This is a genomic window from Vibrio sp. 10N.222.52.C12 (genome assembly GCF_041474215.1).
In the GTDB taxonomy this organism is placed as follows: domain Bacteria; phylum Pseudomonadota; class Gammaproteobacteria; order Enterobacterales; family Vibrionaceae; genus Vibrio; species Vibrio crassostreae_C.
The window spans coordinates 1-54,438 of record NZ_JBFRTR010000009.1; the positions used below are offsets into that span (position 1 = coordinate 1).

The following is a 54,438-nucleotide window of genomic DNA, read 5'->3' on the forward strand; positions in this document are numbered from 1 at the left end:
GCACAAATGGACGGCGGTATCCTAGTTGTTGCTGCGACTGACGGCCCTATGCCTCAAACTCGTGAGCACATCCTACTTGGTCGTCAAGTTGGTATCCCTTACATCATCGTATTCATGAACAAATGTGACATGGTAGATGACGAAGAGCTACTTGAGCTAGTTGAGATGGAAGTTCGTGAACTTCTTTCTGAATACGACTTCCCAGGTGATGACCTACCAGTTATCCAAGGTTCTGCACTTGGCGCACTAAACGGCGAGAAGCAGTGGGAAGACAAGATCGTTGAGCTTGCAGAAGCACTAGATTCTTACATTCCTGAGCCAGAGCGTGCAGTTGACCAACCGTTCCTACTACCAATTGAAGATGTATTCTCAATTCAAGGTCGTGGTACTGTTGTAACTGGTCGTATCGAGCGCGGTATCCTACGTGTAGGTGACGAAGTAGAAATCGTTGGTATCAAAGAGACTACTCTTACTACTTGTACTGGTGTTGAAATGTTCCGTAAACTGCTTGACGAAGGTCGTGCAGGTGAGAACGTTGGTGCACTTCTACGTGGTACTAAGCGTGATGACGTTGAACGTGGTCAAGTACTTTCTGCGAAAGGTTCTATCAACCCACACACTAAGTTTGAGTCTGAAGTATACGTACTTTCTAAAGACGAAGGCGGCCGTCACACTCCTTTCTTCAAAGGTTACCGTCCACAGTTCTACTTCCGTACAACTGACGTAACAGGCGATATCACTCTACCAGAAGGCGTAGAAATGGTAATGCCAGGTGACAACGTTCAAATGACTGTTGAGCTAATCGCTCCAATCGCAATGGACGAAGGTCTACGTTTCGCAATCCGCGAAGGTGGCCGTACAGTTGGTGCTGGTGTTGTAGCTAAAATCTTTGCATAAGATTTGACGAACCACTAGTAAAAAGGGCATCATTTGATGCCCTTTTTCTGCGCTAAAAAAAGAGTTGGATGTTTTGACATCGATTTTTGCTCTTAGCAAAGAATTAAACGGTCTTTTTGACTAAAATGACTGTTAGATGTGTTGTTTTGCAACGCAAAGGAATGTGCCCTGCAACAGCGGGGTTATTGTCGTCTATATTTAAGACTTATCACAGGTTGGTTTTATGAAAGCAAACGCTGAAACTCCTGATAGCTCAGGTGCAGCAGATACAATGAAGTGGATTGTCGCTTTTGTTCTGTTGGCTGCTGCTGTTGTGGGTAATTACCTGTATGGTGAATTGTCTGTTGTAATTCGCGCTGCAGGTGTAGTTGTGCTGATTGCTGCCGCACTAGGCGTTGCAGCAACAACAACTAAAGGTAAAGCTGCGATCGATTTTGCAAAAGAATCTCGTATGGAGATTCGTAAAGTTGTTTGGCCTACTCGCCAAGAAACTATGCAAACTACATTGATCGTTTTAGCTGTATGTATTGTTATGTCTCTAGTGCTTTGGGGAATTGACGGCATTATGGTCCGTCTAGTTTCTCTAGCAACTGGGGTGTAGAGGGTTCTGATTCATGAGTGAAGCTCCAAAAAAACGTTGGTATGTAGTTCAAGCCTTTTCTGGCTTTGAAGGTCGTGTTGCACAGTCGCTACGCGAGCATATTAAAATGCACAACATGGAAGAACTATTTGGCGATGTGCTAGTACCTACTGAAGAAGTAGTGGAAATGCGTGCAGGCCAACGCCGTAAAAGTGAACGTAAATTCTTCCCTGGCTACGTATTAGTTCAAATGATCATGAATGATGAATCATGGCACTTAGTACGCAGCATTCCGCGTGTTATGGGCTTCATTGGTGGTACCTCTGATCGTCCTGCACCAATCACTGATAAAGAAGCTGATGCTATCTTGAACCGTCTAGAGAAAGCGAGCGAGTCTCCACGTCCTAAGACAATGTTCGAAGCGGGTGAAGTGGTTCGTGTGAACGATGGTCCATTTGCTGACTTCAACGGTACTGTTGAAGAAGTAGATTACGAGAAAAGCCGCATTAAGGTATCTGTATCGATCTTTGGTCGTGCAACACCGGTTGAGCTTGAATTTGGTCAGGTTGAAAAACTGGACTAAAACTCTAAGTTTTGAACAAGCTGTGGATAAATAGTTCATAAGCTGTTTAAAATTAAAGAGTATAAAAAATCACCTTTTTAGGGTTGTTAAAGGCGCGAATTATGATTATAATTTCGCGCCTTTTTGCTTCTGTGGAAGTGAAAAAGAGTTAATTGAATTTATGGGGAGCTCGCCTGGCGGCTAGCGCATGTACCCAAAATATTAGGAAATATCATGGCTAAGAAAGTTGAAGCTTATATCAAACTGCAAGTTGCAGCTGGTATGGCAAACCCAAGTCCACCGGTTGGTCCTGCTCTAGGTCAACACGGCGTGAACATCATGGAATTCTGTAAAGCGTTCAACGCAAAAACAGAATCTGTTGAGAAAGGTCTACCTACTCCAGTAGTTATTACTGTTTACAACGACCGTTCTTTCACGTTCGTAACTAAGACTCCACCTGCTGCTGTTCTTCTTAAGAAAGCTGCTGGCGTTAAGTCTGGTTCAGGTCGTCCAAACACTGAGAAAGTTGGTACTGTTACTGACGCTCAAGTTCAGGAAATCGCAGAAACTAAAGCTGCTGATATGACTGGTGCTGACATCGAAGCAATGAAACGTTCTATTGCTGGTACTGCTCGTTCAATGGGCCTAGTGGTAGAGGGATAAGATCATGGCTAAACTTACTAAGCGTATGCGCGTAATCCGCGACAAAGTTGACTCAACTAAAGAATACGAAATCAGCGAAGCTGTTGCTCTTCTTAAAGAACTAGCGACTGCTAAATTCGTTGAGTCTGTAGATGTTGCTGTTAACCTAGGCATCGATGCTCGTAAATCTGACCAAAACGTTCGTGGCGCAACAGTGCTACCTCACGGTACTGGCCGTGACATCCGCGTTGCTGTTTTCACTCAAGGTGCAAACGCAGAAGCTGCTAAAGCTGCTGGCGCAGATATCGTTGGTATGGAAGATCTTGCTGAGCAAGTGAAAAAAGGCGAAATGAACTTCGACGTAGTTGTTGCTTCTCCAGATGCAATGCGTGTTGTTGGTCAACTAGGTACAATCCTAGGTCCACGCGGCCTTATGCCAAACCCTAAAGTTGGTACTGTAACTCCTAACGTTGCTGAAGCGGTTAAGAACGCTAAAGCTGGTCAGGTTCGTTACCGTAACGACAAGAACGGCATCATCCACACTACTATCGGTAAAGCATCTTTCGAAGCTAGCCAGCTTCAAGAGAACCTAGAAGCTCTTCTAGTTGCTCTTAAGAAAGCTAAGCCTTCTTCAGCTAAGGGTTCTTACCTGAAGAAAGTAAGCATCTCTACTACGATGGGTGCTGGTGTTGCTGTTGATCAAGCTAGTCTTGACACTCAAGCAAACTAATTTGCTTAGGCGCAGATTTAGTGTATACTTCTGCGCCTAATATTTGTGGTTGGGTGGTTTTAAAGCAATTTGAAATCATCTATCCCAAGACCGTAGGCGCTGTCGATTTTCATTAGATTATTGATAGCTTAATAAAACCTACGTAGGCGATGTTGTGGTTTGAAATGAATTTATTCATTTTTAAATAACATCGTAAACGCTCATTACATTTTGTATTGAGTGCTGTAATCACAACCAGAGGTTAATCCAAATGGCTTTAAATCTTCAAGACAAAAAAGCAATTGTTGCTGAAGTCAACGAAGCTGCCAGTGGTGCACTTTCTGCAGTTGTAGCTGATTCTCGTGGCGTTGAAGTTGGCGCAATGACTTCTCTACGTAAACAAGCTCGCGAAGCGGGTGTTTACATGAAAGTTGTTCGTAACACACTAGCACGCCGTGCGGTTCAGGGTACAGACTACGAGTGTCTAGTAGACACTTTCACTGGTCCAACTCTGATCGCGTTCTCTAACGAGCACCCAGGTGCTGCAGCGCGTCTTTTCAAAGACTTCGCTAAAGAGAACAAAGATTTCGAGATCAAAGCTGCTGCATTTGAAGGCGCAGTTACTGATGCTGAAGTACTAGCGACACTACCAACTTACGACGAAGCTATCGCACGCCTAATGATGTGCATGAAAGAAGCTTCTGCTGGCAAGCTGGTTCGTACTATCGCTGCACTACGTGACCAAAAAGAAGAAGCAGCGGCTTAAGCCTTGCTTTTCACTGGTTGCAAATTAAACTTATTGTTGACTTAAAAGAGAATTGTTATGTCTATTACTAACGAGCAAATCCTAGACGCAGTTGCAGAAATGTCTGTAATGCAAGTTGTTGAGCTTATCGAAGCTATGGAAGAGAAATTCGGCGTTTCAGCTGCAGCTGCAGTTGTAGCTGGTGGCGCAGCTGGCGGCGACGCTGCTGCTGAGCAAACTGAATTCGACGTAATCCTAACTGCTGCTGGCGCTAACAAAGTACAAGTTATCAAAGCTGTACGTGGCGCAACTGGCCTAGGTCTTAAAGAAGCTAAAGGTCTTGTAGACTCAGCTCCTGCAGCGCTTAAAGAAGGCGTTGACAAAGCTGAAGCTGAAGCTCTTAAAGCACAGCTAGAAGAAGCTGGCGCTTCTGTTGAAATCAAGTAATTATTACTTAATTTCATAGCCGCAAGGCTAATGGCTGGTGGTTTATTAACCACCGGCCTTTTTGCGCTGTAGGGCTATGACGAAATTTCCGCTGTTTAACCGTCATAATCCGAGCAAAAAAACAGTCATTTTTTCGAAATGATTGTTCACTACCACTAAACAGCTGTTTGTCACCACCCCCTCTGAAGAGTGTTTTGGGTGGTTTGGGTCACTTATCAGCGAGCTGAGGAACCCCATGGTTTACTCTTATACCGAGAAAAAGCGCATCCGTAAGGATTTTGGTACTCGTCCACAAGTTTTGGACATTCCATACCTGTTATCGATCCAGCTTGATTCTTTCGACAAATTCATCGAACAGGATCCAGAAGGTCAATACGGTCTTGAAGCTGCTTTCCGTTCTGTATTTCCAATTCAGAGCTACAACGGCAATTCTGAGCTGCAATACGTTAGCTACCGTCTTGGTGAGCCAGTTTTTGACGTTAAAGAATGTCAAATCCGCGGTGTTACTTACTCAAAGCCACTACGCGTAAAACTACGTCTAGTTATCTTTGATCGAGATGCACCAGCAGGTACTGTAAAAGACATTAAAGAACAAGAAGTCTACATGGGCGAAATTCCGCTTATGACAGACAATGGTACTTTCGTAATTAATGGTACCGAGAGGGTTATCGTATCCCAGCTGCACCGAAGCCCAGGCGTGTTCTTCGACAGTGATAAGGGTAAGACCCACTCATCAGGTAAAGTTCTTTATAACGCACGTGTAATTCCTTACCGTGGCTCATGGTTAGACTTTGAGTTCGATCCTAAGGATAACTTATTCGTACGTATCGACCGTCGTCGTAAGCTACCAGCATCGATTATTCTTCGTGCACTTGGTAAATCGACTGAAGAGATCCTTGATCTGTTCTTCGACAAAGTGAACTTCGAAGTGAAAGACCAAACTCTTCTTATGGAGTTGGTTCCTGATCGTCTACGTGGTGAAACTGCGTCATTCGACATCGAAGCAAACGGTAAAACTTACGTTGAGACTGGTCGTCGTGTTACTGCTCGCCATATCCGTCAACTTGAAAAAGATGGCGTTGAGCACATCGAAGTACCAGTAGAGTACATCGTTGGTAAAGTTGCATCTAAAGATTACATCAACGAAGCAACTGGCGAGATCATCGTTGGCGCGAACCAAGAGATTAGCCTAGAAGCTCTTGCTAACCTGTCTCAAGCAGGCCACAAGGCTCTACAAACTCTGTTCACGAATGACCTAGATCACGGTCCATTCATGTCAGACACTCTACGTGCAGATAGCACAGTAGATCGCATCTCTGCATTGGTAGAAATCTACCGCATGATGCGTCCTGGCGAGCCACCAACGAAAGAAGCTGCAGAGTCTCTATTCGAAAGCCTATTCTTCTCTGAAGAACGTTACGACCTATCAACTGTAGGCCGTATGAAGTTCAACAGCTCTATCGAGCGTGAAGAAGAAGAAGAGCGCGGTACTCTGGATGAATCAGACATCATCGAAGTGATGAAGAAACTGATTGGTATCCGTAACGGTATTGGTGAAGTGGACGATATCGACCACCTTGGCAACCGTCGTATCCGTTCTGTAGGTGAAATGGCAGAAAACCAATTCCGTGTTGGTCTAGTTCGTGTAGAACGTGCCGTTAAAGAGCGCCTAAGCCTTGGTGACCTTGATGCAATCATGCCTCAAGATCTTATCAACGCTAAGCCGATCTCTGCTGCAGTTAAAGAATTCTTTGGCTCTTCACAGCTTTCACAGTTCATGGACCAAAACAACCCATTGTCAGAAGTTACGCACAAACGTCGTATCTCTGCTTTAGGTCCTGGTGGTCTTACTCGTGAGCGCGCAGGCTTCGAAGTACGTGACGTTCACGTAACTCACTACGGTCGTCTATGTCCGATCGAAACGCCTGAAGGTCCAAACATCGGTCTAATTAACTCACTATCTGCGTTTGCACGTTGTAACGATTACGGTTTCCTAGAAACTCCGTACCGTCGTGTAGTAGATGGTGTAGTAACAGAAGAAGTTGATTACCTGTCAGCAATCCAGGAAGGTCAATTCGTAATCGCGCAAGCAAACACCATTCTTACTGAAGAAGGTACGTTTGCAGATGAGCTAATCACAGCTCGTCAAAAAGGTGAATCTGGTCTTCACCCACGCGATCACGTTGACTACATGGACGTTGCGACAAACCAAGTAGTATCTATCGCTGCTTCGCTTATCCCGTTCCTAGAACACGATGATGCGAACCGTGCATTGATGGGTGCCAACATGCAACGTCAAGCTGTACCAACACTTAAGGCTGATAAGCCTCTAGTAGGTACTGGTATCGAACGTAACATCGCAGTTGACTCTGGTGTTACAGCGGTTGCTAAACGTGGTGGTCAAGTTCAGTCTGTAGACGCTTCTCGTATCGTAGTTAAGGTTAACGAAGATGAATTGGTACCTGGCGAAGCTGGTATCGATATCTACAACCTAACTAAGTACACGCGTTCGAACCAAAACACATGTATTAACCAACGTCCAACTGTACTTCCTGGTGAACCAGTTGCACGTGGCGATGTTCTTGCTGATGGTCCTTCAACAGACCTTGGTGAACTAGCTCTTGGCCAAAACATGCGTATCGCATTCATGCCTTGGAACGGTTACAACTTCGAAGACTCGATCTTAGTATCTGAGCGCGTAGTTCAAGAAGACCGTTTCACGACAATCCACATCCAAGAACTATCTTGTGTGGCTCGTGATACTAAGCTGGGTTCTGAAGAGATCACAGCTGATATTCCAAACGTAGGTGAGTCTGCTCTGTCTAAACTAGACGAGTCAGGTATCGTTTACATTGGTGCTGAAGTTAAGGGTGGCGACATCCTAGTTGGTAAAGTAACCCCTAAAGGTGAAACTCAACTGACTCCTGAAGAGAAGCTGCTACGTGCTATCTTCGGTGAGAAAGCATCTGATGTTAAAGATACTTCTCTACGTGTACCAAACTCTGTTTCGGGTACTATCATCGATGTACAAGTCTTCACTCGCGATGGCGTAGAGAAAGACAAGCGTGCACTTGAAATCGAACAGATGCAGCTTAAAGAAGCTAAGAAAGACCTAACTGAAGAGTTCCAAATTCTTGAGGGTGGCCTTCTTAACCGTGTTAAAGCTGTACTTCTGTCTGGTGGTTACTCTGAAGCTAAGCTTGATACTATCGGTCGTAAGCAATGGCTAGAGCAAGTTCTAGAAGACGATGCGCTACAAACACAGCTTGAGCAACTTGCTGAGCAGTGGGATGAGCTAAAAGCAGACTTCGATAAGAAGTTTGAAACTAAGCGTCGTAAAATCACCCAAGGTGATGATCTAGCGCCTGGCGTTCTTAAGATTGTTAAAGTTTACCTAGCGGTTAAACGTCGTATCCAGCCTGGTGATAAGATGGCCGGTCGTCACGGTAACAAAGGTGTAATCTCTAAGATTAACCCTGTTGAAGACATGCCATACGATGAGAAAGGTCAGCCTGTAGACATCGTACTTAACCCGCTGGGTGTACCATCGCGTATGAACATCGGTCAGATCCTAGAAGTTCACTTAGGTTTGGCTGCGAAAGGTATCGGTGACAAGATCAACCAAATGGTTAAGGAACAACAAGAACTGCATAAGTTCCGTGAGTTCCTACAGAAGGTTTACGATCTTGGTGATACTCGTCAGAAAGTTGATATTGCTGAACTGTCTGATGATCAAGTTCGTACACTGATCAAGAACCTACGTGGCGGTCTACCGATTGCTACTCCTGTGTTCGACGGTGCTTCTGAGTCTCTAATCAAAGAACTACTTAAACTGGGTGATCTGCCAGAATCTGGTCAGCTTAAACTGTTTGATGGTCGTACTGGTGATTCGTTTGAGCGTCCTGTAACTGTTGGTTACATGTACATGCTGAAACTGAACCACTTGGTTGATGACAAGATGCATGCTCGTTCAACTGGTTCTTACAGCCTAGTAACTCAGCAACCACTTGGTGGTAAAGCTCAGTTCGGTGGTCAGCGTTTCGGTGAGATGGAAGTATGGGCACTAGAAGCATACGGTGCTGCATATACTCTACAAGAAATGCTAACAGTTAAGTCAGATGACGTTAACGGCCGTACTAAGATGTATAAGAACATCGTAGACGGTAACCATAGCATGGAACCTGGTATGCCTGAGTCGTTCAACGTACTGTTGAAAGAGATTCGCTCGCTAGGTATCAACATCGAGCTAGAAGACGAAGAGTAATCCCTCCTTCTTTTTAAAAGAAGATAGGATTATTTGGTAAAAGGGAGCTTGCTACAGCAGTGAGCTCCTTTAACTCCTTACAGGAGCTGAATGTGAAAGACTTATTAAACTTTCTAAAAGCACAGCATAAGACCGAAGAATTTGATGCAATCAAAATCGGTCTATCTTCACCAGACATGATCCGTTCATGGTCTTTTGGTGAAGTTAAAAAGCCGGAAACAATTAACTATCGTACGTTCAAACCTGAACGTGATGGTCTGTTCTGTGCACGTATTTTTGGTCCAGTTAAAGACTACGAATGTCTTTGTGGCAAATACAAGCGCCTGAAGCACCGTGGTGTTATCTGTGAGAAGTGTGGCGTTGAAGTTACACAAACTAAAGTTCGTCGTGACCGCATGGGCCACATCGAGCTAGCTTCACCAGTTGCTCACATCTGGTTCCTAAAATCACTGCCGTCTCGTATCGGTCTACTAATGGATATCCCTCTACGTGATATCGAACGTGTTCTTTACTTCGAGATGTACGTAGTAACTGAACCAGGTATGACTGATCTAGAAAAATCTCAGATGCTTACTGAAGAAGAGTATCTGGATCGTCTAGAAGAGTGGGGTGACGAATTTACTGCTAAGATGGGTGCTGAAGCGATCAAAGATCTGCTTGCAACAATGGACCTTCATCAAGAAGTGGAAGAAATGCGCGAAGAGTTAGAAACGACTAACTCAGAAACTAAGCGTAAAAAAGTTACTAAGCGCCTGAAGCTAGTTGAAGCGTTCATTGCATCGGGTAACGATCCGCAATGGATGATTCTGACTGTACTTCCGGTTCTGCCGCCAGATCTACGTCCTCTAGTACCACTAGATGGCGGTCGTTTTGCGACTTCAGATCTGAACGACCTTTACCGTCGTGTGATCAACCGTAACAACCGTTTGAAGCGCCTTCTAGAGCTAGCTGCTCCGGACATCATCGTACGTAACGAAAAGCGTATGCTGCAAGAGTCTGTTGATGCACTTCTAGATAACGGTCGTCGTGGTCGTGCTATCACTGGTTCTAACAAGCGTCCTCTGAAATCTCTTGCTGATATGATCAAGGGTAAACAAGGTCGTTTCCGTCAGAACCTTCTAGGTAAACGTGTAGACTACTCTGGCCGTTCTGTAATCACAGTAGGTCCATACCTTCGTCTACATCAGTGTGGTCTTCCTAAGAAGATGGCACTTGAGCTATTTAAGCCGTTCATCTACAGCAAGCTAGAAACTCGTGGCATGGCTACGACAATCAAAGCTGCTAAGAAGATGGTAGAGCGCGAAGAAGCTATCGTTTGGGATATCCTGGACGAAGTAATCCGCGAACACCCAGTACTGCTTAACCGTGCACCTACACTTCACCGTCTAGGTATCCAAGCGTTTGAACCAGTACTAATCGAAGGTAAAGCGATTCAGCTTCACCCACTAGTGTGTGCGGCATACAACGCCGACTTCGATGGTGACCAAATGGCGGTACACGTGCCTCTAACTCTAGAAGCACAGCTTGAAGCACGTACACTGATGATGTCGACGAATAACATTCTGTCGCCAGCGTCAGGTGATCCGATCATCGTACCTTCTCAGGACGTTGTATTGGGTCTTTACTACATGACACGTGACAAGATCAACGTGAAAGGCGAAGGTATGTACCTTGCTGGCCCTGCTGAGGCTGAAAAGGCATACCGTACTAAGACTGCTGAGCTACACGCTCGCGTTAAAGTACGTATCACCGAAACTGTAGTAGACGAAGATGGTAACAGCACTACTGAAACGAAGATGGTTGATACAACTGTCGGCCGTGCAATGCTATGGCAAATCGTTCCAGCTGGCCTACCGTACAGCATCGTTAACCAAAAGTTAGGTAAGAAGCAGATCTCTACTCTTCTTAACGAGTGTTACCGTAAGCTTGGTCTAAAAGATACAGTAGTATTTGCTGACCAAATCATGTACGCAGGTTTTGCATACGCTGCACTTTCTGGTGTTTCTGTAGGTATCGACGATATGGTTGTACCTCAAGCGAAATACGATGAAATTGAATCTGCTGAAGAAGAAGTTCGCGAAATCCAAGAGCAATTCCAATCTGGTCTTGTTACTGCGGGTGAGCGTTACAACAAAGTTATCGATATCTGGGCATCTACGAATGACCGCGTTGCGAAAGCAATGATGGATAACCTATCTTCTGAAACAGTTATCAACCGTGACGGCGAAGAAGAACAGCAAGAATCGTTCAACAGCATCTACATGATGGCCGACTCGGGCGCACGTGGTTCTGCAGCTCAGATTCGTCAGCTAGCAGGTATGCGTGGTCTGATGGCGCGTCCAGATGGTTCAATCATCGAAACGCCGATCACAGCGAACTTTAAAGAAGGTCTAAACGTCCTTCAGTACTTTATCTCAACGCACGGTGCTCGTAAGGGTCTTGCGGATACAGCACTGAAAACAGCAAACTCGGGTTACCTAACTCGTCGTCTAGTAGACGTTGCTCAAGACGTTGTAGTACACGAACATGACTGTGGCACGCATGAAGGTATCGACATGATGCCTCACATCGAAGGTGGTGACGTTAAAGTTGCACTTTCTGAGCTTGCTCTAGGTCGTGTAGTAGCTGAAGACGTTCTTAAGCCTGGTACTGAAGATGTACTGATTCCACGTAATACTCTAATTGATGAGAAGTGGTGTCAAATCATGGAAGACAACTCAGTAGATAGCATGAAAGTGCGCTCTGTTGTTACCTGTGATGCAGACTTCGGTTGTTGTGCACAGTGTTACGGTCGTGACCTAGCACGTGGTCACCTAGTGAACCAAGGTGAAGCAGTTGGTGTTATCGCTGCACAATCTATCGGTGAACCGGGTACACAGCTAACGATGCGTACGTTCCACATCGGTGGTGCGGCATCTACTGCAGCAGCAGAGAACAGCATCCAAGCTAAGACAACTGGTACTGTGAAACTTCACAATGCTAAGTTCGTAGTTAACAAAGATAAGAAACTGGTTATCACTTCTCGTGCATCTGAGATGACGATTATTGATGAATTCGGCCGTACTAAAGAGAAGCACAAACTTCCTTACGGTTCGATGCTAACCAAAGGCGACAACGCAGCAGTTACTGCTGGTGAAGTTGTAGCTAACTGGGAAGCGCATACCATGCCAATCATCACTGAAGTGGCAGGTCGTATCCAATTCGTAGATATGATCGATGGTATTACAGTTTCTCGTCAAACTGACGATCTAACGGGTCTTTCTTCAAGTGAAGTTACAGACGCAGCAGCTCGCCCAGCAGCAGGTAAAGATATGCGTCCAGCTATCAAACTTGTTGATGAGCAAGGTAACGACGTAATGATCCCTGGTACTGATATGCCAGCTCACTACTTCCTACCTGGCAAAGCGATTGTAAACATCGAAGATGGCGCTGAAGTTGGCATCGGTGACACACTATCTCGTATCCCTCAAAAATCGAGCGGAAACAAAGATATCACCGGTGGTCTACCACGCGTAGCTGACCTATTCGAAGCTCGTAAGCCTAAAGAGCCTGCGATCCTTGCTGAGCACACAGGTACTGTGTCTTTCGGTAAAGAAACGAAAGGTAAGCGTCGTCTAGTAATCACTCGTGAAGGCGGTGACGCTTACGAAGAGATGATTCCTAAGCATCGTCAATTGAACGTGTTCGAAGGTGAGAAGATTGAACGTGGTGATGTAATCGCCGACGGTCCTGAAACTCCACACGATATCCTGCGTCTACGTGGTATCCACGCAGTAACTCAGTACATCGCGAACGAAGTTCAAGAAGTTTACCGCTTACAAGGCGTAAAGATTAACGATAAGCACATCGAGACTATCGTTCGTCAAATGCTACGTAAGTGTACAATCACTCATTCTGGTGACTCTCCGTTCCTACCTGGCGAACAAGTTGAGTACCACAATGTTAAGATTGCTAACCGTAAGCTAGAAGCTGAAGGTAAAGAACTAGTACGTTTCGAACGTGATCTACTAGGTATTACTAAAGCATCTCTTGCAACTGAGTCATTCATCTCAGCTGCATCGTTCCAAGAAACGACTCGCGTACTAACAGAAGCTGCGGTTTCTGGTAAGCGTGATGACCTTCGCGGCCTGAAAGAGAACGTAATTGTTGGTCGTCTGATCCCAGCTGGTACTGGTTTCGCATACCACCAAGAGCGTCAAAAACAACGTGAAGAAGAGCAAGAAGGTCCTTCAGCTGAACAAGCTACTGACAATCTAGCAGCACTTCTAAACGCTGGTTTCTCTTCAGAAGAGTAAGTTCTACGAGTAGTCTCTAAGAGATAAGAAAAAGGCACCTTCGGGTGCCTTTTTTGTATCTGGCGTATTGGTATTTAGCTATGACTTATAAAGTGATAGGTGTGCTTATCTAGCTGGTGAGGTTGGATTTATGTCCTGAAGAGTGCTCTTTGAGGCCAGTAAGATAAAGGGTAGAGATGACTAGGCTGATTAGGGCTGTAACCATATGCTTATGGCTAAAGGTCAGGGCGAGCGAGTAAGCTCTGTCTGAAAGGTTCTGGGTAGTTTGGATAACCTTACAGACAAAACAAAAAGCTTGCACAGAGGCAAGCTTATTAAGGATTCGGCTAACTAAGCGCCTGGTGGAATCGCTAAACTGTCTGCAATAAGCTGGATAAGATTATCTTCTACTTCAAAACGTAGTTCGAGTAGTTCACCTACTTTGGACATATCTCCTTCGAAGTTAGGCAACTCATCGTCTGCATTTACTTTAACGTACTTATCATTGAATTCTAGAAGCGGCTCGGTTGTAAGTACGATCTTCGCGTAAGTTGTATCAATCTCGTCATTGGTTTTAAAGCCTGTTGCTTGCCATTTTTTCATGACCATATCGTAGATCTTAAAATGACCCTCTGAGATATAATCGACAACATGATCACAGAATGAGCTTATTTCTTTAGGGGAAGGGAGTTCAACAACGTTTGATTGCCCGTTGCTAGCTGGCTGCAAGGCACCTAGCTTACAATACTCAACGATTAGAGACTGTCGAGTTTCGAGCCAATGATCGATGACCTCATTAGAGCCACCCCATTGTTCTTGTATTTGTTTGAATTTATTTAGCATGACCATGTCCTCATGATCTGATCACAACCTTGTGATCAAGTAATTGCCTAAGCAGGGTCCGTTTTATTGGTAGCTACTAAAAGTAATAGCTTGAAATATTCTCTGCTACAACTCTAGTATGAAATTAGATTGCCAGTAAAATGAACGAACTGCAAGCAATGAGGCATAGGGATGTTAAAAAAAAGTGATAACAAAATGACAGAGCAAGCTTATTGGTGCGTCGTTTCTGGTAGTGATATTTGGGTTAATAATGATCAGTTTCCGTTTGGCTCTGCTGAAGAGCTTGGGCTGAGTGTGGAGCATGCAATCTGTATTGGTCAGCATCAAGGTCGCAAGGTGTATTGGCTCAACGATTGTGATGTGGAGAATGAGCTGAACATGGTTAGCCTAAGAGAGTTACTGCACTGGCCTGAAGTGAGTTTCTTGACTGCAAGCAAAGCCATCCAATATGGGCATATGACTCAAAGTATGCGTTTTTGCCCTCAGTGTGGTGGTCGAAATCATCTCAACCATAACCAGGTGGCGATGCAGTGTGGAGATTGCCGCACACTTCATTATCCTCGTATCTTCCCGTGCATCATTGTCGCTGTACGAAACGACAACAAGATATTGCTTGCGCAGCACCCAAGACATAAGACAGGTATGTATACCGTGATAGCGGGCTTCCTAGAGGTCGGAGAGACCTTAGAGCAGTGTGTGGCAAGAGAAGTCAAAGAAGAAACGGGTATCGATGTCGATAATATTCGTTATTTTGGCAGCCAGCCATGGGCGTTTCCATCGAGTATGATGATGGGCTTTCTCGCAGATTATGCTGGTGGTACGCTCAAGCCTGACTACAGCGAGCTATCGGATGCTCAATGGTTTGACGTAACAAGCCTGCCTGATGTTGCTCCTGTTGGAACCATTGCGAGACAGTTGATTGAGAAAACCGTTGATGACGTGATGAAAGATGGTGTGACTGAGCAGATACTAGAGCACTAATTTGCCTGTGATAGTATTTGGCCTATGGGTGATCAAAAGCTAAAAAAAACCCTCCACAAGTGGAGGGGGTAAGTAAGATGTCGTTATGAGATGCTGAGTAGTGACTACTCAGATGTTATAATTGTAATTTTCGCTAGCGAACAAATTTTTAACATGCTCCCGTAATTGGGTGCAAATTAAGCATTGATTTAAAAGTTAATAACTTGATCTAGGTTGCAAAGCACACAGCTTTTACCCTTCAATCAGTGTTAGAATACTTGCCATCAAAACTAGACAAGATTGAATTGGAATTTAACGGAATGACCGAATTAAAAAACGATCGCTATTTACGCGCACTTTTAAAACAGCCTGTTGATTACACACCGGTATGGATGATGCGCCAAGCTGGCCGCTATCTTCCTGAATACAAAGCAACGCGCGCTGAAGCGGGCGATTTCATGTCTTTGTGCAAAAACGCGGAACTGGCATCAGAAGTAACACTTCAACCTTTACGTCGTTTCCCGCTTGATGCGGCAATCTTGTTCTCAGACATCCTAACTATCCCTGATGCAATGGGCTTAGGTTTGTACTTTGAAACAGGTGAAGGTCCTAAGTTTGAGCGTCCTATCACGTGTAAAGCTGACGTAGAGAAGATTGGCCTACCTGATCCAGAAGGCGAGCTTCAATACGTAATGAATGCCGTTCGTCAGATCCGTAAAGACCTGAAAGGCGAAGTGCCACTGATTGGTTTCTCTGGTAGCCCATGGACTCTAGCGACATACATGGTTGAAGGTGGAAGCTCTAAAGCATTCACTAAGATCAAGAAGATGATGTACGCAGAACCACAAACGCTGCACCTGCTTCTAGACAAGCTGGCTGACAGTGTTATCGAATACTTGAACGCGCAAATTAAAGCGGGTGCTCAATCGGTAATGGTATTTGATACATGGGGTGGTGTACTGACTCCTCGTGACTACAACCTATTCTCACTGCAATACATGCACAAAATCGTTGATGGCCTAATCCGTGAAAACGAAGGTCGTCGAGTACCGGTTACTCTGTTCACTAAGAACGGTGGCATGTGGCTTGAGTCTATCGCAGCAACAGGTTGTGATGCGGTTGGTCTAGACTGGACAATCAACATCGCAGATGCAAAAGCTCGCATCGGCGACAAAGTTGCTCTGCAAGGTAACATGGATCCTTCAATGCTTTACGCTCAGCCTGAACGTATTCGCGAAGAAGTGGGCAGCATCCTTGAAGGCTTCGGCGACGGTGGTACAGGTCATGTATTTAACCTAGGCCACGGTATCCACTTAGATGTACCGCCAGAGAACGCTGGTGTATTCGTTGACGCTGTTCACGAATTGTCTAAGCCTTACCACAAGTAATTCTGAGTAAGATTATTGAAAGCGCTGTTGGGAAACCAACAGCGCTTTTTTATTGCCTGAAATTGGCATTTGATGGCGGTTTAATCTTGTTGTGTGCAGTTAATTAGGTATTTGGATCATGGTAGGCCAAATGCTCAGAGATGTGTTTCCTGATATAAGGAATGACTTCACTTTCAAACCAAGGGTTCTTCTTGAGCCAGATATTATTGCGTGGCGAAGGGTGGGGTAATGGCAAAAACTCAGGCGCCCACCTTTGCCAATCACGCACGGTTTCGGTCAATGTGCTGGTGGTCTTGTTTGTTAGGTAATGGTTTTGTGCGTACTGGCCAATCAGCAGTGTCATTTGAATATTGGGTAGAGATTGCAGCACTTTGTTATGCCAAAGCTCCGCGCACTCTTTGCGTGGTGGAAGATCACCACTTTTCCCTTTCCCCGGATAACAAAACCCCATAGGCACAATCGCGACTTTTTGCTCGTCGTAAAAAGTATCGCTATCTATCCCTAACCATCCTCTTAATCGTTCGCCACTCGCGTCATTCCAAGGGATCGACGACTCATGCACCTTGATACCCGGCGCTTGACCTATGATCAGCAAGCGCGCGTTTGGATGCGCTTGAATCACCGGGTTAGCACCGTGTGATAGGTGAGGCTCACAAGCTCGGCATTGTCGAATCTCTTTAAGTAACGAAGAGGACATCAGTAACCTTTTTCAAAATCGATGACATGATTAAGTGTAAAGCCATCTCGCCACTGTTTGTAATTCTCTGCGAAGATCTCGACTACTTGTCTTGGCTCACTGAGTGCAGCGATGTGTGGAGTGATGGTGACTTGCGGTAGTTTCCAGAAAGGATGTTCCTGAGAGAGGGGTTCACTTTCAAACACATCTAAAAATGCGTGTTCTACCCATCTGTTTTTTATGGCGAGCAACAAGGCTTTATTGTCGATGCTTTCCCCTCGACCGACATTAAACAGCAACACATTAGAGCAGTAACCTAACGTGGTTTGGTTCAACAGTTGATAGGTTTCAGCGGTTGATGGCAAGGTGTTGACCACAATATCGGCCTGCTTAAGGGCAGCCTCTATCTCATTGATGTGGAAAGTCTCTTTAAAGGTTTCTTGTTTGGATGGGATGCCGGTACGGTTGACACCTATGGTATGAATACCAAAAGCCGCCGCGGTTTTTGCTAAATGACTGCCGATTGAACCTGTTCCTAAAATCACCATAGTTTTGTCAGTTAGGCTAGTATAAAGCTGTGGCTGCCAGTTTCGTTGTTGTTGATGCTGGTGGTAATGAGGGAAGTGTCTACAGTGACTGATTGTGTAACCCAATACGTATTCTGCGATAGCCGGACCAAAGATGCCTTTGACGTTGGTTAGCGTATAGTCCTGACGCAGATCTGGCTGAGTGAGTTTATTGATTCCGGCATAGGTACTCTGTACCCAGTCTAGCTCTTTAAACTCGCCGAGGCGCTCTGCGATTAGAGGTGGTGACGCCAAGACAATCTGTGCTGATTTGGGGTTTTGAGTGATTTCTAGGTCGGGTAAATCCTGGTTTAGAATCAGTTGCGTATAGGTATCGTCATGCTCAGTAAGAATATAGAGCTTATTCGTAAAATTGTTCATCGGCTTACCTTTTCCCCCCAGGGTTTATCAAGTACACTTTCGCTGTCTTTTTCTGCAATTATTGAGTGACTATGCTTCAGAATCCACTGCAGGTTCGTCTTGAAAAGTTAGAACCTTGGCAACAAATTACCTTTATGGCGTGTCTATGTGAGCGTATGTACCCTAACTATGCCATGTTTTGTGAGAATACAGAATTTGCGGAAGCTCGAATCTATCGTGATGTTTTGGATAGCATTTGGGAAATCCTGACGGTTAAAACAGCAAAGGTGAACTTTGAGCGTCAACTTGAGAAGGTTGAAGAGCTATTCCCTAGCGGTGATGATTTTGATTTTTATGGTGTTTACCCAGCAATGGACGCATGCCAAGGCCTAGCAACGCTAATTCATGGTCTGCTTGACCGTGAACATATGTTGGAAGCGGTAATTAAAGTGAGTCAACAATCGGTGAAGACGGTTGCTGAGCTTGAGTTTGCTCAAGGCGCTGAAGAAGTGACGAACGAAAACCAGAAAGAAAACGAAGCGGTGTGTGAAGAGTGGGACGTTCAGTGGGCCATTTTCCGACCTCTACGTGAAACGACTGAGCGTGACTTAGAGCTGATCAAAGACCTACGCCACGAACTGCGTGAAGACCCAGTCAGTAACATTGGTGTTGCGCTATAATTCGCAATTGCACCAAGGTACGAATAAAAACAAAGGCTCCCTAGGGAGCCTTTGTTGTATCTGACGGTATCAAATTTAGATTAAGCGTCTTTTTTGTCTTCGTTCTACACTTTGTCTTTTGATGCCTTATCTTTTGATGCGTCGTCGTCATTCGTTGATTTTGCATCTGAAGAGTCGTTGTCTGCTGGAGTTTCTTCCTCGTCCTCGTCATCGCGGTTTTCGATAACACCGTGTGTCTCTTTCCACTTCTCCCAGCGTTGGAACGCCAGTTCTTGCATGTCAGTCGTCTTATCCGCTTCGTCGACAATCTCTTCGCCCACTAGGTGCTCAAAGATGTCTTCTAGGGTGATGATGCCCTGAATAGTGCCGTATTCGTCCACAACTAAAGACAGTTGCAGGCGGTTTGCCATCATCTGGTCAAAGGCCTTAGCCAAGCCCATGTTGTTCAGCAACACGTGGATAGGGCGCATTACTTCACCCAAAGCTTTCTCACCACAACCGGCTTGCTGCAATCTAAACAGCTCTAAGCGGTGAACAAAACCGATGATGTTGTCACTCTGCTCGCTGTAAACCAGCGGACGTGAGAATGGCGTGTCTTTATGTTGTTCTAGGAACGTATTCACACTCATTTCCGCATCAACACGGAATACCACTGGGCGCGGCGTCATTACCTGAGTCACGGGTACATCTTGAATACCCAGTAGGTTGCTCAGGATTTTTGACTCGCCTTCTGCAAATTCACCGCTCTCTTTTGCCAAAATCGCCATTGCAGATAACTCATCACGCATTTTTGGTGCTTGGTGGCCACGAGCAAGACGTTTGGTGATCTGTTCTGAGAACCATACAAACGGTGTTAGGAAGAACACCATCCAACGAAGCACGCTTGCCGAAGCAGGAGCAAGTTGACGCCAGTAGGTTGCACCAATGGTTTTTGGAACAATCTCAGATAATACCAAGATACCTAGCGTTAGCACGGCAGAGAAGACACCTAACCATTGGCTACCAAAAACGACAGCCGCTTGTGCACCTGCTGTCGCAGCACCGATAGTATGGGCGATGGTGTTGAGCGTTAAAATTGACGCAAGCGGGCGGTCAATATCTGTTTTCAGTTTGTCTAAAGACTCTGCTGCAGGGTGCCCATTTTGTTTTAGTTGAGCAATGTAGCTCGGACTAATACTCAAAAGTACAGCTTCCAAAACAGAACAAATGAAAGAAACTCCAATAGCAATGGAGATGTAAATAGATAGCAGCAGCATGTTTGCCCTTAAATTAAATTGTACGCTTTAGCAGCGATTCAGCGTGGATTATAGTGAAAAAGTAGTGGCTAGGTCATCATTAATTTTGCTCTCAGCCCCTTTTAAACAAGGGCTTGCTTAATAAAATCAGTAACAAATTGTGAGTTATTACTCATATTATGGCTAAAACTACGGCATTAGAGCTAAAGATCGACGACAAACCTTTGCCAGATGGGGCATTTATGTTTTAGAGTGAATTGAATTCAAAAATACAAAGAAGGGAAACCTAAAATGAACAAGACTCAATTAATCGACTTTATTGCTGAAAAAGCGGACCTTTCTAAAGCACAAGCTAAAGCTGCTCTAGAAGCGACTCTTGGCGGTGTTACAGATGCTCTTAAAGATGGCGATCAAGTTCAGCTAATTGGTTTTGGTACTTTTAAAGTAAACCACCGTGCAGCTCGCACTGGTCGTAACCCAAAAACTGGTGATGAGATCCAAATCGCTGCTGCAAATGTTCCAGCATTTGTTGCAGGTAAAGCGCTGAAAGATTCAGTGAAATAATCTAAACTGTACCGAGGTAGTCGTATTCCACCTCGGTACAGGTTTTTATGAAAAAAGCATTTCTTCTCGTTTCACTATTATCTACATTTCTTATTGGCTGTTCTTCAACAAGCCCTCGCAAAAACCTAGAGCAATTTGAAACTCACACTGGCGGCCAAGTCATGGGCGACGCGACGAGTTTCTACTGGGTTACAAACAAGCTAACACAACCTCATACTTCAGCTGACTACGTCACTGTCGGCGATTACGGCTGGTACCAAACTGATTATGCTTGGTCAGAAGGCGTGCTTCGTGAATTCATTCGTGAAGGCGAGCAGCGTAACTCTTCTAATGAGCTGGTTCCCTATCGAGTCCATGTGCGTTTCAATAAGTCAGGCGAAGCTGTGTATCAACAGTATCGTATTGATAGCAAAATCTTACCTATCCAAGCCAAGCAGCTTGAAAACTATCAGAAAGAAGCGACGTCGGTTCTAGAGACCACAACGAAGCAGCATGATGAAGGGCTTAGGCTGATTCAGGGTTACTGGAATGGCAGCTCTTTTAAAACGTGCGCTGGTGGTGAGTTTGATCGCATTGAATTTAACCAGACCTTGCCAGGCTTCGTGATTGACCGATTGGCGTCTGTGGAAAGCTATGCGGCGTTTCTTGGCAGTGATTCACTGGGTAAGATGAGCGTGGAAGAGTTACTGATGCTGGCTGAAGACAGCCATGATTGTGTCGTTAGGCCATCATTGTTGAAAGAATAGCGAGTAATCAAAGGATTGAGAGTATTTGGCCTACTGTAGGCCAAGTGCCTATTTGTCTGTACAAATACAGATTCTTGTGTAAATGAGATAATAAAAGGCGCCTATTGAGGCGCCTTTTTCTGTTATTCACTTGCTGTCATTTGCTTACTGTTATTGGAAAGTAAGCGAGCAACAAGATTGTTTACTGCTCTTGTTCGCGCGCAATCGCACGGTAACCAATATCATTGCGGTGGAACATACCATTCCAGCTAACTTGCTTAGTCAACGCGTAAGCGCGCTCTTGAGCCTCAGAAACCGTATTGCCCAGTGCTGTTGCACAAAGTACACGACCGCCGTTTGTCACAACGTCGCCAGCTTCATTATTTGTCGTACCCGCGTGGAAAACCTTTTGGCCTTCAACTTCGCTTGTTGGTAGTGAAATAACGTCACCTTTTGCGTAGTCAGCAGGGTAACCGCCAGCCGCAAGAACAACACCGATAGAAGCGCGTGGATCCCACTTCGATTCTGCTTCGTCGAGCTTCTCGTCGATAGCCATTAGGCAAAGTTCAACAAGGTCTGACTCCATACGCATCATGATAGGTTGCGTTTCAGGGTCGCCAAAGCGGCAGTTGTATTCGATAACTTTAGGTGTGCCGTCAGCATCGATCATTAGGCCAGCGTAAAGGAAACCTGTGTAAGGTGCGCCTTCTGCGTCCATACCACGTACCGTTGGGTAGATAACTTCCTCAAGGATACGGTTGTGGATTTCTGGAGTTACAACCGGCGCAGGAGAGTAAGCACCCATGCCGCCCGTGTTCGGCCCAGTGTCTTTGTCGCCAACACGTTTGTGATCTTGGCTGGTGGCCATAGGAAGCACGCTAGAGCCGTCAACCATTACGATGAAGCTTGCTTCTTCGCCTTCGAGGAACTCTTCGATAACAACGCGGCTGCCTGCTTCGCCAAAGGCGTTGCCCGCTAGCATGTCTTTGATTGCGTCTTCTGCTTCTTCAAGGGTCATCGCAACGATAACGCCTTTACCTGCCGCAAGACCGTCAGCTTTCACTACGATAGGAGCGCCTTGCTCGCGAACGTAAGCGATAGCTGGCTCAATCTCAGTGAAGTTTGAGTAGTAACCTGTTGGGATATCATGACGAGCTAGGAAGTCTTTAGTGAATGCTTTAGAGCCTTCAAGCTGTGCTGCAGCTTGAGTAGGGCCGAAGATTGGCAAACCTACTTCGCGGAATGCATCAACCACACCGATAACCAATGGTGCTTCAGGGCCCACGATAGTCAGTTCGATTTTTTTATCTTGAGCAAACGCGACTAAACCAGCGATGTCTTCAACGCCGATGTTTACGTTCTCTAGTTTTGGCTCAAGTGCAGTACCTGCGTTACCTGGAGCGATGAATACTGTTTCAACGTTTGGGTTTTGTGCTGCTTTCCAACCTAGTGCATGCTCACGACCGCCAGCACCAATAATCAATACATTCATGTTTTAAACCTTCAATCAAAATTGATAGTAGTAGAACTAGAAAATATCTGAGCAACACTAAATGATAGTGTTGCTCATCTCGGAGCGCAGCGTTCTCGTTTCCCGTAGCGAAGCGCTCTCGTATCTTTTCTTTCTAGTGGCGGAAGTGACGCATGCCCGTAAAGATCATCGCCATGCCGTGTTCGTCTGCTGCTGCGATAACTTCGTCATCACGCATAGAGCCGCCCGGTTGGATAACACACTTGATGCCAGCCTCTGCAGCCGCGTCGATACCGTCACGGAATGGGAAGAACGCGTCAGATGCCATCACACAGCCTTCAACCTGTAGACCTTCGTCTGCAGCTTTGATGCCTGCGATTTTCGCAGAGTAAACGCGGCTCATTTGGCCAGCGCCAACACCAATTGTCATGTCGCCTTTCGAGTAAACGATAGCGTTAGATTTAACGTATTTCGCTACTTTCCAGCAGAATAGAGCATCTTTCAATTCTTCAGCTGTAGGTTGGCGCTTAGAAACCACTTTAAGGTCATCTTCAGACACCATGCCTTGGTCGCGGTCTTGAACTAGCAAACCACCGTTAACGCGTTTAACGTCAAAGCCAGTTGTCTTCGTTGTCCACTCACCACACTCAAGTAGGCGAAGGTTTTTCTTAGCCGCTACGATTGCTACTGCTTCAGCAGAAACTGATGGTGCAATGATAACTTCAACGAATTGACGCTCAGTGATAGCCGTTGCTGTTGCAGCGTCTAGCTCACGGTTGAAAGCGATGATGCCGCCAAATGCAGAAGTTGGGTCTGTTTTGAATGCACGGTCGTAAGCTTCTAGGATGTCTTCACCTAGTGCAACACCACATGGGTTAGCGTGCTTAACGATCACACATGCTGGCTGGTCGAACTCTTTCACACACTCAAGTGCTGCGTCGGTGTCAGCGATGTTGTTGTAAGAAAGGGCTTTACCTTGAATCTGGCGAGCTGTAGAAACTGATGCTTCTTCAGGGTTTGCTTCAACGTAGAATGCGGCTGCCTGGTGGCTGTTCTCACCGTAGCGCATGTCTTGCTTTTTCTCGAACTGTTGGTTGAACGTGCGAGGGAATTTAGACTCTTCGTCAGCCTTCTTTCCTTCTTCATCAAGTAGAGAGGCACCGTAAGATGGAACCATAGTGCCGAAGTAGTTTGCGATCATGCCGTCGTAAGAAGCGGTGTGCTCGAATGCTGCGATAGCGAGGTCGAAGCGAGTCTCTAGTGTTAGAGATTTATCGTTCGTGTCCATTTCAGCGACAACGCGCTCGTAGTCGTGTGCGTTAACAACGATCGTTACGTCTTTGTGGTTTTTCGCTGCAGAGCGAACCATTGTAGGGCCGCCGATGTCGATGTTCTCAACAGCATCAGCAAGGGTACAACCTTCTTTAGCAACGGTTTCTGCGAATGGGTATAGGTTTACAACAACCATATCGATAGGGTTGATACCGTGAGTTTCCATCACGTCATCATCTTGGCCACGACGGCCTAGAACACCACCATGAACTTTTGGGTGCAGAGTCTTAACACGGCCATCCATCATTTCTGGGAAACCAGTGTAGTCAGATACTTCTGTAACAGAGATGCCTTTTTCAGCAAGCAGGCGAGCAGTGCCACCGGTAGATAGGATATCTACACCACGGTTAGCAAGAGCTTGTGCAAATTCAACGATACCAGTTTTGTCTGATACGCTGATTAGAGCGCGGCGAATTGGACGAGCGTTATTCATGCTTCCATCTTCCTCAAATTCATGGGGTTAAAATAAAGATATTTGCCAAAAAAGAACTTGTTTCTATCTTCTTAGCGTGGATTATCTTAGATACCAGTAAGAGATAAAATATTGGCCAGTTTTGGTAAAGACCTTTTGGGTTAGTCTTATGATTAAGCTATAAGATAACCAACTCCAAATTTGATGGCGCAGATTCTAACTAATTTATTACAAAAAAGCTCGCGCAATCGTTTGGCATCTCAAAATTAATTATGAAAAGTGCCATTTCAGCCTGAAAAGTAACGATAAGGTTAATTGTGGAATGGACGAAACAGTAGGAAAAAACATGTTTCAGATCGGTGAATTAGCGAAGCGATGCGGTGTGACAGCCGATACCTTGCGATTTTATGAGAAGAATAACCTGATCGCGCCAGCCAGTCGCAGTGACTCGGGTTATCGCCTATATGATGAAAATAACCAGAAACAGGTGACGTTTATTCTCAAGTCTAAAGCGTTGGGGCTGAGTTTGGACGAGATTAAAGAATTGCTTGAGATTCGCCTCGAGGCCACACAGCACAGTTGCGCTGAAGTGAAGTCGATTACCTCAGCAAAGCTAGAGATGATTGATGAGAAGATTACCGAGTTAACTAAGATTCGCACCGCACTTAAAAAGATTAATGATGCGTGTTGTGGTCACGTAGACGATGATGCAAGCCATTGTTCGATTCTAGCAGCCTTGGACTCAGCAAACGTCGACAAAGGTCGCTGCTGTCGCACTGGAGAGTAATCAGCGACTATCACGGATCGACAAGCCAAAAAAAAGCCAAACTCAACAATGAGCTTGGCTTTCAATTCAATAAATTACGAAAGAACGATTAGTTCATGCCGTATTTTTTAAGTTTCTTGCGAAGAGTACCGCGGTTAATACCCATCATGGTTGCTGCGCGAGTTTGGTTACCGCGAGTGTACTGCATGATAGTGTCTAGTAGTGGCTGTTCAACTTCAGCTAATACTAATTCGTATAACTCGCTGACTTCTTGACCGTTTAATTGAGCAAGGTAATTTTTCAATGATGCTTTAACTGAGTCACGTAGTGGCTTCTGCGTGATTTGGTCTTGTGATGTAACTGTAGTTACTGTCAATGCTTCTGAAGTCAGATTTTGTTCGAACATATTCGGTCTAGCTCTTCTCGTAATTATGGTGCAACGTTATCAAAAAAACCTTCTAGCGCTTCAAGCTGCAGATCACCTGCTTCGAATGCGTTGAAGGTACGGCGAAACTCACTCGCTTGTTCATGTTCTTTTAGATACCAACCCACATGCTTACGAGCGATGCGAGGGCCTAAAAACTCTCCATAAAATTCATGTAGAGCGTGCACATGACCAAGCATGATGTCTTTCACTTCCGAAATCGGGAGTGGGTCCATCGTGGTGCCGTTTTCCAAATAGTGTAGGATTTCGTTAAAAATCCAAGGACGTCCTTGGGCAGGTCGACCTATCATTAAAGCATCAGCGCCGGTGTACTCCAGCACAAACTTCGCTTTTTCCGGACTATCGATATCACCGTTAGCGATAACCGGAATAGATACTGCTTGTTTCGCTGCTTTAATGTGTTTGTATTCTGCCTCACCTTTGTACATACAAGCGCGAGTTCTTCCATGGAGCGCAAGAGCTTGTATGCCGCAGTCTTCGGCTATTTTCGCGATTTGGACACAGTTTCTATTGTCTGTATCCCAGCCTGTGCGCGTTTTCAACGTTACTGGAACGTCGACAGCATTGACCACCGCTTTCAGAATGTCTTCAATGAGTTCTGGATGCTGCAGTAAGGCTGAGCCCGCAAGCTTCTTATTCACTTTTTTGGCTGGACAACCCATGTTGATATCGATGACTTGCGCACCGTTATCGACATTAAATTGAGCAGCCTCGGCCATAAGCTGTGGATCTGCACCAGCGATTTGTACTGAACGAATGCCCGATTCGCCTTCATGTACCATACGCTGCTGAGACTTTGACGTTTTCCAAACTTTCGGATTGGAGGACATCATTTCACTGACTGCCATCCCCGCACCGTAGCGAAGACACAACTCACGGAATGGTCTATCCGTTACGCCAGCCATAGGAGCGACGATTAGATTGTTCTTAAGTTGATAATTTCCGATTTTCAAAAATGTCATCACAGTTCTGTACCAGCAAGGGCGCGCATTTTACGCATTTTTTCGCTGCGTGAAAAGACTAATATTTGAGCATTTACAATTTGTTTTTGTAATTTGTTTAAATTTCAGTCAATTAGCGCCCAAAGTCTTGTCTAGCCTTGCTTGCGACCTGAGATTCGACACCATTCTTGTTGTTCGATGATCGGATCAATGTGAAGCTCATCACGATAATAAGTGGCAACATCTTCTGCTTGTGTATCTAAAACACCCGACATCGCAAGTACACCATTTGGCTTAACTAGGCCCTTGATGATGCCAGAAAGGTCGCGTAATGGACCCGCAAGAATGTTGGCAACAACAACGTCTGCTAGCAAACCTTCCGGTTGATCTTGTGGCAAGAACACCTCTAGTTGCTCAGCAACGCCATTGCGTTGTGCGTTGTCTTTTGATGCAAGCAGAGCTTGAGGATCAATGTCGATCCCGATAACTTTTGCTGCGCCTAGTTTGATCGCAGCGATCGCTAGGATGCCTGAGCCACAACCGAAGTCGATCACGGTTTTGCCTGCAAGGTCTAAGCCTTCAAGCCACTCAAGACACAATGCCGTTGTCGGGTGAGTACCTGTACCAAATGCAAGGCCAGGGTCTAGCATTACGTTAACAGCGTCAGGTTCAGGGATATCGCGCCAGCTAGGGCAGATCCATAAACGCTCACCAAACTTCATTGGGTGGAAGTTGTCCATCCATTCACGCTCCCAATCCTTGTCTTCAATTTGCTCTACTTTATGAGCAAAGTCTGCAGGGAACATGTTGCTTGCTTTAATCTGCGCTAGAACGACACCAGTATCAGTCTCAGCGTCGTAAAGCGCGAGAATGTCAGTATCACCCCAAAGGCGAGTTTCGCCTGGCAGAGGCTCAAATACAGGGGTATCTTGTGCATCCAGGAAAGTTACAGAAAGAGCACCAGTCTCTTCCATTAACATGTCGCCGATTTGTTCGGCATTTTCATTGGTAGCATTAAGCTTGATTTGAATCCAAGGCATGGCTGCATCTTCTATATGAGAAAAATTGGATGGCGAGTCTAGCAGAAAATATGAGCAAATTCACCAAAACCCCACGGAATATAATGGGGATTAAAGATTGATTTTTTCGGCGGTTCAAAAACAAAAATGCTCACCGAAGTGAGCATTTTGACTGTTCTTAAACGAACGGATTATGACAAACCAAGTTTCTTCTCAAGGTAGTGGATGTTTGCACCACCGTGTTGGAAGTTTTCGTCGTTCATAATAGACAGTTGAAGCTCAGTATTAACGTTAATACCTTCAACAATCATTTCACCCAATGCGTTCTTCATACGAGCGATAGCAACATCACGGTTCTCACCGTAAGTGATCAGCTTACCAATCATTGAATCGTAGTGTGGTGGCACTGTGTAACCCGTGTAGATGTGAGATTCCCAACGTACGCCCATGCCGCCTGGTGCGTGGAAACGTTCAATCTTACCTGGTGAAGGTAGGAAACGAACTGGATCTTCAGCATTGATACGACATTCGATTGAGTGGCCACGCAGCTTAATGTCATCCTGAGTGAATGATAGAGGCTGACCAGCTGCAATACGTAGCTGTTCTTTCACTAGGTCGATACCCGTTACCATTTCAGTAATCGTGTGTTCAACCTGGATACGAGTGTTCATTTCGATGAAGTAGAATTCACCGTTCTCGTATAGGAATTCAAATGTACCTGCACCGCGGTAACCGATCTCAATACATGCACGAGTACAACGTTCGCCAATGTACTTACGCATCTCTTCAGTGATACCTGGAGCTGGCGCTTCTTCCACAACTTTCTGGTGACGACGCTGCATTGAACAGTCACGCTCACCTAGGTGGATAGCATTACCTTGGCCATCTGCAAGCACTTGTACTTCAATGTGACGTGGGTTTTCTAGGAATTTCTCCATGTAAACCATGTCGTTGTTGAAACATGCTTTTGCTTCAGCACGAGTCATCGCGATAGCTTCTGTTAATTCTGCTTCAGAACGAACAACACGCATACCACGACCGCCGCCGCCGCCAGATGCCTTGATGATAACTGGGAAGCCAATGCGTTTAGCGTGCGCTTTGTTTTTTGCTTCGTCGTCGTCAAGAGGGCCGTCAGAACCTGGTACACAAGGTACGCCAGCTTTCTTCATTGACGTGATAGCTGACACTTTGTCACCCATCATGCGAATGGTTTCAGCTTTAGGGCCAACGAAGATAAAGCCACTGCGCTCTACCTGTTCTGCAAAGTCTGCATTTTCAGATAGGAAGCCGTAGCCAGGGTGAACAGCTACTGCACCTGTCACTTCAGCTGCGCTGATGATACGAGGGATGTTTAGGTAGCTATCGATACCACGAGCTGGACCGATACAAATGGTTTCGTCTGCAAGCAGTACGTGCTTAAGGTCACGGTCAGCAGTTGAGTGAACCGCTACCGTTTTAATGCCAAGCTCTTTACATGCACGCAGAATACGTAGTGCAATCTCACCACGGTTCGCGATTACTAATTTATCTAACATAATGAGTGCTCTCTATTATTCGATAATTACTAGAGCTTGGTCGAATTCTACTGGTTGACCGTCTTCAACTAGGATAGCTGTTACAACACCAGATTTATCAGCTTCGATTTGGTTCATCATTTTCATTGCTTCAACGATACATAGCGTTTCGCCAGCAGTTACAGATTGACCAACTTTAACGAATGGTTTTGCGTCTGGGCTTGGAGCGCCGTAGAAAGTACCAACCATTGGAGAAAGAACTTGGTGACCAGCTGGAACTGCAGGAGCTGCTGCTTCTGCTGCTACAGGTGCCGCCGCAGGAGCTGCTGCCGCTACAGGTGCTGGAGCAGCTGCATATTGAACAGGTGCTACAGGTGCAGTGCTGTTACGACTGATTCGTACTGACTCTTCACCTTCAGAGATTTCTAGCTCAGAAATACCAGACTCTTCAACCAATTCGATTAGCTTTTTGATTTTGCGAATATCCATTGTTTCTTTCTCTTTATCTGTTAATTGAACTTACTCTATGACTGAGTAGGTTAGTAATAGTTCGTTGTTTATGTTTACTTTGAGTTGAGCTTGCTGAGCGCAGCGGTCAAAGCAAATTGATAACCTTGGGCACCTAAGCCACAAATCACACCTTCTGCTTTATCAGATAGGTAAGAGTGGTGACGGAATGGTTCACGCGCGTGAACATTCGATAGATGAACCTCAATAAATGGTATGGCAACGCCAAGTAGTGCATCACGCAGTGCCACACTGGTATGTGTAAAGGCTGCTGGGTTGATAATAATAAAATCAACATTTTGATAAGCACTATGGATAGCTTCAATCAGTTCGTACTCACGATTTGACTGTAAGTGAGATAGCTCAACATCGTGTGCTTTCGCTTGCTCGGTCAGTGAGCTAATAATCTGGTCAAGTGTTTGAGAACCGTAGTGTGCGGGCTCTCTAAGGCCTAACAGGTTAAGGTTTGGGCCATTTAAAACTAGAATGCGAAACTTTGTAGACATCGTGGGGCTATCTTCCTTTATCGTGTTTACGAACGTGAATGTTGCCATTTTATTGAAAATTTGCGGTTAATTTCCAGTGAGAAAAACCCAAATTTAAAAATTAGAACCAGATTATAGCTAATTCAGCGCAAATCGCAGCAATTTACTGGTCTAATCTCCTATTGATACAGCTTGGAATTGTTACCAACTTAACAAAAAAGCGTCTTAGCCTTAATTTGGGGCGGGATATTTGAGATCAAGATCAGCCATAAAAAAAACCGCCACATAGGTGACGGTTTAGAAAGTGCTGTTTTAAACAGTGATTAGCTGCTGTGACTGGTTGCTTATGCCAGTTCTGCTTTCTCGGCAATCAGCTTATCAACCACACTTGGGTCGGCCAGTGTCGAGGTATCACCTAGGTTACCTGTATCGCCAGTCGCGATTTTACGCAGGATACGACGCATGATTTTACCCGAACGAGTTTTTGGTAGAGAGTCGGTCCAGTGCAGTACATCTGGCGTTGCAATTGGGCCAATCTCTTTACGTACCCAGTCTTTTACTTCTTTATGAAGCTCTGCGGTTGGGAACTCACCATCATTCAGCGTGATGTAAGCGTAAATCGCTTGGCCTTTAATATCATGAGGGATGCCCACAATCGCGGCTTCTGCAATCTTATCGAACGCGACTAGAGCCGATTCAATCTCAGCAGTACCCATACGGTGACCTGATACGTTAAGTACATCATCGACACGCCCCGTAATCCAGTAGTAACCGTCTTCATCACGACGAGCGCCGTCACTGGTGAAGTACATGCCTTTAAAGGTCGAGAAGTAAGTCTGTTCGAAGCGGTCATGATCGCCATGAACGGTACGCATTTGGCCTGGCCAAGAGTCAAGAATCACTAGGTTGCCGTCTGTTGCACCCTCAATGATGTTACCCATGTTATCAACCAGTGCCGGTTGCACACCGAAGAATGGACGAGTTGCAGAGCCCGGTTTCAGGTCTGTTGCGCCTGGTAGCGGTGCAATCAAGATACCGCCCGTTTCTGTTTGCCACCATGTATCAACAATTGGAGATTGCTCATTACCGATTGTTTTGTAGTACCACTCCCACGCCTCTGGGTTGATAGGTTCACCCACTGAGCCCATGATTCTTAGGCTGTCACGAGAAGTACCTTCAACGGCTTCATTGCCTTTCGCCATCAATGCACGAATAGCCGTTGGCGCCGTATAAAGAATATTAACTTGGTGCTTATCGACCACTTCGCTCATGCGGCTGGTGTTCGGGTAATTTGGCACGCCTTCAAACAGAATCGTTTTTGCGCCATTAGCAAGCGGTCCGTAAACAAGATATGTGTGACCGGTAATCCAACCCACATCGGCTGTACACCAGAAAGTCTCGCCTTCTTGGTAATCGAATACGTATTTGAAGGTCATCGCAGCATAAACAAGGTAGCCACCTGTGGTGTGCATAACGCCTTTAGGTTTACCTGTTGAGCCTGACGTATAAAGGATGAATAGTGGATCTTCTGCGTTCATCTCTTCAGGTGGGCAATCTGCAGATACATTAGCAATAGCATCGTGCCACCACACATCGCGATGTTCGTGCCATGCCACATCGCGATGTTCGTGCCATGCCACATCACCGCCAGTGCGTTTGAATACAACAACCTTCTCGATGTTTTTCACTTCAGGGTTCGTCAGTGCTTCATCGACATTCTTTTTCAGTGGAACAGCACGGCCGCCACGCACGCCTTCATCGGCAGTGATAACGACTTTAGAATTTGAATCGATAATACGACCAGACAGTGCTTCTGGTGAGAAACCACCAAATACGACTGTGTGAACCGCACCGATACGGGTACACGCCAGCATGGCTACTGCCGCTTCTGGCACCATTGGCATGTATAAACAAACCACATCACCTTTGCGCACGCCTTGCTCTTTTAGAGCATTCGAAAACAGGCACACTTCTTTATGCAGTTCATTAAAAGTTAGAGTTTTATCATCTGCCGGGTCATCGCCTTCCCAGATGATAGCGACTTCATCACCGCGCTCAGCAAGGTGGCGGTCGATACAGTTAGCCGAAACGTTAAGCGTGCCATCTTCAAACCAGCGAATATCAATGTGGCCAGGGTCGAAAGAGGTGTTTTTTACTTGTGTGAAAGGTTTGATCCAATCAACGATTTTTCCGTGTTCACCCCAAAAGCCTTCAGGGTCAGAAACAGATTGCTGGTACATGGCTAGGTAAGTGTCATTATCCGCGTGTGTGGTTGATTTAATATTTTCTTTTACCGGATAAACGTGGGCTTCACTCATTGCATCTCTCCTTGTGCCTACATTCCTAATGAACTGGCAACTTCCTTTGTGTTCAGTTTCTAGGTCTATTACAGAACCGTCTTTGTGTTATCACTCTCGGCTAGGACGGCGATTTCCACAATTAGACTTTAGGATGAGACGCTGCTTTTCACTTACAAAATAGCGAGTTAAGTTCAATTTTGAGATGTTGCTCTCTATGTGAAGCGCCAGTGGTTGAATTAAGAATAAGAAGAGTTGAAACGGGGAAGGTCACCATGTTTCAGGCGCACAAAGATCAGCGCAGCGGAGATAGCGTCTTGTAATGCATCATGTTTATTGACCGGGATAGGTAAATCGAGTTGGCGACAGATGGCGTCCATACTGAGATCAAAATAGGCATTGGGCAGCTGTCTTTCGAGTTTGTCTTGATAGAGTTGGCTCACTTCGACTAATCGGTTAGGCAGTGGAAATCCAAGCTGTTTTAAACAGGCGCGGTCGAGAATTTTTTTATCATAGCGGATGTGATAGCCGACTAAAGGACGATTTCCAATGAAGTTCAGTAGCTCGATTAAAGCCTGTTTTTCTTCGATGCCGTGCTTTAGATCTTGATGACGGATACGGTGGATTTTTATTGAATTGCAATCGAGCGATTGGGGGGCGCGCAACCGGACTTCAAAAGGTTGGCTGGTAATGATTCGGTTACCGATGATCTTGGTCGCGGCAATGGTAACTAATTCTGCCTGATTGGGATCTAGGCTGGTGGTTTCACAATCGAGCGATACATATTCATGATCAATAGGCGCAGTAAACAGAGGCTGATAGAGGGAGCCTTTGAGCTTGTGATGCCAGTAATAGCGAACCAACCTATTCATCGTTCAATGCCTAATCCCGTATCTGATAGTGGTAGCCGAGCCATTGCTTGAATTTCTTCACCACGTGCAGGCTATGACGAAGCAGATCCCTGTCTGCTCGTTCCATCAGTTTGACGTTAATCTTGTTGCTGCTGTGCTGCTGAGAAAGCCTTTGGGCTAAGCGCCACTTAAAGAATTGCTTGAGTGCTTCACTGAGATTATCGGCAGTACTTTGCTCTAATACTTTCTTGCTGACCAGCTGCTCAATGCGTTCGAAGGTGTTGTTGACCGTGACACCATGTTCTAGGCAAAGCGCTCTCACACCATGCACGATAGGGAAAATACCGCCTTGTTTGATATCGAGTCCGGACTTAGATTGCTTCACATTACCAAACAGGGTCAGGGGAACTGAGAAGTTCAGCGCCGGGCGGCAGAACTCCGTCAGAATCAATTCTTGTCCGAGCATTAAATCACTGAGGTGCTGCTTTACAGGTTTTAATAACTCTCTATTCCCCGCTACTGCGTGTGCATCTGCCATGATCGCGATATCCATCACGGTGTCTGGCGTGGCTTTTTTTACCCAATGGGTGAGGGTTTGTTTCCACTCTTGTTCTGAATGCACCCATTTCGGATTGTTGACCATTACGTTGCCCGGGCACAGTGGGTAACCCAATTGTTGAAGGGTATGGGTGAGGTCGTTCATGGCACTTTGGCATTGATGCCATTCCAAACCATCTTGAATAATCAGAGCGTTGTCTTGATCGGTTTTGAGAATTTGCTCTCCACGCCCCTCAGAACCCAACACGATTAGGCAGCAATGATTATGCAGTGCAGGTGGGATCACCAACTCAAAAGCCTTCTCTATGATCTGTTCGTTGACCGCAGAAATCAGCTCCATGATAAAGCGTGTGCGAATCCCATTACTGAGCAAGCTCTCGACCAGTTGACGTTGTTTGTTGGATGCCATTGCCAATTCTTCAACGCTGGTGGCGCGCGCAATACGCAAAGTAAGAACGTGGGAGTGTGTGGAGAATGCACTGAGAATCTGTGTCATATCCACCATGCCGACCGCATTTTTACCATCACAAACCATCAACCTTTTTACTCGATTTCTGGTCATGGTAATCATGGCGTTAAATAAGAAATCGCCTTGGTTCACGTGCATCACCGGAAACGTTGCGATCTCACCGACAGGCGCATCCAGTGTGAAATTATCGAGCATCACAGCATGCAATAAATTGGTTCGAGTGACGATTCCATACGACAAGGAACATGATGTTCCAAAAGCTTTTGGATCATTATGTTCCAAATGGACTAGGGCCGAGTCTAACCCTTGTTCTTTAAGGGTTTGAGTGACTTGGTTGATCGGTTGGTTTGGTTCAAGTATCAGTGGTGGGTGATAGATAGAGTCATCCACTTTGGTTAATATAAACTCGGCAAGATTCTGTTGCTGCTGGGCGGCTTCTATCAAAGCTTTTCGTGTTGATAGGTTGCTATCAAAGTAGGCAGCGAATTGGCCATTGGCGTGGTAAAGCTCAAGAAAAATATCGGTGGGCAGCAGATAACTTAATGTATCTTCGAGTGCGATATATTGGTGTTTGGTGTGGGGTTCAAACTGGCTGCGGACATCAAAAATATCGTCATTGGCATAGTGTGCGTAAATCTCACCATCACTGCTCGCGCGCTCTTCAACAGCTCCTTTGATCAAAATATGCAGGTGTCGGCTCGGCCTTTCAGCTTCCAGTATCACTTCTTGAGAGCGGTAATACACCACGTCTAATGAAGAGCGAAGCTTCAACTGTTCGGCGTCGGACAGGCTATCGAAGGGTGGGTGCTGCATATTAAATTTGTCAGGCATAAGCATCACAAGAAGAAATGGGAGTCTTTAATCAGTCTGACAAAATACCAGCGAAGCTCCAGACGACTTTAGTCTAAATGAGAGTATGGGTATCGATGAGCCTGAGATATCTCGTTGAAATGCGATATCCAAGTAAATTGAATATAGGAATACCATCCCAGTAATAATTCCCTTTTTCATCGTATGCGAGATAGGCATAATTGGTGCTGCCTTTTTCCGCACACTTTATAGGTTATTTATGTTTAGCCCTTCACCCTATGGCTGGATCTCTCAGTATTTTCTTGGTTTCTTTTTTGCGTATGGCGTGTACTTGCCATTTTGGGCGCTGTGGTTTGAAGACCAAGGCGTGTCTGCTGGTGATATTGGCGTATTGATTGGTATCGGCTTTGCGACGCGTTGTGTGGCCAACTTAGTGATTACGCCACGTATCCATAAAGTTGAACACTTGATGCCAGCTTTACGCTGTTTGAGTTTCGCCGCGCTGTTGTTTGTCGGCTTCCACTTTTTTACGGGTGGCAGTTTTATACTGATGTTGCTGGCAACGGTACTGTTTAACCTGTGTTGTGGGCCGATCATTCCTCTTTCTGACGCCATGGCTAACCATTACAGTCGCTTGAAGATGCTCGACTACGGCCGAACTCGCCTTTGGGGTTCGGTTGCTTTTATCGCGGGTTCAACCGTGGTTGGTTATCTAGTGGCTGAATTCGGCACTGACATGATTTTGTATACTGCGCTTGCCGGTGTGTTGTTGTCGTTGATTCTTGCGATGAGAAATCCCAATGTGATGCCAGTAACACAATCTGAGCAACAAGCGGTGCGACCAAAACTAGGTGAGTTACTGCGCGAGTCATCAGTGGTGAAATTTTTAGCCTTGATGGCGCTGCTGCAAGGTAGTCATGCGGCTTACTACAGTTTTAGTGCGATTTATTGGAAAGAAGCGGGTCACTCAGAAGCTATCATCGGTTATTTGTGGAGTTTAGGTGTTGTTGCTGAAGTGGCCGTATTTGCTCTGAGTAAGCGATTATTCTCAGGCTGGTCACTGCGTACTTTGTTTGTCGTCGCGGCTATTGGGGTGATGGCGCGTTGGGGTATAACCGCATCAACCACGGCGATTTTTGCACTGGTGATGGTGCAGTTGCTGCACGGTGTGACATTTGCCATGGCACACATCGCCGCGATTCAATACATCCAATCTGAAGAACAAAACAAGATGGTTGCGCTACAAGCCCTGTATAACGCGATTCCATTAGGTGCCTTTATTGCACTGATGACCACCTTAAGTGGTTGGGGTTATGAGCTTTGGGGCGCAAATATCTTCTGGGGCATGGCTGCAATGGGTGCACTTGCTCTGTTCATTAAGTTGGATGAAAGAAGTTCAGTGGTTGAGATTAATCAATCAGATTCGGAACAGTCAGAATCTCACAGCAAATGCTGATAATTAGAGTCTAAAGCACAGAATTTAAGCGATGCGATTGAGTTAATCACCCATCCTTAGTTAAATGAAACCTCTCCCTTATGGAGAGGTTTTTTTATGGATGAAAAAAGGGTTTTCAATGCAAGGATGGATAGTAATTCCAGTCTCTTTAGCCTACTTGGGCGTGTTATTTCTGATCGCTTGGTATGGAGACAGGCAGGTTCGTTGGCTATCGCGTTGGCGCCCGTGGATCTATAGCCTTTCGATTGCCGTGTATTGTACCTCTTGGACCTTCTATGGAACGGTCGGGCAGGCGAGTAACAACCCTTGGTCTTTTTTACCCATTTACCTCGCCCCGATTCTAGTCTTTACACTAGGCTGGCGGATCTTGGCGCGGCTGATCCTGATTGCGAAGCGGGAACATATCACCTCCATTGCCGACTTTATCGCGGCTCGTTATGGAAAATCTCAGGGCTTAGCGGTGGCGGTGACGGTTATCGCCGTGGTTGGTATCCTTCCTTATATTGCTCTGCAACTGCGTGGTATTACCATGGGGTTGGATATTGTTGCACCCAACCTAGCGGCTGACTTCGGTTATCAGGACTATCATGTGTCTTGGTTTGTGGTCGGTGCTTTGGCTATTTTCACCATGCTGTTTGGTACAAGACACATTGATAACACAGAGCATCACCGTGGCATGATGATGGCGGTGGCGTTTGAATCCATCGTTAAGCTCGCGGCATTCCTGATCGTTGGCCTATTCATCATGTATCTGGCGATGAGCAGCGACAAGATCGACTTGCTTGATGTGGCGGCTTCCACCTACGAATCACCCAATATTCCGACCTTAATTATTCATACCGTTTTAACCATGTTGGCGATTGTCTGTTTGCCCCGCCAGTTCCATACCATGGTGGTAGAGAACGAACGTCCTCAAGACCTGCATACCGCTCGCTGGTTGTTTCCGCTTTACCTGATTTTGATGGGACTGTTCGTGCTGCCAATTGCTTGGGCAGGACAAGGACTACTTACTGGTATGCCAGCGGATACCTATGTGATCAGTGTGCCAATGTCAGAAGGCGCTAATCACATTGCCTTGCTGGCTTTCCTTGGTGGTACGTCTGCGGCAAGTGGCATGGTGATAGTGTCGACCATCGCCTTGGCGATCATGGTGTCGAATGATTTAGTGATGCCACTGTTACTGCGCCGTATGCGCCTAACCCAAAGAACCCATCGACACTTTTCTGGCCTGCTATTGGTGATTCGCCGCGGGCTAATTTTACTGCTGTTACTGGGTGCTTGGCTGTTTTATCAAGCGCTCGATACCATCCATTCACTGTCAGCGATTGGCTTTCTTTCCTTTGCTGCGATTGCTCAATTCGCGCCAGCACTTATTGGTGGTTTGTACTGGCGCCCGGGTAACCGCAAGGGCGTGTATGTCGGCTTAATGGTGGGCTCGTTGATTTGGCTGATTACCTTGATGAGCCAAACCAGCATGTTGGCTGGCGACAGTGAAAGTAACCTTTTACTGTGGATTATCACGCCGCCAGAACTGCTCAGTAGCTGGAATATCAGCAGTTCAAACTGGGGCATTGTGCTGAGTATTGTACTTAATACCTTGTGCTATGCCGTAGTTTCGATGTCGACCAGGCCAAGCCTAAGTGAGCGCTTACAATCAGCAGCATTTGTTGGCACGCCGCTGCCTGAAAACGAGAATATCAGCCTTTACCAGAACCGAGTGACGGTCGCTGAATTAGAGATGCTGGCGTCGCGTTTTGTGGGTCGCAAACGTGCGAAAAGTGCCTTACACAGCTATTGGCAACAACACGGTCAGCCGCTGCTTCCTAATCAACAAGCGCCTGCAAGTCTGATTCGACACGCAGAGCGCGTGCTCGCCGGAGTATTCGGTGCTTCGTCTGCTAAGTTAGTACTTACTTCCGCTTTACAGGGAAGAAACATGCAGCTTGAAGAAGTCGCGACCATCGTGGATGAAGCTTCGGAACTGTACGACTTCAGCCGTGGTTTACTGCAAGGCGCGATTGAACATATTGGCCAAGGTATTGCAGTAATCGACAAACAAATGAGGCTGGTGGCGTGGAATCAACGTTACTTAGAACTGTTTGAGTTCCCTGCTGGCTTGATTCAGGTTGGTCGACCCATTTCAGATGTGATTCGTCATAATGCTGAACAAGGTTTGTGTGGCCCGGGTGACCCGGAAGATCACGTTCGCCGCCGTGTTTATCACCTTGAGCAAGGAACACGACACACCTCTTCTCGTATTCGTCCTGATGGTCGAGTGATTGAAGTGCAAGGTAACCCGATGCCAAGTGGTGGCTTTGTGATGAGCTTTACCGACATCACGGTATTCCGACAAGCAGAGCAAGCGCTAAAAGATGCCAACGAAAGTTTGGAATCGAGAGTGCATGAGCGAACTCAAGAACTCGAAAAACTGAACCATCGCTTGGTAAAAGCCACGCAGATTTCGGATCAAGAATCACAATCTAAGAGTCGTTTTCTAGCCGCGGTAAGCCACGATTTGATGCAGCCGCTCAATGCCGCACGTCTATTTGCTTCGTCACTGTCTGAGGTGGCAAAAGAGCAAGAGGTGAAGCAATTGTCATCTCACATCGAGAGTGCACTTGGCGCCGCAGAAGATTTGATTGGTGACTTGCTGGATATCTCTCGATTGGAGTCCGGAAAGTTAGAAACCAACATTCACGCGATTGCCGTGCATGACGTATTAACCAATTTGAACGCGGAATTTAGCGCTCTAGCGAGACAACAGAAAATTGAGTTTAAGATGATTCCGTCGTCATTGTTCATTCATTCAGACCCTAAGCTGTTGAGGCGTGTGATTCAGAACTTTTTGACCAATGCGTTCCGCTATAACCCGGAAGGGAAAGTGGTACTGGGTGCGAGAAGAGTGAATGGACAGGTTCGAATTGATGTGTGGGATAATGGAACCGGTATCGATGAAGACAAGCAACAAGAAATCTTTGAAGAGTTTACTCGTGGCAGCCAAGTACGAGCCGATCAAGGATTGGGGTTAGGGCTGGCTATCTCGAAAGGTATTGCTCATGTGCTTGGCCATCAAATTTCGATGCGCTCATGGCCGGGGCAAGGCAGTGTCTTTTCCATCACCTTAGCTAGAGCGGAAAAAGTGGCTCCAGTTGTGCAAGCTTCGACGCCAATGGCGACCAGCGACATCGAACATCTCAAGATATTGTGTGTCGATAATGAACGAGAAATCTTAGTCGGTATGGAAAACCTGATCGGACGTTGGGGCTGTGAGGTTAAGACGGCGGTTGATTTGGTCGAAAGCTTGCAGTGCCTAGATGAGGGTTGGCTACCTGATGTGATTTTCTCTGATTACCGTTTAGATAATGGCAGAACGGGTCTCGAAGTCCTGCAGCAGTGTCGCTTGCGCCTCGGAGACTCTTTTGAAGGGGTCATCATTAGTGCCGATAGAACCGATGACATGTTGGCAGCGATAAAGGCCAACAGCTTTCGCTTTATTGCCAAGCCAGTGAAGCCACTTAAGTTAAGAGCGGTCTTGAATCGAGTGAGCTAGTTTGGGTTAACAGGCTCGGATTAGTACGTTCGTGAGCGGATAGTGAAAAGGCCTCAGATGAGGCCTTTTTTGTCTCTGTTTTTTTTTGCGAACGCCGATTCGCTTGTTAATTCAATAACTAACCAGCAATGCCACCTTGTGTCAGTGTGGTTGGATCAAGCAGTTTACTGAGCTCTTCTCGGCTAAGATCGGTTTCTCTTTCTGCGACATCCAGAATTGGTAAGCCTTCTTTGTAAGCTTTCTTGGCAATATCAGCCGCCTTCAAGTAGCCAATCACAGGGTTAAGTGCGGTCACTAGGATTGGGTTCTTTGACAGTGCCAAATCGAGATTGTCTTGGCGTACCGTGAAGGTCGCGATGGCTTTGTCCGCTAAAGCGACTGAGCTGTTTGCCAATAACTCAATACTTTCCAACACGTTATGAGCAATCACTGGCAGCATCACATTAAGTTGGAAGTTACCTGATTGTCCGGCTACGGTAATGGTGGTGTCGTTGCCAATGACTTGCGCCGCCGCCATAGCTGCAGCTTCTGGAATCACAGGATTTACCTTGCCAGGCATGATCGATGAGCCTGGTTGTAGAGCCTGTAATTCAATTTCCCCTAAGCCAGCCAACGGCCCAGAGTTCATCCAGCGAAGATCGTTTGAGATCTTCATGATCGCAACTGCTGCCGTTTTGAGCTGACCTGACAGCGCAACGATCGCGTCTTGACTGCTGAGGCTAAAAAAGAAGTTTTCACTCGAGCTAAAACTGATCTTTGTCGATTGAGACAGGTTACTCGCAAACTTATCGGCAAAGCGTGGGTCAGCATTGATCCCTGTTCCAACCGCAGTACCACCTTGTGCTAAAGCCTTGATAGCGGGCAGGGTGTTCTCTATTGCTTGCTTAGCGTGTTCTATCTGAAATTTCCAACCACCTAGCTCTTGAGCAAAGGTCATTGGCATCGCATCCATTAGATGAGTGCGGCCGGTCTTCACGACCTCCGCAAGTTCCTGTTGTTTGATGGTGAGTGCTTCAGAAAGGTGAGTTAATGCAGGTAATAGCTTATTTTCAGCCATCAAAGCAACGCTCACTTGAATTGCGGTTGGCACCACATCGTTACTGCTTTGGCCCATGTTGACGTGATCATTGGGGTTCACGTCGCCTTGCAAGCTTCTTGAGGCAAGCGTAGCAATCACTTCATTGGCATTCATGTTGGAACTGGTACCTGAACCGGTTTGGTAGACATCGATAGGGAATTGATCGAGGTGTTTACCCTCAATGATCTCTTGGCTGGCTTCGGCTATCGCGTTGGCAATATCACCTTCCAGTAGACCTAACTGAGCATTGGTATCTGCCGCTGCCTGTTTAATTAACGCCAGTGCTTGAATAAAACTGGTCGGCATCTTGTGAGAGCTAAACGCGAAGTTATCCGCTGCACGCTGAGTTTGTGCTTGGTATAGCGCATCGGCAGGGACTTTCACTTCGCCCATGCTGTCTTTTTCAATCCGAAATTGTAGGGTCATGTTCTATCCTTGTTAGCCAAGTGGGGCTTGGACTTGTTTTAGTGTTTGGCTGAGATTCAAAAAACGCGCTTGGCCTTGAGGTTGCTGGCAGTAGTGGCGCTTCAAATAAAATAGTGGTGAGTGAATAGAGTCTAGGCAGATATGACGAAAGGCGAAACTGCGCTGAGGAGACTCAATCGCTTCAATCAAATGAAAGAAAACTTGGCGTAGATACAGCTCGCACAACAAGATGTTTTCTTGAGCGGCATGCTTTTCATAGTAAGCCGAAAGCGTCAGTGCACACTCGATATACTCTCGAATTACAAACGGCTCATGGCCTTGAACTTGTTCTAATGAAGCAAAGCGATCCTGTGCTTTGTAAAATCTCGAATAGAGAACCTGCTGCTCTTTCATCATCATCTGCATCTCTTTATTGGATGTTAATGATAATTATTATCAAATAAAATTTTAAAAACAACCCTTTGTTTATCTTTTTATAAAGTGAGCAGAAAAAGAAAAAGCCGATACACGAAGTATCGGCTTTCTGGAGTCAGTACCTAATCCCTACAATGTAAGTACTGATTCATTTTTTGCTAAACATCTTTGTTTAATGGTCGTGCTTAGTGGTCGTGAGCTTCACCTGCACCTTTCGGGTAACGGATGTTCTCAACCATATCTTGTACATCTTGTGGTACTTCAGCAGTTACTTTGTTTACAGCAATCGATACTACGAAGTTTAGACACATACCTAGCGTACCGATGCCTTCTGGGCTGATACCAAACCACCAGTTTTCAGGTGTGCTTGCTGCTGGGTTAATGAACTTGAAGTAGATGATGTAGCTTGCTGTGAAGGCAATACCTGACAACATACCTGCAATTGCGCCTTCCTTGTTCATCTTCTTGTAGAAGATACCTAGGATAATCGCTGGGAAGAAGGATGCTGCGGCTAAGCCGAAGGCAAACGCTACTACCTGTGCTACAAAGCCTGGTGGGTTAATACCTAAGTAACCGGCACCGACAATCGCGACCATGGCTGCCAGACGAGCGGCTAACAGCTCCTGCTTGTCGGTCATGTTTGGTCTGAAGCCTTTCTTCAACAAGTCATGTGAAATCGACGTTGAGATGACCAATAGTAGACCCGCGGCTGTTGATAGTGCGGCTGCTAGGCCACCGGCTGCAAGCAGTGCTACAACCCAGTTTGGTAGTTTCGCTAGCTCTGGAGAAGCCAGTACGATGATGTCACGGTTAATCTTCATCTCGTTGCGCTCATCGCCCGAGTAGAACATTTTGCCATCGCCGTTCTTATCTTCCCAACCTACTAGGCCAGTGCTTTCCCAGTTTTTGTACCAGCTTGGTGCGTCCGCTGCAGCGACACCTTGCATGTCAGGGCCGTTGATTGTTTCGATCATGTTTACACGAGCGAATGCTGCAACGCCTGGTGCTGTTGTGTATAGCAATGAGATGAACAGTAGTGCCCAACCCGCTGAGATACGAGCATCACGTACTTTTGGTACCGTGAAGAAACGAATGATTACGTGTGGAAGACCCGCAGTACCGACCATTAGAGCCGCACAGATGAAGAATACATCTACCATGCTCTTGTTACCTTCGGTATAGGCGGTAAATCCGAGTTCTTCGGTCAGTCCATCCAGTTTATCAAGAAGGTAAACATCTGTGCCTGATAGCGTAGAGCCCATACCAACTTGTGGAAGTGGGTTACCTGTCATCATGATTGAGGTAAAGATTGCTGGAACAAGGAAGGCGAAAATGAGGACACAGAATTGAGCTACCTGCGTATAAGTGATGCCTTTCATGCCACCTAGTACTGCGTAGAAGAACACAATACCCATACCAATGATGATGCCTAGGTTAATATCAACTTCTAGGAAACGAGAGAATACAACGCCCACACCACGCATCTGGCCTGCAACGTACGTAAACGATACGAAGATTGCACAGAATACCGCTACCATACGTGCCGTTTTCGAGTAGTAACGCTCACCGATGAAATCAGGAACCGTAAACTGACCGAACTTACGTAGGTAAGGTGCTAAACATAGCGCAAGTAGTACATAACCACCAGTCCAACCCATTAGGTAAACCGCACCGTCGTAACCAACGAATGAGATGATACCTGCCATTGAGATGAATGATGCTGCCGACATCCAGTCAGCGGCGGTCGCCATGCCGTTTGCTACTGGGTGTACACCACCGCCAGCAACGTAGAACTCACTAGTAGACCCTGCACGAGCCCAGATTGCGATGCCGATATATACCGCGAAAGTAATACCGACGAGAATAAACGTCCAAGTTTGAATATCCATGTTCTAGCCTCTAGTCTTCCTGTACGTTGTATTTTTTGTCGAGCGCATTCATGCGGACAACGTAAATAAATATCAGCGCCACGAAGGTGTATATCGAACCTTGCTGAGCGAACCAAAATCCTAGCTTGAACCCGCCAAACTGAACGGTATTGAGGGCATCCACAAATAAGATGCCAGCGCCGTAAGACACCGCAAACCAGACCGCGAGCAGTGTTCCCATAATTCCCAAGTTTTCCTTCCAGTAGGCTTGAGCATGTTCCGTAGATTCGAACGCCATTGCCTTCTCCTTTATTCCGTTTTCGTAGAAACTGTTTTTGTGAAACCGTTTTGTAAAATAGCGTGTTAACGTAATGTTACGATTTAGAATGTAGCAAGGATAAGTCAAGGGATCTGTGCAACTTTAGTCGGGATGGTATTAGCGCTAATGTACTGAAATATGGGAGCTAGGAGACATAATCATAGAAAAATGTGATGTTAAAATGTTGTTAAATTAGCCAAAGGTCTAACAAAAAGGGATGAATTAGACTGCGAGTCATAAAATTTAACAACTAAATGACCGAGAAACGGTATTTAGCCCTGCTTATGACACGAAGCGAAACATAAGTTTGTTATAGTAACAACGGCACTTTCACCGACCGTGCCTTGCTAAACGGCAGAAGATCAACAAGCTAGTGGCAAAAGATCAACAGGCTTAAAGCTCGGATTTTATTCTTTGGGGGAACGAATTGGACGCAATAACCATTAACCACTTATTCTTGACTGGTGCCGTACTCATCGCCATCAGCGTGCTTTTCTCACAAGTGTCCTCTCGATTGGGCGTTCCTATTCTTTTGATCTTTTTGTTCGTTGGTATGTTAGCGGGTGAAGATGGACCCGGTAATATTCATTTCGATGATTACTCACTGACCTACTTGGTGAGTAACCTTGCGCTTGCCGTGATTCTGTTGGATGGCGGTATGCGAACCAAGGTGGCGAGCTTCAAGGTCGCTTTCTGGCCTTCGCTCTCGCTGGCGACGATAGGTGTCGCATGTACAGCAACCTTAACCGGATTAATGGCGGCTTGGCTGTTTGACTTGTCATTAATGCAGGGCATCTTGGTCGGGGCGATTGTTGGTTCAACCGATGCGGCAGCGGTATTCTCTTTGCTGAAAGGACAGAGTCTCAATGAGCGTGTTGGCTCAACCCTAGAGATCGAATCGGGCACTAACGACCCAATGGCGGTCTTCCTGACGGTGACCTTAATTGCGCTGTTAGGTAACCCTGACGCTGAGATGGGAATGAACTTCCTACTGCAAAGTTTTGCGATGCAGTTTGGTATCGGTACTCTTGTTGGTATTGGCGGCGGCTGGGTTCTATGGAGCTTAATCAATCGAGTACAATTGGCTGATGGCCTTTATTCCATTCTGGTACTCAGTGGGGGCGTGGCTCTGTTTGCGTTCTCTAACATGCTTGGCGGCAGCGGCATTTTATCGATTTACCTAGTGGGCTTGTTCATTGGTAATCGTCCGACGCGCTCGCGACACTCGATTCTTAATGTTCTTGATGGCATGACGTGGCTAAGCCAGATCGTGATGTTCTTGGTATTGGGTTTATTGGTGACGCCATCAACGTTGATGGACATTGCTCTGCCTGCGCTGGCACTGGCCTTCGGTATGATTTTGTTTGCTCGTCCGCTGTCGGTTTGGTTGGGTTTGCTGCCGTTCAGAAGCTTTACCACCAAGGAACGTTGGTTTGTTTCTTGGGTCGGTCTACGCGGCGCGGTACCGATCATTCTGGCGGTGTTCCCGATGATGGCTGGCCTGCCTAATGCTCAGCTTTACTTCAACATCGCGTTCTTCGTGGTTATGGTGTCGCTGATTGTTCAAGGCGGCAGCTTGATGAAAGTCGCGAGATTGGCTCAAGTGACGCTACCTCCAACGCCGACACCGATTTCTCGTACTGGCATTGAAATTTACCCTGCTAGTGAGTGGGAGATGTTTGTCTACAAGCTGAAAGAAGAGAAGTGGTGTGTCGGCGAACCACTAAAGCGTTTGTCTATGCCGGAAGGAACGCGAATTACTGCACTGTTTAGAAAGGATGCCTTGCTTCACCCATCAGGCAGCACCGTGTTAGAGGCGAACGATATCTTATGTGTGCTTGGTCAAGACAAAGATTTGGACAGCTTAAGTTCGTTGTTCAGTGAGGCGCCTCTAGCAGAAGAGGCGGCACGATTCTTTGGTGACTTCTTCTTGGATGTTGAGCTATCAGTTGCGGCAGTGAGTGATTGTTATGGTATTGAACTTGGCTCGGAAGAAGAGCGAGAAATGACGCTAAAACAATTGGTTGCTCAAGAGCTTGGCGCACACTCTGTATTGGGTGATAGCTTTGAGTGGCATGACATCACTTGGGTGGTTGCAGAGATAGATGATCATAAAGTCGTCAGGTTGGGTTTATGTTTACCTAAGACGACTTTAGAAGAGGATATCAGTGAAGCTTAATTGTGGACTTCTTGTAGCAAGATAACCGCTTGAGTACGATTTTTCACATCCAGTTTACGGAAGATGGCCGTCATATGTGCTTTGATGGTCGCTTCCGAAACATTCAATTCATACGCGATTTGCTTGTTAAGCAAGCCGTCAGAAAGCATCCCTAATACCTTGTATTGCTGAGGCGTCAGTGTGGAAATCTTTTCTGCAAGGTCGCTACACGCTGCATTATTGGTGATAAGCCCTTCAGGGAAGAACGGGTCGCCATTCAGCACTTGATTCAGTGCACTCACCAACTCACGCATATCACTCGACTTAGGAATAAAGCCAAACGCACCGTGGCTCTTCACCTGAGTGACCACGCTGGCATCTTCACTGGCAGAAACCACCACAATCGGTAGATCTGGGTATTCAGCGCGCAGTTGAATTAAGCCTGACATGCCATTGGCGCCCGGCATTTTCAGATCGAGCAGTAATAGATCCGGCTCGCCTTCTTTCTTTAGCAGAGTCAGTAAGGCATCGAGAGAATCGGCCTCAAGCAGGTTCGCACCACTGATCGCCATATGAACTGACTGAAACAGGGCGTTGCGAAAGAGAGGGTGGTCATCAGCAATGATGATGGTATAGGTCGAGTCCATGACGTTCATACTTTTAACAATTTAGTTAATATTTATTATCATCCTGATTGAGTATGTGGACAATATCTATGCATTAAAAGTCTGAACCATATCGACTTTTATCCCCGGAATAAGAAAGCGTTACTCTGAATAGCAAAAAAGCCGCACTGCCATCTCGTTACGGTGGGGCGGTGCGGCTTTCGATTCGGCTTATATTTTAGTGAATATTGCCGTTATAGCTGGTGGTTTTGCATGTGTTTTAAGAATACATCGGCAGGCATAAAACCGGTTACACGAGCATTTGGAACATGGTTACCCTCACCATCCCAGAACTCAATCGTAGGTAAGCCAAGTACCTGTAATTGTTTAAGCAGTTCAATGTCTTGAGGCATGTTTCTCGTTACATCGGCTTGTAGCAGTACGAAGTCAGAAAGCTTGTTTTCCACATCAGCTTGATGGAAGGTGTACTTCTCGAATTCTTTACATGCCACACACCAATCGGCGTAGAAGTCGAGCATCACAGGCTTACCGAGTTTCTTCGCTTCGATGAGCTGGATTTCTAGTTCTTCAACCGTGTTGATGCGTGCAAATTGGATGTGTTGTTCTACCGTCACGCTCTTTTCTGCAAACCAGTAATTGAGCGCAGGTTGAGCTGATGCGAACAGGCCAAGCATCGCAATGATGCCCACAGCGCTTTGCTTCCAGCCACCAAATGGCAGTGCATTCTTACTGTGGTAAAGCCAACCAAAGGCGATGAAGCCAAGGCCAGACCAAAGCACGGTTGCCCACAACTCAGGAATGATTCGCTCTAGCAGGAAGATAGGCGCGGCAAGCAAGATAAAGCCGAATACGATCTTCACCTTGTTCATCCAGCTGCCCGCTTTAGGCAATAGCTTATTACCAAACACTGCCACTAAAATCAGTGGGATACCCATACCCATGGCTAATGCATACAGAGCAATCGCACCGGTAAATAGGTCGCCACTCTGAGCCACATACAGCAGCGCGCCTGACAATGGCGCCGTGGTACAAGGTGAACACACCAAGCCAGAGATAGCGCCCATTGCGAATACGCCCAAGGTATTGCCACCTTGCTGCTTGTTGCTTTGGTTGTTGAGCCAAGTTTGGATGCTGCTTGGCAGTTGCAGGTTATAAACGCCAAACATCGACATTGCTAACGCCACGAACAGAACACTCAGCGCGATCAGCACGTAAGGGTGCTGCATAGCGGCTTGGAATTGCATGCCTGCTGAAGCAACCACTAAACCTAATAAGGTGTAGGTTAACGCCATGCCTTGCACGTAAATAAAGGACAGCATCAGCGCGCGACCTTGGCTGAGTTTGCCACCACCTAAAACGATACCCGTTAGAATCGGATACATAGGCAGCACACACGGCGTAAAGGCTAAACCAACACCGAGTGCTAAGAATAATAGAGGGGTCCACCAACTGTCACCGAGCTTATCGGCTAAGCCTGCTTCTTTTGAAACAGGGGTATTTGGCTGTTGAGTCGTGTTACTTACAACGTCTGCTTTCGGAGATGTTGGTTGCGTAGAAACATCGGTTTCGTTGCCAGCAGAAGATGAAGCTTGTGAGTCACTACCTTGCGAATTAGCAGAACCTGTTGCTGTGAAAGGTTCAATGTCGATGATACGAGTCTCTGGTGGGTAGCAGAACCCTGCGTCCGCACAGCCTTGATACTTAACGATCAGCTGTGAGCCATCTTGGTAACTCTGCAGAGGAACTTGCACGAATAACGGCTGAGTATAAATGCTCACCTCACCGAAGAATTCATCTTGGTGCGGCTTACCATCTTCTAATTCAACATTACCGATAGCGAGATTTTGCCCGGTGAACGAGAGGCTATGTTGATAGAGGTAGTAGCCCTCTTTTACTTGCCAGTCGAGAAGGACTTTGTCGTCTTGCTGGTAGTAATTGAAAGGGAAAGCTTGGTCTACAGGGACAAAACCATTGTTATTGCCTCCGAAGCTTGGCTCGGCGTTGTCGTTCCCAAATAGCGCCCACGCAGGCTGGGTGAATAGGGAAACACAAACAAAAAGTAATGTGGCAAGTCGTCGCATACTATTTAGTCATCAAAATGGAGTTGAAGGTATCTTAACTCAATCAGACCGTAATAGTTTGCTATTAGTTTCATCGGCAAACAAATATCCCCTAAGGCGGGATAGCGATTTTATTGGGTAATCGAGTGGGGAGCTGCAATTCAACTTGAGTGACTTGCCTTTGTAAAAGAGACATTTAAGCTACACCCAAGCGTGCTTTTACTACTTGTTCGCAAGCATCAATATTCATCGTATCTTTTGGAATAATAAGCACGGTATCATTACCGCCAACGGTGCCGATAATCTCAGTATGTGGGTCGATATCGACTAATCTTGCGACTAATTGAGCACAACCTGGATGAGTTTTTACGATGACCATCGCTTGGTTATGAGTGATGAATTCGATTTGCGATGAGATGGATGCATCGACACGAACCGGTGCACTTTCAACCGTGATGCAGTAAACCTTTTTACCGCAAGCATTCTGAATTTTGACAACACCAAGCTGTGACAAAATACGAGATACGGTCGATTGGCTGATACCGGTATAGCCAATATCGACGAGTTTCTCTCGCAGTTGATTTTGGGTCGAGAAGCTTTGTTGTTGTAGTAAGCGTTTGCACGCTGCAGTCAGTGTTTTATCTTCAGCTGAATACAAGCAACCGTGCTCAGTGATTGGGTTCATGAACAACTCCTTAAGGTCAACATGTGGTTATCGCTTGTCCATAGCGCCGAGCGTACTCCCAAAGCCGTAGAGTACGATTGTTAAATAGGGCTTACCGATGAATCCCGAAATAAAGAGGGAAGGTATGCGTGATGTATGATCGTCTATCCATTGAGTCTACCACTAAAGGATAGTTATCTTTTTGAAGGGGATCACCAAATAAAATTCTAGTTAATTGCTTTTATTTTGGAGTTTTATTCTTTTGTTAAATGGATATTTATTCCAAGTTTGGCATAAATATCCATCGGTATTAGGGTGCTTTGGAGACCGTGATAATGGCGCTAAGGGTTAGCGAATTTCACTCATGATCTCGCGAGAGAATACTTTTTCACAGTAGTGACATTTTAGCTGCACGTTTTCCTGTTTTAGCTGCACTTTAAAGCTGCTTTCGACAGGTTCACCGTGCGAAATACAGTTGCTATTCGGGCAAGAGTAGACACTGTGGATTTGCTCTGGCAGCACAAGGGTTAGCTTATTAACCACTTTATACTCTTCAATCTGATTGACCGTTGCCTGCGGAGCATAAAGAGCCAATTGGTTGGCTTGTTCCTTGGTCAGGAAGATGTTCTCAATCTTGATTAGATCTTTATGGCCAAGTGCCGATGATGGCAGGTTTAAGCCCATAGTGATGCGCTGTTCTGTCTTGTGTAGCTTAAACAGTTTAAGGATTTTGATACCAAGGTGAGCAGGGATGTGGTCAATCACGCTGCCGTTACGGATCGCTTCTACTTGTAGCTGAGTTTGTTTAACCATGACTGTTTCTCCTGCTTATAAAGTGTCGTTTAGAACTAGGGCTAATAAAGCTTCACGTGCATACACACCGTTTTCAGCTTGTTCGAAGTAGTAAGCGTGTGGCGTTTTATCGACGTCAGTTGTGATTTCGTCGACACGTGGCAGTGGGTGAAGCACCTTCATGTTTTGGCGAGCGTCTTTCAGCGTATCGGCCGTCAGAATGTAAGCCGATTTCATGTGCGCGTATTCTGACGCATCAAAGCGCTCTTTCTGTACGCGAGTCATGTACAGAACATCCAGTTCAGGCACCACTTCTTCAATGCTGCTGTGGGTGCTGTATTGGATGCCCATCTCTTCCAGTTCTTCACAAATGTAATCCGGCATGGCTAACACTTCTGGCGCGATAAAGAAGAAACGCACGTTGTTGAATTTTGATAGTGCTTGCGTCAATGAGTGCACGGTGCGGCCATATTTTAGGTCGCCAACAAATGCCACATTGAGGTTGTCGAGCGTGCCTTGTGTTTCGTAAATCGAGAACAGATCCAACAAGGTTTGCGTTGGGTGCTGATTGGCTCCGTCGCCACCATTTACAATTGGCACACCGTTAGAGAACTCAGAGGCTAAACGTGCTGCGCCTTCTTGTGGGTGACGCATCACAAAGGCGTCAACGTAAGAAGAGATAACCTGCACCGAATCGGCAAGTGTTTCGCCTTTTTTAGCCAGCGATGTGTTACCGCCATTATCAAAACCGATGACCGTGCCACCTAGGCGTTGAACTGCAGTTTCAAATGAAAGGCGAGTTCGAGTTGAAGGCTCAAAGAAGCAGCTCGCCACCACCTTATTTTTCAGCAGCTCTGGATTTGGCTCTGCTTTGAGTCTTGCTGCAGTATCGACGATAAGCTCCAGTTCATCACGAGAGAGCTCTGGAATGGAGATGATGTGCTTGTTAAATAACGAATGCGCCATAACGGGTCTTCCTTTTTCTATGCATACAGTCAAATTGCGGACAAAAAAAAGCCCCCTAAAAATAGGAGGCTTCGAAACGATCAATAGAGCAAAATAAAAATGACACCACCGCCACTCTTTGGCGTGTAGTTTGACAATCATGTGCGACAGAATTGCAGTTCATTTTTTGCTCTCTTAAGACAAATTGCGGAGGATTATACTCAGATAAAAACGGCATGCAATACTTTCTGTAAAGTATTCATTTAATGGATTTTTATGCGAAATAACCTCTACATTTTGCTTTGATTTAAGCCCTTGTTGAAACAGAAAATCTCAGGGTTTTTGGGGCGATAATGCCCTCAAGTACATGAAAAAAAATGCGGGCTTTATCCAAGGGCTAAATCCCAAGTTCGCCGCCCGCATTTCCCTGTCATTACACTTAACTTGTCAATGTCTCGCGAACAAGTGAGTGCTTAACTTCTTAGTTGTTTCGATTCTTAGCTGTTTAGGTAATTAACTGCCTAGTGTTGCAACCATTACTGCTTTGATGGTGTGCATGCGGTTTTCAGCTTCATCGAACACGATAGAGTATTCAGACTCAACTACCTCATCAGTCACTTCCACACCGTCTTTTAGCTGTGGATATTCAGCCGCAAGTTGTTTGCCTACCGTGGTATCTTCGCCATGGAAAGCTGGCAGACAGTGCATGAATTTCACATGTGGGTTACCCGTTGCTTTCAGCATTTCCATGTTCACTTGGTAAGGCATCATTAGGTTGATACGCTCAGCCCATGCTTCTTTCGCTTCGCCCATAGATACCCAAACGTCGGTGTACAGGAAGTCACAACCTTGCACGCCTTCTTGAACATCTTCAGTCAGTGTAATTTTGCCACCTGTGTGCTCTGCGATTTCACGACACTGAGCCAATAGTTCTTCTTGTGGCCAGAACTGTTTTGGAGCAACAAGGCGAATGTCCATGCCCATTTTCGCTGCGCCAACCATCAGAGAGTTACCCATGTTGTTGCGAGCATCACCTAGGTAAGCAAAGCTGATTTCATGCAGTTGTTTACCACGGCCGTATTCCGTCATGGTTAGGAAGTCAGCAAGAATTTGTGTAGGGTGGAATTCGTCAGTCAGACCATTCCATACTGGAACTCCAGCGTAAGCGCCTAGCTCTTCAACAATCTCTTGACCGAAGCCGCGGTATTCAATGCCATCGTACATACGGCCAAGAACGCGAGCGGTATCTTTCATTGATTCTTTGTGGCCAATTTGAGAGCCAGATGGGCCTAAGTAAGACACGCGAGCGCCTTGGTCGAATGCCGCTACTTCGAATGCACAGCGAGTACGAGTTGAGGTTTTCTCAAAGATAAGCGCAATGTTTTTGCCAGTTAGTGTTGGCTGTTCGTAACCGTTGTACTTCGCTTTTTTTAGCTCCATAGAAAGATCTAATAAGTGTTGAATTTCGCGTGGAGTGAAATCTAGTAGTTTTAGGAAGTTACGATTGCGTAGGTTAAAAGCCATGATGTATTCCTTCTTAGATTTAGGCGCTTTCTTGTTACAGGGAAAGAAAATTCAAGAAAGCGCGATTCAATTTTTGTGTATTAATTTCAGTTCAAACGGTGATTCAGTTTTCTCGCAAGGTTTGAAAAGCTCGCGAGTAGATTAATCTTTGGTGATGTTGGTGCCCGCCAAGCCTTGCAGGATTTGCAAACCATCTTCGAGTGCACCAATACCGACGACTTTGCCGCCTTGCTGAATGAATTCGCACGATGCTTCAATTTTTGGTCCCATAGAGCCTGCATCAAATTCGAATTTCGCCAGTTCACTTGGTGTGGTGCTGCGCAGTGCGTGTTGAGTCGGTTTGCCCCAATCAAGGTAAACAGCGTCCGCGTCGGTCAAAATAAGCAGTGCATCCGCATCCAGTTGTTTCGCTAAGAAAGCCGCTGACATGTCTTTGTCGATAACCGCTTCAACACCCACTAATTTGCCGTTCTCTTTTTTCACTGGGATGCCACCGCCGCCAGTACAAATCACTAGGTGGCCTGCATCGATAAGTTGGGTGATCGCTTCGTGCTCAACAATGCCAGTAGGGCGTGGGCTTGGCACAACGCGACGGAAGTGTTGGCCGTCTGGTTTGACGATCCAGTGGAATTTCTCCGCCAATTCACGCGCTTCCGCTTCTTCGTAGATCGGGCCAATCGGCTTCGTTGGATCGGCGAATGCAGGATCGTTTGGATCAACGGTCATTTGCGTCAACATGCACGAGATGTTGCGGTTAGGTAGATAGTTCTTGAACTCTTGCATCAGCATGTAGCCGATCATGCCTTGAGTCTCACTGCCCAATACATCTAGCGGATACGGGTTTACTTTTTTGTATTCCAAACCTTGCAGAGCCAGTAAACCAACTTGTGGGCCATTACCATGTACTAGAACCACGTTGTACACTTTCGCGATTTCAGAGATGGTTTTAACCGCTGTTTCAATATTACGGCGTTGAACATCGGCTTCTAACGGCTCACCGCGACGAAGTAAGGCATTACCGCCGAGTGCAACAACAACAGTTTGCTTAGTCATAATTGTGTTCTCTCATTTTGGCCAAGCTGAGATTATTTAAGATCATTCAACTTGGCCGTTTTCGTCTTAGTGATTAGATACCATCACGCTCAATTGGGCAGCTCATGCAGCGTGCGCCACCGCGACCGCGGCCAAGTTCATCTCCAGGGATAGGAAGAACTGTGATGCCTGCTTTATCGTATTTTTCATTGGTGTAGGTGTTGCCTTCGTAGCCAATCACAACGCCAGGTTTAACCGTTAGAACGTTGTTTGCATCGTTCCACTGCTCACGTTCTGCATGGAAGTTGTCACCACCGGTCGTGATTAGGTTTAGCTTGTCTACGCCAAGTGCTTTTTCGATAGCTGTTACGAAGTAGCCTTCTTCTTTCACTTTCACTGCGCCAGACTCATCACCAGTTAGGTTCCAGCACTGTACGTCTTTACTCACCACTTCAGGGTAAACAGAGAACGTATCTTCGTTCATGTGCGTCATAACGGTGTCTAAGTGCATGCAAGAGCGGTGTTTTGGTAG

At 46.1% G+C, this 54,438-nt stretch carries 45 protein-coding genes; 18 read left to right on the forward strand and 27 right to left on the reverse strand.

The features are described 5' to 3' along the window. From tuf to rpoC, 9 genes are all read left to right on the forward strand, one after another. On the forward strand, positions 1-897 hold an 897-nt coding region (tuf, locus tag AB4623_RS01775), incomplete at its 5' end, for an elongation factor Tu (protein WP_372145631.1). 223 nt (positions 898-1,120) lie between these two features. Continuing rightward, positions 1,121-1,498 (forward strand): preprotein translocase subunit SecE, encoded by a 378-nt coding sequence (gene secE, locus AB4623_RS01780; protein ID WP_010435558.1) that lies wholly within the window; start codon positions 1,121-1,123, stop codon positions 1,496-1,498. Positions 1,499-1,511: 13 nt separating this feature from the next. Beyond that, positions 1,512-2,060, forward strand: coding sequence for a transcription termination/antitermination protein NusG (nusG, locus tag AB4623_RS01785; protein WP_010435556.1), 549 nt, complete (start codon positions 1,512-1,514; stop codon positions 2,058-2,060). Positions 2,061-2,273: 213 nt separating this feature from the next. Next, positions 2,274-2,702: a 50S ribosomal protein L11 gene (gene rplK / locus AB4623_RS01790; RefSeq protein WP_010435555.1), complete on the forward strand. Its 429-nt coding sequence runs from the start codon at positions 2,274-2,276 to the stop codon at positions 2,700-2,702. Positions 2,703-2,706: 4 nt separating this feature from the next. Then, complete coding sequence (gene rplA, locus AB4623_RS01795; RefSeq protein ID WP_017060523.1) at positions 2,707-3,411, forward strand: 50S ribosomal protein L1; 705 nt, start codon at positions 2,707-2,709, stop codon at positions 3,409-3,411. A gap of 250 nt (positions 3,412-3,661) precedes the next feature. After that, positions 3,662-4,156 carry a 50S ribosomal protein L10 gene (gene rplJ, locus AB4623_RS01800; protein WP_017060524.1) on the forward strand — a complete coding sequence of 165 codons (495 nt, stop codon included), beginning with the start codon at positions 3,662-3,664 and terminating at the stop codon, positions 4,154-4,156. A gap of 57 nt (positions 4,157-4,213) precedes the next feature. Further along, positions 4,214-4,582, forward strand: a complete 369-nt coding sequence (rplL, locus tag AB4623_RS01805) for a 50S ribosomal protein L7/L12 (RefSeq protein WP_017060525.1) — start codon at positions 4,214-4,216, stop codon at positions 4,580-4,582. 235 nt (positions 4,583-4,817) lie between these two features. Then, entirely contained in the window at positions 4,818-8,846 is a 4,029-nt protein-coding gene (rpoB, locus tag AB4623_RS01810) for a DNA-directed RNA polymerase subunit beta (protein ID WP_017060526.1), read from the forward strand. Between the two features lie 92 nt (positions 8,847-8,938). Beyond that, positions 8,939-13,141 carry a DNA-directed RNA polymerase subunit beta' gene (gene rpoC, locus AB4623_RS01815; RefSeq protein ID WP_017060527.1) on the forward strand — a complete coding sequence of 1,401 codons (4,203 nt, stop codon included), beginning with the start codon at positions 8,939-8,941 and terminating at the stop codon, positions 13,139-13,141. A 330-nt stretch (positions 13,142-13,471) separates the two neighbouring features. Here rpoC and AB4623_RS01820 read toward each other — a convergent pair whose 3' ends face one another. Then, the gene (locus AB4623_RS01820) at positions 13,472-13,969 is read right to left on the reverse strand and encodes an Rsd/AlgQ family anti-sigma factor (protein ID WP_032546263.1); all 498 of its coding nucleotides are present in this window, start codon (positions 13,967-13,969) and stop codon (positions 13,472-13,474) included. Positions 13,970-14,134: 165 nt separating this feature from the next. Between AB4623_RS01820 and nudC the strand changes: the two genes are divergently transcribed. Next, positions 14,135-14,944, forward strand: a complete 810-nt coding sequence (gene nudC / locus AB4623_RS01825) for an NAD(+) diphosphatase (RefSeq protein WP_372111397.1) — start codon at positions 14,135-14,137, stop codon at positions 14,942-14,944. A gap of 299 nt (positions 14,945-15,243) precedes the next feature. Beyond that, positions 15,244-16,311: a uroporphyrinogen decarboxylase gene (gene hemE, locus AB4623_RS01830; protein WP_017060530.1), complete on the forward strand. Its 1,068-nt coding sequence runs from the start codon at positions 15,244-15,246 to the stop codon at positions 16,309-16,311. 103 nt (positions 16,312-16,414) lie between these two features. Here the strand turns inward: hemE and AB4623_RS01835 are convergent, their stop codons facing one another. After that, positions 16,415-17,008, reverse strand: a complete 594-nt coding sequence (locus tag AB4623_RS01835) for a uracil-DNA glycosylase family protein (protein ID WP_017065640.1) — start codon at positions 17,006-17,008, stop codon at positions 16,415-16,417. Further along, complete coding sequence (locus tag AB4623_RS01840; protein WP_017062698.1) at positions 17,008-17,934, reverse strand: D-2-hydroxyacid dehydrogenase; 927 nt, start codon at positions 17,932-17,934, stop codon at positions 17,008-17,010. Before AB4623_RS01840 ends, AB4623_RS01835 begins: the two co-directional genes overlap by 1 nt. A gap of 71 nt (positions 17,935-18,005) precedes the next feature. Here AB4623_RS01840 and AB4623_RS01845 point away from each other — a divergent pair, with 71 nt between their 5' ends. Continuing rightward, positions 18,006-18,593, forward strand: coding sequence for a YjaG family protein (locus AB4623_RS01845; protein WP_017062699.1), 588 nt, complete (start codon positions 18,006-18,008; stop codon positions 18,591-18,593). Between the two features lie 104 nt (positions 18,594-18,697). On the opposite strand, the gene AB4623_RS01850 is transcribed toward AB4623_RS01845, so the two are convergent. Beyond that, positions 18,698-19,849: a CNNM domain-containing protein gene (locus AB4623_RS01850; protein ID WP_102429032.1), complete on the reverse strand. Its 1,152-nt coding sequence runs from the start codon at positions 19,847-19,849 to the stop codon at positions 18,698-18,700. A gap of 270 nt (positions 19,850-20,119) precedes the next feature. Here AB4623_RS01850 and hupA point away from each other — a divergent pair, with 270 nt between their 5' ends. Together hupA and AB4623_RS01860 are read left to right on the forward strand one after the other, a co-directional pair. Continuing rightward, positions 20,120-20,392: a nucleoid-associated protein HU-alpha gene (gene hupA / locus AB4623_RS01855; RefSeq protein WP_004729753.1), complete on the forward strand. Its 273-nt coding sequence runs from the start codon at positions 20,120-20,122 to the stop codon at positions 20,390-20,392. A 47-nt stretch (positions 20,393-20,439) separates the two neighbouring features. Next, positions 20,440-21,138: a DUF1481 domain-containing protein gene (locus tag AB4623_RS01860; RefSeq protein WP_017063655.1), complete on the forward strand. Its 699-nt coding sequence runs from the start codon at positions 20,440-20,442 to the stop codon at positions 21,136-21,138. Between the two features lie 181 nt (positions 21,139-21,319). Here the strand turns inward: AB4623_RS01860 and purD are convergent, their stop codons facing one another. Beyond that, positions 21,320-22,609 (reverse strand): phosphoribosylamine--glycine ligase, encoded by a 1,290-nt coding sequence (purD, locus tag AB4623_RS01865; protein ID WP_017062702.1) that lies wholly within the window; start codon positions 22,607-22,609, stop codon positions 21,320-21,322. Positions 22,610-22,742: 133 nt separating this feature from the next. Then, complete coding sequence (gene purH / locus AB4623_RS01870) at positions 22,743-24,353, reverse strand: bifunctional phosphoribosylaminoimidazolecarboxamide formyltransferase/IMP cyclohydrolase (RefSeq protein WP_229647409.1); 1,611 nt, start codon at positions 24,351-24,353, stop codon at positions 22,743-22,745. A 325-nt stretch (positions 24,354-24,678) separates the two neighbouring features. Between purH and zntR the strand changes: the two genes are divergently transcribed. Further along, positions 24,679-25,119 (forward strand): Zn(2+)-responsive transcriptional regulator, encoded by a 441-nt coding sequence (gene zntR / locus AB4623_RS01875; protein WP_017062704.1) that lies wholly within the window; start codon positions 24,679-24,681, stop codon positions 25,117-25,119. 88 nt (positions 25,120-25,207) lie between these two features. On the opposite strand, the gene fis is transcribed toward zntR, so the two are convergent. The 9 genes from fis to AB4623_RS01920 form a co-directional block, all read right to left on the reverse strand. Further along, positions 25,208-25,504: a DNA-binding transcriptional regulator Fis gene (gene fis / locus AB4623_RS01880; protein ID WP_004729744.1), complete on the reverse strand. Its 297-nt coding sequence runs from the start codon at positions 25,502-25,504 to the stop codon at positions 25,208-25,210. A gap of 23 nt (positions 25,505-25,527) precedes the next feature. Beyond that, the gene (dusB, locus tag AB4623_RS01885; protein WP_372090671.1) at positions 25,528-26,496 is read right to left on the reverse strand and encodes a tRNA dihydrouridine synthase DusB; all 969 of its coding nucleotides are present in this window, start codon (positions 26,494-26,496) and stop codon (positions 25,528-25,530) included. 140 nt (positions 26,497-26,636) lie between these two features. Further along, the gene (prmA, locus tag AB4623_RS01890; RefSeq protein ID WP_017055901.1) at positions 26,637-27,524 is read right to left on the reverse strand and encodes a 50S ribosomal protein L11 methyltransferase; all 888 of its coding nucleotides are present in this window, start codon (positions 27,522-27,524) and stop codon (positions 26,637-26,639) included. 170 nt (positions 27,525-27,694) lie between these two features. Continuing rightward, complete coding sequence (gene accC, locus AB4623_RS01895) at positions 27,695-29,038, reverse strand: acetyl-CoA carboxylase biotin carboxylase subunit (protein ID WP_017062706.1); 1,344 nt, start codon at positions 29,036-29,038, stop codon at positions 27,695-27,697. Positions 29,039-29,053: 15 nt separating this feature from the next. After that, on the reverse strand, positions 29,054-29,506 hold the full coding sequence (gene accB / locus AB4623_RS01900; protein ID WP_017062707.1) for an acetyl-CoA carboxylase biotin carboxyl carrier protein: 453 nt from the start codon (positions 29,504-29,506) through the stop codon (positions 29,054-29,056). 74 nt (positions 29,507-29,580) lie between these two features. Next, positions 29,581-30,030 (reverse strand): type II 3-dehydroquinate dehydratase, encoded by a 450-nt coding sequence (aroQ, locus tag AB4623_RS01905; protein ID WP_010435475.1) that lies wholly within the window; start codon positions 30,028-30,030, stop codon positions 29,581-29,583. Positions 30,031-30,353: 323 nt separating this feature from the next. Beyond that, on the reverse strand, positions 30,354-32,327 hold the full coding sequence (gene acs / locus AB4623_RS01910) for an acetate--CoA ligase (protein ID WP_372145633.1): 1,974 nt from the start codon (positions 32,325-32,327) through the stop codon (positions 30,354-30,356). 218 nt (positions 32,328-32,545) lie between these two features. Further along, complete coding sequence (locus tag AB4623_RS01915) at positions 32,546-33,178, reverse strand: 3'-5' exonuclease (protein ID WP_017062708.1); 633 nt, start codon at positions 33,176-33,178, stop codon at positions 32,546-32,548. 10 nt (positions 33,179-33,188) lie between these two features. Continuing rightward, on the reverse strand, positions 33,189-35,021 hold the full coding sequence (locus tag AB4623_RS01920) for a DUF294 nucleotidyltransferase-like domain-containing protein (protein ID WP_102394135.1): 1,833 nt from the start codon (positions 35,019-35,021) through the stop codon (positions 33,189-33,191). 232 nt (positions 35,022-35,253) lie between these two features. On the opposite strand from AB4623_RS01920, the gene AB4623_RS01925 reads away from it, so the two are divergent. Continuing rightward, positions 35,254-36,450, forward strand: coding sequence for a 3-phenylpropionate MFS transporter (locus tag AB4623_RS01925; RefSeq protein WP_372145634.1), 1,197 nt, complete (start codon positions 35,254-35,256; stop codon positions 36,448-36,450). 118 nt (positions 36,451-36,568) lie between these two features. Further along, on the forward strand, positions 36,569-40,000 hold the full coding sequence (locus tag AB4623_RS01930; protein WP_102398381.1) for a PAS domain-containing hybrid sensor histidine kinase/response regulator: 3,432 nt from the start codon (positions 36,569-36,571) through the stop codon (positions 39,998-40,000). A 118-nt stretch (positions 40,001-40,118) separates the two neighbouring features. Here the strand turns inward: AB4623_RS01930 and AB4623_RS01935 are convergent, their stop codons facing one another. The 4 genes from AB4623_RS01935 to AB4623_RS01950 all read right to left on the reverse strand — a co-directional run bounded on the left by AB4623_RS01935 (position 40,119) and on the right by AB4623_RS01950 (position 44,084). Then, complete coding sequence (locus AB4623_RS01935) at positions 40,119-41,504, reverse strand: lyase family protein (protein ID WP_017062713.1); 1,386 nt, start codon at positions 41,502-41,504, stop codon at positions 40,119-40,121. Positions 41,505-41,516: 12 nt separating this feature from the next. Then, complete coding sequence (locus AB4623_RS01940; RefSeq protein ID WP_017068852.1) at positions 41,517-41,903, reverse strand: hypothetical protein; 387 nt, start codon at positions 41,901-41,903, stop codon at positions 41,517-41,519. A 200-nt stretch (positions 41,904-42,103) separates the two neighbouring features. Continuing rightward, positions 42,104-43,807 carry a sodium:solute symporter family protein gene (locus AB4623_RS01945; protein ID WP_017062715.1) on the reverse strand — a complete coding sequence of 568 codons (1,704 nt, stop codon included), beginning with the start codon at positions 43,805-43,807 and terminating at the stop codon, positions 42,104-42,106. A gap of 10 nt (positions 43,808-43,817) precedes the next feature. Then, a complete protein-coding gene (locus tag AB4623_RS01950; RefSeq protein ID WP_010435433.1) occupies positions 43,818-44,084 on the reverse strand; it encodes a DUF4212 domain-containing protein in 267 nt (88 codons plus the stop codon). Positions 44,085-44,532: 448 nt separating this feature from the next. Here AB4623_RS01950 and AB4623_RS01955 point away from each other — a divergent pair, with 448 nt between their 5' ends. Further along, positions 44,533-46,284, forward strand: coding sequence for a potassium/proton antiporter (locus AB4623_RS01955; RefSeq protein WP_017066561.1), 1,752 nt, complete (start codon positions 44,533-44,535; stop codon positions 46,282-46,284). Here the strand turns inward: AB4623_RS01955 and AB4623_RS01960 are convergent. The 8 genes from AB4623_RS01960 to AB4623_RS01995 all read right to left on the reverse strand — a co-directional run. After that, positions 46,281-46,910, reverse strand: coding sequence for a response regulator transcription factor (locus tag AB4623_RS01960; protein WP_017062717.1), 630 nt, complete (start codon positions 46,908-46,910; stop codon positions 46,281-46,283). The genes AB4623_RS01955 and AB4623_RS01960 overlap by 4 nt on opposite strands. Before the next feature lie 212 nt (positions 46,911-47,122). Further along, positions 47,123-48,970, reverse strand: coding sequence for a protein-disulfide reductase DsbD (locus AB4623_RS01965; protein ID WP_372057592.1), 1,848 nt, complete (start codon positions 48,968-48,970; stop codon positions 47,123-47,125). Between the two features lie 175 nt (positions 48,971-49,145). Beyond that, positions 49,146-49,634 (reverse strand): arginine repressor, encoded by a 489-nt coding sequence (locus tag AB4623_RS01970; RefSeq protein ID WP_017063664.1) that lies wholly within the window; start codon positions 49,632-49,634, stop codon positions 49,146-49,148. Positions 49,635-49,961: 327 nt separating this feature from the next. After that, positions 49,962-50,426, reverse strand: a complete 465-nt coding sequence (gene pyrI, locus AB4623_RS01975; protein WP_017062720.1) for an aspartate carbamoyltransferase regulatory subunit — start codon at positions 50,424-50,426, stop codon at positions 49,962-49,964. Between the two features lie 15 nt (positions 50,427-50,441). Continuing rightward, complete coding sequence (gene pyrB / locus AB4623_RS01980; RefSeq protein WP_004729720.1) at positions 50,442-51,371, reverse strand: aspartate carbamoyltransferase; 930 nt, start codon at positions 51,369-51,371, stop codon at positions 50,442-50,444. A 492-nt stretch (positions 51,372-51,863) separates the two neighbouring features. Then, positions 51,864-52,874 carry an ornithine carbamoyltransferase gene (locus AB4623_RS01985; RefSeq protein ID WP_017062722.1) on the reverse strand — a complete coding sequence of 337 codons (1,011 nt, stop codon included), beginning with the start codon at positions 52,872-52,874 and terminating at the stop codon, positions 51,864-51,866. Between the two features lie 141 nt (positions 52,875-53,015). Next, positions 53,016-53,927: a carbamate kinase gene (gene arcC, locus AB4623_RS01990; RefSeq protein ID WP_017062723.1), complete on the reverse strand. Its 912-nt coding sequence runs from the start codon at positions 53,925-53,927 to the stop codon at positions 53,016-53,018. 73 nt (positions 53,928-54,000) lie between these two features. Continuing rightward, positions 54,001-54,438: arginine deiminase family protein (locus AB4623_RS01995; protein WP_372137417.1), on the reverse strand; the 438-nt coding region annotated here is incomplete at its 5' end.

Coding starts and splice junctions, on each gene's coding strand:
- secE (WP_010435558.1), top strand. CDS start 1,121: ATGAAAGCAAACGCTGAAACTCCTGATAGCTCAGGTGCAGCAGATACA.
- nusG (WP_010435556.1), top strand. CDS start 1,512: ATGAGTGAAGCTCCAAAAAAACGTTGGTATGTAGTTCAAGCCTTTTCT.
- rplK (WP_010435555.1), top strand. CDS start 2,274: ATGGCTAAGAAAGTTGAAGCTTATATCAAACTGCAAGTTGCAGCTGGT.
- rplA (WP_017060523.1), top strand. CDS start 2,707: ATGGCTAAACTTACTAAGCGTATGCGCGTAATCCGCGACAAAGTTGAC.
- rplJ (WP_017060524.1), top strand. CDS start 3,662: ATGGCTTTAAATCTTCAAGACAAAAAAGCAATTGTTGCTGAAGTCAAC.
- rplL (WP_017060525.1), top strand. CDS start 4,214: ATGTCTATTACTAACGAGCAAATCCTAGACGCAGTTGCAGAAATGTCT.
- rpoB (WP_017060526.1), top strand. CDS start 4,818: ATGGTTTACTCTTATACCGAGAAAAAGCGCATCCGTAAGGATTTTGGT.
- AB4623_RS01820 (WP_032546263.1), bottom strand. CDS start 13,969: ATGGTCATGCTAAATAAATTCAAACAAATACAAGAACAATGGGGTGGC.
- nudC (WP_372111397.1), top strand. CDS start 14,135: ATGTTAAAAAAAAGTGATAACAAAATGACAGAGCAAGCTTATTGGTGC.
- hemE (WP_017060530.1), top strand. CDS start 15,244: ATGACCGAATTAAAAAACGATCGCTATTTACGCGCACTTTTAAAACAG.
- AB4623_RS01835 (WP_017065640.1), bottom strand. CDS start 17,008: ATGTCCTCTTCGTTACTTAAAGAGATTCGACAATGCCGAGCTTGTGAG.
- AB4623_RS01840 (WP_017062698.1), bottom strand. CDS start 17,934: ATGAACAATTTTACGAATAAGCTCTATATTCTTACTGAGCATGACGAT.
- AB4623_RS01845 (WP_017062699.1), top strand. CDS start 18,006: ATGCTTCAGAATCCACTGCAGGTTCGTCTTGAAAAGTTAGAACCTTGG.
- AB4623_RS01850 (WP_102429032.1), bottom strand. CDS start 19,849: ATGCTGCTGCTATCTATTTACATCTCCATTGCTATTGGAGTTTCTTTC.
- hupA (WP_004729753.1), top strand. CDS start 20,120: ATGAACAAGACTCAATTAATCGACTTTATTGCTGAAAAAGCGGACCTT.
- AB4623_RS01860 (WP_017063655.1), top strand. CDS start 20,440: ATGAAAAAAGCATTTCTTCTCGTTTCACTATTATCTACATTTCTTATT.
- purD (WP_017062702.1), bottom strand. CDS start 22,609: ATGAATGTATTGATTATTGGTGCTGGCGGTCGTGAGCATGCACTAGGT.
- purH (WP_229647409.1), bottom strand. CDS start 24,353: ATGAATAACGCTCGTCCAATTCGCCGCGCTCTAATCAGCGTATCAGAC.
- zntR (WP_017062704.1), top strand. CDS start 24,679: ATGTTTCAGATCGGTGAATTAGCGAAGCGATGCGGTGTGACAGCCGAT.
- fis (WP_004729744.1), bottom strand. CDS start 25,504: ATGTTCGAACAAAATCTGACTTCAGAAGCATTGACAGTAACTACAGTT.
- prmA (WP_017055901.1), bottom strand. CDS start 27,524: ATGCCTTGGATTCAAATCAAGCTTAATGCTACCAATGAAAATGCCGAA.
- accC (WP_017062706.1), bottom strand. CDS start 29,038: ATGTTAGATAAATTAGTAATCGCGAACCGTGGTGAGATTGCACTACGT.
- accB (WP_017062707.1), bottom strand. CDS start 29,506: ATGGATATTCGCAAAATCAAAAAGCTAATCGAATTGGTTGAAGAGTCT.
- aroQ (WP_010435475.1), bottom strand. CDS start 30,030: ATGTCTACAAAGTTTCGCATTCTAGTTTTAAATGGCCCAAACCTTAAC.
- acs (WP_372145633.1), bottom strand. CDS start 32,327: ATGAGTGAAGCCCACGTTTATCCGGTAAAAGAAAATATTAAATCAACC.
- AB4623_RS01915 (WP_017062708.1), bottom strand. CDS start 33,178: ATGAATAGGTTGGTTCGCTATTACTGGCATCACAAGCTCAAAGGCTCC.
- AB4623_RS01920 (WP_102394135.1), bottom strand. CDS start 35,021: ATGCTTATGCCTGACAAATTTAATATGCAGCACCCACCCTTCGATAGC.
- AB4623_RS01925 (WP_372145634.1), top strand. CDS start 35,254: ATGTTTAGCCCTTCACCCTATGGCTGGATCTCTCAGTATTTTCTTGGT.
- AB4623_RS01930 (WP_102398381.1), top strand. CDS start 36,569: ATGCAAGGATGGATAGTAATTCCAGTCTCTTTAGCCTACTTGGGCGTG.
- AB4623_RS01935 (WP_017062713.1), bottom strand. CDS start 41,504: ATGACCCTACAATTTCGGATTGAAAAAGACAGCATGGGCGAAGTGAAA.
- AB4623_RS01940 (WP_017068852.1), bottom strand. CDS start 41,903: ATGATGATGAAAGAGCAGCAGGTTCTCTATTCGAGATTTTACAAAGCA.
- AB4623_RS01945 (WP_017062715.1), bottom strand. CDS start 43,807: ATGGATATTCAAACTTGGACGTTTATTCTCGTCGGTATTACTTTCGCG.
- AB4623_RS01950 (WP_010435433.1), bottom strand. CDS start 44,084: ATGGCGTTCGAATCTACGGAACATGCTCAAGCCTACTGGAAGGAAAAC.
- AB4623_RS01960 (WP_017062717.1), bottom strand. CDS start 46,910: ATGGACTCGACCTATACCATCATCATTGCTGATGACCACCCTCTCTTT.
- AB4623_RS01965 (WP_372057592.1), bottom strand. CDS start 48,970: ATGCGACGACTTGCCACATTACTTTTTGTTTGTGTTTCCCTATTCACC.
- AB4623_RS01970 (WP_017063664.1), bottom strand. CDS start 49,634: ATGAACCCAATCACTGAGCACGGTTGCTTGTATTCAGCTGAAGATAAA.
- pyrI (WP_017062720.1), bottom strand. CDS start 50,426: ATGGTTAAACAAACTCAGCTACAAGTAGAAGCGATCCGTAACGGCAGC.
- pyrB (WP_004729720.1), bottom strand. CDS start 51,371: ATGGCGCATTCGTTATTTAACAAGCACATCATCTCCATTCCAGAGCTC.
- AB4623_RS01985 (WP_017062722.1), bottom strand. CDS start 52,874: ATGGCTTTTAACCTACGCAATCGTAACTTCCTAAAACTACTAGATTTC.
- arcC (WP_017062723.1), bottom strand. CDS start 53,927: ATGACTAAGCAAACTGTTGTTGTTGCACTCGGCGGTAATGCCTTACTT.